The 57,671-nt window shown below is 71.6% G+C and carries 45 protein-coding genes (1 of these 45 running past the window's edge); 20 read left to right on the top strand and 25 right to left on the bottom strand.

The genetic code is table 11. From position 1 onward, the window contains the following. The 6 genes from ACFWGJ_RS05120 to ACFWGJ_RS05095 form a co-directional block, all read left to right on the top strand. Window positions 1–149, top strand: the end of a protein-coding gene (locus tag ACFWGJ_RS05120; RefSeq protein ID WP_387321130.1) for a DUF4184 family protein. Its footprint begins 721 nt before the window's first position; only the last 149 of its 870 coding nucleotides appear in the window; the start codon falls outside the window, past its left edge; it ends in the stop codon at window positions 147–149. Window positions 150–257: 108 nt separating this feature from the next. Further along, window positions 258–752 (top strand): lamin tail domain-containing protein, encoded by a 495-nt coding sequence (locus ACFWGJ_RS05115; RefSeq protein ID WP_387321128.1) that lies wholly within the window; start codon window positions 258–260, stop codon window positions 750–752. Window positions 753–872: 120 nt separating this feature from the next. Beyond that, window positions 873–1,838 carry a bile acid:sodium symporter family protein gene (locus ACFWGJ_RS05110; protein ID WP_387321126.1) on the top strand — a complete coding sequence of 322 codons (966 nt, stop codon included), beginning with the start codon at window positions 873–875 and terminating at the stop codon, window positions 1,836–1,838. Between the two features lie 118 nt (window positions 1,839–1,956). Further along, window positions 1,957–2,751, top strand: coding sequence for a DUF1963 domain-containing protein (locus ACFWGJ_RS05105; RefSeq protein ID WP_387321124.1), 795 nt, complete (start codon window positions 1,957–1,959; stop codon window positions 2,749–2,751). A gap of 154 nt (window positions 2,752–2,905) precedes the next feature. Next, window positions 2,906–3,247: a hypothetical protein gene (locus ACFWGJ_RS05100; RefSeq protein WP_387321123.1), complete on the top strand. Its 342-nt coding sequence runs from the start codon at window positions 2,906–2,908 to the stop codon at window positions 3,245–3,247. Window positions 3,248–3,741: 494 nt separating this feature from the next. Next, entirely contained in the window at window positions 3,742–3,870 is a 129-nt protein-coding gene (locus tag ACFWGJ_RS05095; RefSeq protein WP_387321121.1) for an LPFR motif small protein, read from the top strand. A gap of 134 nt (window positions 3,871–4,004) precedes the next feature. Here ACFWGJ_RS05095 and ACFWGJ_RS05090 read toward each other — a convergent pair whose 3' ends face one another. Then, window positions 4,005–5,240, bottom strand: a complete 1,236-nt coding sequence (locus ACFWGJ_RS05090) for a sensor histidine kinase (RefSeq protein WP_387321119.1) — start codon at window positions 5,238–5,240, stop codon at window positions 4,005–4,007. Window positions 5,241–5,450: 210 nt separating this feature from the next. Here ACFWGJ_RS05090 and ACFWGJ_RS05085 point away from each other — a divergent pair, with 210 nt between their 5' ends. Next, the gene (locus ACFWGJ_RS05085; protein ID WP_387321117.1) at window positions 5,451–6,440 is read left to right on the top strand and encodes a CPBP family intramembrane glutamic endopeptidase; all 990 of its coding nucleotides are present in this window, start codon (window positions 5,451–5,453) and stop codon (window positions 6,438–6,440) included. Here ACFWGJ_RS05085 and ACFWGJ_RS05080 read toward each other — a convergent pair. Beyond that, on the bottom strand, window positions 6,410–7,273 hold the full coding sequence (locus ACFWGJ_RS05080) for a helix-turn-helix domain-containing protein (RefSeq protein ID WP_387321115.1): 864 nt from the start codon (window positions 7,271–7,273) through the stop codon (window positions 6,410–6,412). The two genes, ACFWGJ_RS05085 and ACFWGJ_RS05080, sit on opposite strands and share 31 nt — an antisense overlap. 136 nt (window positions 7,274–7,409) lie before the next feature. Here ACFWGJ_RS05080 and ACFWGJ_RS05075 point away from each other — a divergent pair, with 136 nt between their 5' ends. Continuing rightward, a complete protein-coding gene (locus ACFWGJ_RS05075; protein WP_387321113.1) occupies window positions 7,410–7,619 on the top strand; it encodes a 4-oxalocrotonate tautomerase family protein in 210 nt (69 codons plus the stop codon). 110 nt (window positions 7,620–7,729) lie between these two features. On the opposite strand, the gene ACFWGJ_RS05070 is transcribed toward ACFWGJ_RS05075, so the two are convergent. Then, entirely contained in the window at window positions 7,730–8,005 is a 276-nt protein-coding gene (locus ACFWGJ_RS05070; RefSeq protein WP_387321112.1) for a hypothetical protein, read from the bottom strand. A 279-nt stretch (window positions 8,006–8,284) separates the two neighbouring features. On the opposite strand from ACFWGJ_RS05070, the gene ACFWGJ_RS05065 reads away from it, so the two are divergent. Together ACFWGJ_RS05065 and ACFWGJ_RS05060 are read left to right on the top strand one after the other, a co-directional pair. Further along, window positions 8,285–8,971, top strand: coding sequence for an SDR family NAD(P)-dependent oxidoreductase (locus ACFWGJ_RS05065; protein ID WP_387321111.1), 687 nt, complete (start codon window positions 8,285–8,287; stop codon window positions 8,969–8,971). Window positions 8,972–9,130: 159 nt separating this feature from the next. Next, complete coding sequence (locus ACFWGJ_RS05060) at window positions 9,131–9,580, top strand: spore-associated protein (RefSeq protein ID WP_387321110.1); 450 nt, start codon at window positions 9,131–9,133, stop codon at window positions 9,578–9,580. A gap of 119 nt (window positions 9,581–9,699) precedes the next feature. Here ACFWGJ_RS05060 and ACFWGJ_RS05055 read toward each other — a convergent pair whose 3' ends face one another. Both ACFWGJ_RS05055 and ACFWGJ_RS05050 read right to left on the bottom strand, forming a co-directional pair. Continuing rightward, window positions 9,700–9,870 carry a hypothetical protein gene (locus tag ACFWGJ_RS05055; protein ID WP_387321109.1) on the bottom strand — a complete coding sequence of 57 codons (171 nt, stop codon included), beginning with the start codon at window positions 9,868–9,870 and terminating at the stop codon, window positions 9,700–9,702. Window positions 9,871–9,897: 27 nt separating this feature from the next. Beyond that, window positions 9,898–10,254, bottom strand: a complete 357-nt coding sequence (locus tag ACFWGJ_RS05050) for a PRC-barrel domain-containing protein (RefSeq protein WP_387321138.1) — start codon at window positions 10,252–10,254, stop codon at window positions 9,898–9,900. Between the two features lie 127 nt (window positions 10,255–10,381). Between ACFWGJ_RS05050 and ACFWGJ_RS05045 the strand changes: the two genes are divergently transcribed. The 6 genes from ACFWGJ_RS05045 (at window position 10,382) to ACFWGJ_RS05020 (ending at window position 27,427) form a co-directional block, all read left to right on the top strand. Beyond that, a complete protein-coding gene (locus ACFWGJ_RS05045; RefSeq protein ID WP_387321108.1) occupies window positions 10,382–10,891 on the top strand; it encodes an NUDIX domain-containing protein in 510 nt (169 codons plus the stop codon). Window positions 10,892–11,149: 258 nt separating this feature from the next. Continuing rightward, window positions 11,150–12,121, top strand: a complete 972-nt coding sequence (locus ACFWGJ_RS05040; protein ID WP_387321107.1) for a polysaccharide lyase family 1 protein — start codon at window positions 11,150–11,152, stop codon at window positions 12,119–12,121. Between the two features lie 168 nt (window positions 12,122–12,289). Further along, complete coding sequence (locus ACFWGJ_RS05035; RefSeq protein WP_387321106.1) at window positions 12,290–15,862, top strand: substrate-binding domain-containing protein; 3,573 nt, start codon at window positions 12,290–12,292, stop codon at window positions 15,860–15,862. A gap of 724 nt (window positions 15,863–16,586) precedes the next feature. Next, window positions 16,587–16,949: a hypothetical protein gene (locus ACFWGJ_RS05030; protein ID WP_387321105.1), complete on the top strand. Its 363-nt coding sequence runs from the start codon at window positions 16,587–16,589 to the stop codon at window positions 16,947–16,949. Further along, window positions 16,949–26,467 (top strand): amino acid adenylation domain-containing protein, encoded by a 9,519-nt coding sequence (locus ACFWGJ_RS05025; protein WP_387321103.1) that lies wholly within the window; start codon window positions 16,949–16,951, stop codon window positions 26,465–26,467. Before ACFWGJ_RS05030 ends, ACFWGJ_RS05025 begins: the two co-directional genes overlap by 1 nt. Window positions 26,468–26,548: 81 nt before the next feature. After that, window positions 26,549–27,427 carry a TauD/TfdA dioxygenase family protein gene (locus ACFWGJ_RS05020; RefSeq protein ID WP_387321102.1) on the top strand — a complete coding sequence of 293 codons (879 nt, stop codon included), beginning with the start codon at window positions 26,549–26,551 and terminating at the stop codon, window positions 27,425–27,427. A gap of 108 nt (window positions 27,428–27,535) precedes the next feature. On the opposite strand, the gene ACFWGJ_RS05015 is transcribed toward ACFWGJ_RS05020, so the two are convergent. From ACFWGJ_RS05015 to ACFWGJ_RS04950, 14 genes are all read right to left on the bottom strand, one after another. Then, window positions 27,536–29,125 (bottom strand): alpha-1,2-mannosidase, encoded by a 1,590-nt coding sequence (locus ACFWGJ_RS05015; RefSeq protein ID WP_387321101.1) that lies wholly within the window; start codon window positions 29,123–29,125, stop codon window positions 27,536–27,538. A gap of 158 nt (window positions 29,126–29,283) precedes the next feature. After that, entirely contained in the window at window positions 29,284–29,997 is a 714-nt protein-coding gene (locus tag ACFWGJ_RS05010) for a hypothetical protein (RefSeq protein ID WP_387321099.1), read from the bottom strand. 167 nt (window positions 29,998–30,164) lie between these two features. Continuing rightward, window positions 30,165–31,658: a gamma-glutamyltransferase gene (locus ACFWGJ_RS05005; RefSeq protein WP_387321098.1), complete on the bottom strand. Its 1,494-nt coding sequence runs from the start codon at window positions 31,656–31,658 to the stop codon at window positions 30,165–30,167. Window positions 31,659–31,660: 2 nt separating this feature from the next. After that, entirely contained in the window at window positions 31,661–32,293 is a 633-nt protein-coding gene (locus ACFWGJ_RS05000; protein ID WP_387321096.1) for a cyclase family protein, read from the bottom strand. Further along, on the bottom strand, window positions 32,290–33,174 hold the full coding sequence (locus tag ACFWGJ_RS04995) for a creatininase family protein (protein ID WP_387321094.1): 885 nt from the start codon (window positions 33,172–33,174) through the stop codon (window positions 32,290–32,292). Before ACFWGJ_RS04995 ends, ACFWGJ_RS05000 begins: the two co-directional genes overlap by 4 nt. Before the next feature lie 73 nt (window positions 33,175–33,247). Then, a complete protein-coding gene (locus ACFWGJ_RS04990; RefSeq protein WP_387321093.1) occupies window positions 33,248–33,727 on the bottom strand; it encodes a cytidine deaminase in 480 nt (159 codons plus the stop codon). Continuing rightward, the gene (locus ACFWGJ_RS04985; RefSeq protein WP_387321092.1) at window positions 33,724–34,488 is read right to left on the bottom strand and encodes an amidohydrolase family protein; all 765 of its coding nucleotides are present in this window, start codon (window positions 34,486–34,488) and stop codon (window positions 33,724–33,726) included. Before ACFWGJ_RS04985 ends, ACFWGJ_RS04990 begins: the two co-directional genes overlap by 4 nt. A gap of 6 nt (window positions 34,489–34,494) precedes the next feature. Beyond that, on the bottom strand, window positions 34,495–35,562 hold the full coding sequence (locus ACFWGJ_RS04980) for an ABC transporter ATP-binding protein (RefSeq protein WP_387321091.1): 1,068 nt from the start codon (window positions 35,560–35,562) through the stop codon (window positions 34,495–34,497). Next, window positions 35,559–36,749: an ABC transporter ATP-binding protein gene (locus tag ACFWGJ_RS04975; RefSeq protein ID WP_387321090.1), complete on the bottom strand. Its 1,191-nt coding sequence runs from the start codon at window positions 36,747–36,749 to the stop codon at window positions 35,559–35,561. The genes ACFWGJ_RS04980 and ACFWGJ_RS04975 overlap by 4 nt, the downstream gene beginning before the upstream one ends. Further along, window positions 36,746–37,435 (bottom strand): alpha/beta hydrolase, encoded by a 690-nt coding sequence (locus ACFWGJ_RS04970; protein WP_387321089.1) that lies wholly within the window; start codon window positions 37,433–37,435, stop codon window positions 36,746–36,748. The genes ACFWGJ_RS04975 and ACFWGJ_RS04970 overlap by 4 nt, the downstream gene beginning before the upstream one ends. A gap of 5 nt (window positions 37,436–37,440) precedes the next feature. After that, the gene (locus ACFWGJ_RS04965; RefSeq protein ID WP_387321088.1) at window positions 37,441–38,526 is read right to left on the bottom strand and encodes an ABC transporter permease; all 1,086 of its coding nucleotides are present in this window, start codon (window positions 38,524–38,526) and stop codon (window positions 37,441–37,443) included. After that, window positions 38,523–39,440, bottom strand: a complete 918-nt coding sequence (locus ACFWGJ_RS04960) for an ABC transporter permease (protein WP_387321087.1) — start codon at window positions 39,438–39,440, stop codon at window positions 38,523–38,525. The genes ACFWGJ_RS04965 and ACFWGJ_RS04960 overlap by 4 nt, the downstream gene beginning before the upstream one ends. Next, window positions 39,433–41,100 (bottom strand): ABC transporter substrate-binding protein, encoded by a 1,668-nt coding sequence (locus ACFWGJ_RS04955; protein ID WP_387321085.1) that lies wholly within the window; start codon window positions 41,098–41,100, stop codon window positions 39,433–39,435. Before ACFWGJ_RS04955 ends, ACFWGJ_RS04960 begins: the two co-directional genes overlap by 8 nt. Before the next feature lie 234 nt (window positions 41,101–41,334). Continuing rightward, window positions 41,335–43,314, bottom strand: a complete 1,980-nt coding sequence (locus ACFWGJ_RS04950) for a primary-amine oxidase (RefSeq protein WP_387321083.1) — start codon at window positions 43,312–43,314, stop codon at window positions 41,335–41,337. Window positions 43,315–43,448: 134 nt separating this feature from the next. Here ACFWGJ_RS04950 and ACFWGJ_RS04945 point away from each other — a divergent pair, with 134 nt between their 5' ends. Beyond that, window positions 43,449–44,213 (top strand): GntR family transcriptional regulator, encoded by a 765-nt coding sequence (locus ACFWGJ_RS04945; protein ID WP_387321081.1) that lies wholly within the window; start codon window positions 43,449–43,451, stop codon window positions 44,211–44,213. 92 nt (window positions 44,214–44,305) lie between these two features. Here ACFWGJ_RS04945 and solA read toward each other — a convergent pair whose 3' ends face one another. The 6 genes from solA to ACFWGJ_RS04915 form a co-directional block, all read right to left on the bottom strand. Further along, entirely contained in the window at window positions 44,306–47,155 is a 2,850-nt protein-coding gene (gene solA / locus ACFWGJ_RS04940) for an N-methyl-L-tryptophan oxidase (RefSeq protein ID WP_387321079.1), read from the bottom strand. Further along, a complete protein-coding gene (locus tag ACFWGJ_RS04935; RefSeq protein WP_387321077.1) occupies window positions 47,152–48,621 on the bottom strand; it encodes an aldehyde dehydrogenase family protein in 1,470 nt (489 codons plus the stop codon). The genes solA and ACFWGJ_RS04935 overlap by 4 nt, the downstream gene beginning before the upstream one ends. An 85-nt stretch (window positions 48,622–48,706) precedes the next feature. Then, window positions 48,707–50,266, bottom strand: a complete 1,560-nt coding sequence (locus ACFWGJ_RS04930; RefSeq protein ID WP_387321075.1) for a glutamine synthetase family protein — start codon at window positions 50,264–50,266, stop codon at window positions 48,707–48,709. Beyond that, the gene (locus tag ACFWGJ_RS04925) at window positions 50,253–51,590 is read right to left on the bottom strand and encodes a Rieske 2Fe-2S domain-containing protein (RefSeq protein ID WP_387321073.1); all 1,338 of its coding nucleotides are present in this window, start codon (window positions 51,588–51,590) and stop codon (window positions 50,253–50,255) included. Before ACFWGJ_RS04925 ends, ACFWGJ_RS04930 begins: the two co-directional genes overlap by 14 nt. 212 nt (window positions 51,591–51,802) lie before the next feature. Then, the gene (locus tag ACFWGJ_RS04920) at window positions 51,803–52,186 is read right to left on the bottom strand and encodes a hypothetical protein (RefSeq protein WP_387321071.1); all 384 of its coding nucleotides are present in this window, start codon (window positions 52,184–52,186) and stop codon (window positions 51,803–51,805) included. A gap of 572 nt (window positions 52,187–52,758) precedes the next feature. Beyond that, window positions 52,759–53,676, bottom strand: coding sequence for an AraC family transcriptional regulator N-terminal domain-containing protein (locus ACFWGJ_RS04915; RefSeq protein WP_387321069.1), 918 nt, complete (start codon window positions 53,674–53,676; stop codon window positions 52,759–52,761). A gap of 181 nt (window positions 53,677–53,857) precedes the next feature. On the opposite strand from ACFWGJ_RS04915, the gene ACFWGJ_RS04910 reads away from it, so the two are divergent. The 3 genes from ACFWGJ_RS04910 to ACFWGJ_RS04900 form a co-directional block, all read left to right on the top strand. Next, complete coding sequence (locus ACFWGJ_RS04910; protein WP_387321067.1) at window positions 53,858–54,175, top strand: putative quinol monooxygenase; 318 nt, start codon at window positions 53,858–53,860, stop codon at window positions 54,173–54,175. A gap of 55 nt (window positions 54,176–54,230) precedes the next feature. Continuing rightward, window positions 54,231–55,268, top strand: coding sequence for an alpha/beta hydrolase fold domain-containing protein (locus ACFWGJ_RS04905; RefSeq protein WP_387321065.1), 1,038 nt, complete (start codon window positions 54,231–54,233; stop codon window positions 55,266–55,268). A 348-nt stretch (window positions 55,269–55,616) separates the two neighbouring features. Next, the coding region (locus ACFWGJ_RS04900; protein ID WP_387321063.1) for a M4 family metallopeptidase at window positions 55,617–57,671 on the top strand (2,055 nt) is incomplete at its 3' end.

Here is a 57,671-nt window from a genome sequence, read left to right as displayed (position 1 = left end):
GGGTGCTGTCCGACGCGGCGAAGGACGCGGGCGTCGCCCTCATCGGCCTCGGAATCCTCTACGTGACCGGATGGTGGATCTGGCACTCCGTCACACCGGTCACAGGAGCAGTGGCCGCCACCCGCCCCACAGGCAACGTCCAGCGGTGAAGGGCGAGTCGGGGCATCCGTCTCCACATTTCGCACACAATGAACGCTTTAACTTCACATTAGGTATGCTCCAACAGCTTCATCCGCACCACTGAGGGGGGTCTTCTCATGCGCATACGCTCTGCGCTGACCGCAGTTGTCACCATCGGCACCTTTGCCGCGCTGTCCACCGGCACCGCCCAGGCGGCCGAGTACTCGTCCGCGCTGAAGGTCAAGGGCGTCCAGTACGACGCACCCGGTACCGACTCCAACCGCTGTTCCGGGGGGAACACGAAGAACGAGTACCTGACCATCAAGAACTACTCCCGCACCGCGACGGTCAACCTCAAGGGGTACGTCGTCAAGGACGCCACCGGGAACAAGTTCACTTTCACCGCCGGCCACAAGCTGGAGCCCGGTGACTACGTGAAGCTGCGCGGCGGACGCGGCACCGACTCCGACGCCGGCAATGTCGTCTACCGCCAGAACTGCAACTTCATCTGGAACAACGACAAGGACACCATCTACCTGTACAAGCCCAGCGGCGCCAGGGCGGACGTCCACTCCTACACCAAGCGCGCGGACGACCGCGACGGCAACGGCTACATCACGTACCACGGCTGACGCACCGCTCGACCGCTCGGGCGCCCTCCTGCCGGACTTCCCGCGGGCGGGCGCCCGACCCCGTGATCACATCGCGAGACGGGCTTGCATCGCGGCCCTGACCAGGCGTTGTCTCTCACGGTGAGTACCGAACGACCCGAACAGCACACGACCGACATCGACACCGCAGGCGACCGCTCCGCGCGCCGCGCCGTCACCCTCTTCCCCGTCCTCGTCCTCGCCGCGGGCGCCACGGGGCTGCTGCTCCCGGGCAGCTTCGCCGGCTGGGGCGAGTCGGTGCCGTACCTGCTGGGCGTGGTGATGTTCTGCATGGGCGTCACGATGACCCCGCAGGACTTCCGCGGTGTCGCCAGACGGCCCTGGGCGGTGGCCCTCGGGCTGGGCGCGCACTACGTCATCATGCCGGGGCTCGGCTGGCTCATCGCCCATCTGCTGCAGCTCCCGCCGCAGCTCGCGGCGGGCGTCATCCTCGTGGGCTGCGCACCCAGCGGCACCGCCTCCAATGTCGTGACGTATCTCGCGCGCGGTGACGTGGCGCTGTCCGTCTCCGTGGCCACCGTCTCCACCCTCGTGGCCCCGCTGGTCACTCCGCCGCTGACGCTGCTGCTGGCCGGCGAGTACCTGCCCGTCGACGCCGGATCCATGGTCGTCGACATCCTCAAGACCGTGCTGCTGCCGGTCCTCGCGGGGCTCGCCGTGCGGCTGCTGGCGAGCCGCTGTGTGCAGCGGGCCCTGCCGGTGCTGCCCTGGCTGTCCGCCGTGACCATCGGGGTGATCGTGACCGTCGTGGTGGCGGGCAGCGCCGACGCCATCAAGTCGGCGGCGCTGCTGGTGTTCGTCGCCGTCGTGCTCCACAACGGTCTCGGACTGGCACTCGGCTACGGCGCGGGACGGCTCACCAGGATGGGCGAGCCGGCGAGCCGCGCCATGGCCTTCGAGGTCGGCATGCAGAACTCCGGTCTTGCGGCTTCACTGGCCACCGCCCACTTCAGCCCGCTGGCCGCACTGCCCGCGGCCGTCTTCTCCGTCTGGCACAACATCTCCGGCGCCCTGGCCGCCGCCTGGCTCTCACGCCGACGCCACTGACCGCCCCACCGGCCGGCGACCGGGACGGTGGACCAGGAGTTCCTGATCGGCTCCGCGGCCTGAGGCCGAGGGGCCGGTGGGGCGCGGCTTGTCAGTGGCTGGTGGCACGATCACGGGCATGACATCGATCGACGAGCAGTTCGTTCGTGAGACAGCCGCCGAGTACGGCGTTCCCGGCCCCGTAGCGCAGGAGTTGACGGCCCGGTCCCGGCCCTGCCTCTACCTGGTGCCGTACGGGGAACTTCCCAAGTCCCAGCAGGAGAACGCCCGCCCGGCCGCGCGAACGGGCGGGCTCCCCTCGTTGCCGGAGGGGGTGGACTGGCCCGACGGGAGGGAGCCGCTGGTGCTCAGCGTCGACTGCGGGGCTCTGCCCCACGAGGTCCTGGACATCGAACTGCCCGCTGACGGCCGGCTGTTGTTCTTCACCCATATCGAGTACCCGCCGGACTCGTCCGTGGTGCTGCACGTGCCCGCCGGAATCCCCACCACCGAGCGCGCCGCGACGTACGAGTTCGACGGTGAGCCCATGCAGGTCAAGGTCTATGAACCACAGACCCTGTACCCCCTGGCCGGGCTCACTCTCGACGAGGACTGGCGGGACTCCCCTGCCACTTCCGCCTTCCTGGAGGACGGTGGAAGGGCGGACGGTGGAAAGGAGGACGCGCTGGACGGTTTCGAGGAGGCCGTCCTCGACGCGGCCTCCGGCGGGACCCGCCCGGGCGTCTGCGTGCAGATAGGCGGTTTCTCCAACTCGTGGGACATGGCACCGGACGAGGGCGACCTCGTGCTCCTCGCGCAGATGGCCGGGCAGGCGATCGACTACAACGTCTACACGATGAACCTGATCGTGGGCACCCGCGAGGACATCGCCGCACGGCGGTACGCGAACCTCCGGTACGAGCAGCAGTGCTGACCTCGAACGGATGGCGCACGCTCTGACCTGCCCGGGAGGGGCGGCGACGCTCTCAAGGCCCTGTCCGACGGCCTGCCGACGGCTTTCGGGCACCGTGCCGAGGTGTCGGCGTATCCGAAGGCATGATCTGCGTCCTTGGGGGCACGCGGGTCCCGTGCCCCATGTACCCACGGAGCTCGTCGCGCAGGTGAGGTTCGCCCTGGTTCAGGCCGGCTTCCAGGTACTGGGCGACGCGGAGCTCGGCGTCCCCGGACTGCGGGTGACCGAGGTGTCGGCCGGCGCCCTGGTCAGCTGGACGGCCTCGGACGAATTCGCCTCGCTGGCCCGTGAGCGGGGCGGCTGCGCTTCGAGCGACGACAGCATAAGGGTGATCGTGAAGGTCGCCGTGTCGGGGCTGCTGCTGCGGCTCGGTCACAGCGTCGCCGAAACAGCGGCCGACGGCGACCTGCTCGTGCTGGCCGACACGATCTCCGCGGCGGACGACGGCGACCGATAGCGGCGGTCCACGGGGAGATATTTTCGCGGGAAAGCCGTGGTGAGCGCCCGGCGGGCGAATGCGCCGGTCCGGTGTGCGGACATCCCGCGCGCAGGGTGGCACGCTGGTGGTGACCGGCCGCTGACGCGGAGGCGCGGCAACGGCCGGAAGCGCGAGGGACCGAGGATTTCCCCCCGGCTCGGGCCTCGCGCGAGGTGCCCTCCCGGCGGTACGAGATGGCGGGAGTTGCCTCTCTGGGCGCGCCTGGAGGACGAAGGCCGGAGCCGCGTAGTCGGCGATGCGGCTCCGGCCGGCCTCGAAGGTCGGCCATTGCCCGGGGCCCGGGAGCCCGCGGCGCCGACCACAGCCCCACGACCGGTCCGGCGCCGATGCGCGGCTGTGTGTCCGCAGGGGGGCCGGTTTCCTCGGCCGATCACCGGGCACCCGTGCGCTGACCGGCCGCACAGCGGCAATCCAGACCCGGCGCACCGCGCCCACGAGAACGGAGGACCACCGTGTTGAAGGCCGTCGCAGATGTTCTTCGATCCATCGGCGGAGCCGTCGCCACCGTCGTCACCCTGCCTTTCCGAGCCGTGGCACGCCTGTTCGGCGGCGCATCGAGCTCAGCCCACGGACACCACTGACAGACGGGCCGCGCGGCGACGCACTCACCCACCCCCTCACACCCGTGCCCGGCTGGACCCCCGTCCAGCCGGGCATGCGTATGCCCTGATCACCGGGTGTCGACACGGACGAATCCGCGTCCTTCGGGAAGCCGCTACGCGGGGGCGGCGGCTTCCATCCCATGGGTCGCCGACCGGGGCAGTGGCAGTCTGGCTGTCACCCGGAAGCCGCCTTTCGGGTGTGGTTCCGCGGTGAACTGGCCCTGCAGCAGGGCTACTCGCTCGCGCATGCCGATGAGGCCGTAACCGGGGCGGGCTCCCCCGCTGCCCGGCCCGCGGCCGGTATCGGTGATCTCCAGGGTCAGCTCCGCGTCCCGGTGGTCGACCCGCACCAGGCACGAGCGGGCGCCTGCGTGTCGGACGACGTTGGTGACCGACTCCTGGACGATGCGGTACGCCGACAGGTCGATCTCCGGCGGCAGAGGCCGCCGCCGACCGTGCCACCGCACGTCGACCCGTACCCCCGCCGCCGTGGTGGCCGCGGCCAGTGCGTCGACGTCCGACAAGCTCGGTGCCGTAGGCGCCGGAGCGCCCGCGGTGTCGGCCTGACGCAGCGCGCCGAGCATCCTGCGCAGTCCGGACAGCGTCTGCCGGCTCGCGTTCTCCACCTCGCCGAGGGCCTCCCTGGCTTTGGCCGGTTGCGTGTCGATGACTCGGCGGGCGGCACCCGCCTGGAGGGCGACGATGCCGATGGTGTGCGCGACGGCGTCGTGCAACTCGCGCGCTATGCGGAGGCGTTCGGCGGTGGTGGCCTGGACGGCCGCCTGGGCCCTGGACTGCTCGGCATGGAGCCGGGACTGGCGGGCGGAGTTGCCGAGGAGCCAGGCGACGAGCACCGTGAGGGCCACGGCCAGTTGCGCCGCGGTGTCGATGGCGCCGCCCCCGGACAGCCGTACTGCCAACGGGATCGTCAAGACGATGAGTGCCATCCCGGCCGCGCGGCCCGACGTGCGTCGCCTCGTGTTGGCCGCGACGAAGTACAGGGCGACGTCCGGCGCCAGGAACTGCACCAGCGGGAACTCGCCGGCCTGGCCCAGCACCGCCGCCCCGGAAACCGAGCCGAGCAGCAGGAGGGCGTAGGCCGCGAGCGGGCGAGCGCGCAGGAGCCGACAGGCGGTCAGCACGAGGACGGCGGCCCCCAGCAGGATCGGGCCGCTCACATGGGTCAGGTCGAAACCGGGAACGACCTCGTCGTCGCGGACGTGGTCGCCCGGCAGGACGAAGAACTCGTCGACGCAGGCGAAGCCCATGGCCCCGCCCCAGACGACCGCCGTCCAGTGCCCGGGCGACAGCCGTTTGAGCAGCGGCGGTTGACCTGGATGCGCTGACATGGCGCGAGCATAGGCGCGCCCGTGCCGCGCGGTCATCGGCCTGCGGATGTACGTCCACGGATGACAGTCCGCTGCCGGCCCGCGAACGTACTGTCCCGCCGGACCCGGGCCCCTCCTACGCCGTACGCGGGCCGTCTCCATCCCGGGACAGAGTCCCCGCTCCTGCCTCAGGCCGACGCCCGGGCAACGGGCCGACGGAAGACTTGTGCCATGAGCTTCTCGACAGCCCCTTGCGTCCCCACCGGATCTCTCGGCACCGGAGCGCCGTTGCCCTACCACCGCATGGCCCATGTGACCGGCAGACACCGCTGGTGGCGCCCGCTGATCGGGACCGTGACGGTGGTCGGCCTATGGCTTCTGCTGTTCATGGTGGTGGACGTCGTGGCCTATGGGGTGGGCAGCGCCCGTGGATATCCCGAGGATTCCGACGAGGCGATCGACTTCGGCTCCACACTGAACACCGCTCTGGACCTCACCTACCTGGCTCTGGCCATTCCGGTGGTGCTGCTGGTGGTGCGATGGGTGGGGCGCCGCCCTGCGGGGACGGTCTCCTCCGTCGAGGGGCGGCTGCGGGGGCGCCGGCTGGGACAGTACGTGCTGGTCGCGCTGCCGCTCGTGGCCGCGGGGATGGGCGCCATGCTGCTCGTACCGGCCGGTGAAGAGACGGCGGGTACGAGCGGCGAGGTGTGGGTCGGCCTGGACCGGTACCTGCCCGCGCTCGCCATGCTCGTCGTGCTGGTGCCGCTGCAGGCAGCCGCCGAGGAGTACGCGTTCCGGGGCTGGCTGCTGCAGGCGGTGGGCGGTCTCTTCCGTTCGCCGTGGATCGCGGTGCTGCCGCAGGCGGTGCTCTTCGCGGCCGCTCATGGCTGGGGCACGCCGGCAGGGTTCGCCGACCTCGTCGTCTTCGGTGTTCTGGCCGGCTGGCTGACGGTGCGGACGGGCGGACTCGAAGCGGCCGTCGCGCTGCACGCGGTGAACAACCTGATGTCGTTCGCGCTGGCCGCGGCCTTCGTCGGCGGACTCGACTCCGACGAGACCGCGGCCGACCTGCCCTGGCAACTGGCGGCCCTCGACATCACGGTGATCGTCGTCTTCACCGGGGTGGTGCTGTGGCTCGAACGTCGCCGTGCCCGTTCCGTCGACGCCCCGCACCCGTACTTCGTAGACGCTCAGCGTGTCATGGGTCCGACGACTTCCTGAGTGCCGATGACCGCGAGCAGGTCGAGCAGGTCGGCGCTGTCGGTACCGACCGCGGGGGTGAACCAGAGCAGTCGCTGCCGGCCGTCCTCGCTGAACAGGTTCAGGCAGTTGACCTCGACGAGGCCCAGTGTGCGGTGGTTGAGCCGTTTGCGGTCGTCCCGCCGGAACGCCACGTCGTGCACGGCCCACAGCGCGGCGAACTCGGCGGAGGTGTCGAGGAGATGACTGATCAGCGCGCCGGCTTCGCGATCCTTCTTCTCCCGCCGGGCGGCGGCTGCCCGCAGATCGGCGACGAAGACGCGTGACTGGGCCTCGTGGTCGGCCTCGGGGTACAGCCGCCGGGTGTCGGGCTCGGTGAACCACCGGTGGACGAGGCTGGCCCGGGCGCCGCGGAAACCCGAGTGGTCACCGAGCAGGGCCACGGCGAGCGGATTCTGTACGAGGGTGACGTGCAGGTCGGTGATGACCTGCGCCGGGGTCGACGTCAGCCGGCCCAGCAGGTCGAGCATGCCGGGATGCACGTGCGAGGCTGGTCCGCCGGACACGGGCACCGGCCGGTCCGCCAGCCGGTAGAGGTAGTCGCGCTCGTCGGCGGTCAGGCGCAGGGCTCTGGCCAGGGCGGCGAGCATCTGCTCGGACGGCTGGGATCCCGCTCCCCGTTCGAGCTCGTTGTAGTAGTCCACGGATGCTCCCGCGAGCTGGGCGACCTCGTCGCGGCGAAGCCCCGGCACCCGGCGCCGGGGTCCGGCGGGGAATCCGACGTCGGACGGGCGGATGCGGTCGCGCCGCGACCGCAGAAAGACCCCCAGCTCGGTGTACTTCGCAGAACCCATGTCCTCCATTCTGTGCCCGGCCGGGCCGCGGACCCAGGGGATGACATCCCCTGGCTGCGCCGGCCGGCGTCGCTCAGGGTTGAGGACGTGGCCACGAACGGCCCACCCCTACATCGAACCTCCGAGGAGACACACCATGCCTTTCGCCAACTTCAAGCTCCCTGCGGGCACCGTCAGCGCCGAGGACAAGAAGAAGATCGTCGAGCGCACCACCGACCTGTACGTGGAGATCTACGGCGAGCGGGCCCGCGCCACCACGGTCGTACTCATCGACGAGGTCGCCGACGGCGGCTGGGGCGTCGGCGGCAACGTCCTGACCGCCGCGATGGTCAACGGCGACGCCTGACCCCGGCCGCCCGCGTGAGTCCCCGCTCGTACGAGCGGTACCGGTCCTGCCGGTCCGGTCCGGTGGGGCGGATGGAGACAGTCGGGCCGGTGGGGCAGCGCATGCGGGAATCAGGGGCTGTCGCCCGACCAGTCGAAGTGGTTCGGGTCGGTAGGGCGGGGGTCGTACAGGGCTCGGCCGCCGGGGCCGAAGTGACCGAGCTCGGTGGACAGGGCCGCGCCCTCGGCGATCTGGTCCGGCGTCCAGTCGGTGACGTCCAGGAGCAGGCCGTCCAAGGGGCCACCGACCAGGACGGCGTAGGAACGGCCCGGGCGTGGGCCCGGATCGGGGTCGTCGTGGTCGTGGCCGTATATCCGGCCGCGCAGCAGCTGCTCGTCGCCATTCACGGTATGCAGCTTTCCACCCGCCACTGACAACGGCCCCCGGCGGCGTTTTCTGCAGTGACCGCTGCAGAAGTGCTACGGTCTGACTTCTGCAGCAATCGTTGCGGAAGTCGGCACCCCTTACGAGCGGGGCTTCAGGTCGGGGGTTCTGTGCGGCTGGGTGGGGGGGGCCGGTCGCGCAGTTCCCCGCGCCCCTCACAGGGACGCCTCGCCTGAGCCTGGCTCTCATGGGGTCTCGTTCGAACGCCCCCACCGGGGACTTATCAATCCTGAGGATGCGCAATGACCGTCACACTGATCACCGGGGCCAACAAGGGCATCGGGTTCGAGACAGCCAGGCAGCTTCTGGCTATGGGGCACGTCGTCTACCTAGGCGCGCGTGACGTCGAGCGGGGCGAGAAGGCCGCGGCTGGGATCGGCGCGCGATTCGTGCAGCTCGACGTGACCGACGACGCGTCGGTGAGCCGCGCGCTGGCAGCGATCGACGCGGCCGGGGGCGGACTCGACGTCCTGGTGAACAACGCGGGCGTCCTCGGGGACGGGGTCATGGACGGCCCCACGGCCCTGCGGGCCTTCGACACCAACGCCGTCGGAATCGTGCGCGTCACGGAGGCCGCACTGCCCCTTCTGCGCAATTCTCCGAATCCGACCGTGGTCAACGTTTCGAGCAGCGCGGGATCGTTCTGGGCGGTGACCAATCCGGACCGGCCGGAATTCGGCCTGCCCCTGGCGCTCTACTCCGCCTCGAAGTCCGCGGCCACGATGCTCACGGTCCAGTACGCCAAGTCCCAGCCCGGCATCAAGTTCAACGCGGTCGAACCCGGCACCACCGCGACCGACATGACGGCGGCGTTCGGAATAGGAAGGACGCCTCAGGAGAGCGCCCGCGTCGTCGTACGCCTGGCGACTCTCGACGCGGACGGCCCGACAGGAACCCTCCAGGACGAGAACGGGGAACTGCCCTGGTAGCCGCGTAGGCATCACCGAGCGACACGCTCCACCCGCCACCGGCCGGCGGCCACCGGCGCTCACGCCTCACCTCTCTTGCAAGTGGCGCACAAACCTTCCCATACCTCGCGTGTCACATCAGGCAGGAGCAACAGACCGCAAAGATCACAAGGGGGAAATATGGGATTTCACCGTTCTGCCCTGTCTGTCGTCGCATTCGCCGCCCTGTCCGTGGGGACCACGGCCGCCCTGGCCGCGCCCGCCTCGGCCGCACCGAACACCACGCCGCAGAAAGTCTGCGGGAGCGCCTACAAGACCGTGAACTCGGCCGCCGTCGGCTCGCTGGGCACGGTGTATCTGACGTACAACGCCTCGAACGGTGAGAACTGCGTCGCGACCATCCGGAAGAACCCGGGCACGGCCCTGGACATGTCCACCTGGGTCTACGTCCCCGACACCGACGAGGGCGACGAGGACTACGGCACCTACACGTCGTACGCGGGACCGGCGTACGTGTACGGCAAGGGTCACTGTGTGGACTGGGGCGGTCACATCAACAACGTGTACGTCCAGGTGACCGGCTCCAACTGCGCCGCTCTCAAGGAGCACCGGGTCACCTCGACCCGCTGACCCGCCGCTCTTCCCGGCCACCGCATGACCACGCGGCAGGCCGCGCCGTTCCGGCCCGCCCCGGCAGACTCACGGAGTCCTGCCGGGGCGGGGGCGCGTCCTGACGGGACCGCCGGCCGTCAGCGGATGGGGCGGTGGCTGGAGCGCCTGGACCAGCGCACAGCCGTGAGGGCCAGGGCCGCCACGAGGACCGCGATGCCGATGGCCAGCAGGTAGCCCAGTCCTTCCGCGGTCACCCCGATGATTCCGAGCACGAGGGCGACCAGGACGAGAAACAGGAAGAGAGCCATGGCGGAACCTTCACACTGAGTAGGGAATCAACGACGCGCGAGTTGCCTCTCGCCCTTCGCACCTGTCTGGTAGGGCATCTCGTAATGCCGGAAGATCGCCTCTTCCTCTTCTGCGGGCAGGATGTCGTCCATGCCCACGGAGGGTGCTTTCTTCACCAGGGCCTTGGCGTAGGCGACCCGCACGTAGTCGGGTCCGAGGACCGCGTCGTCGAGCGGGACGAAAGCCAGCCGCTGGCGCGTGGGCAGCCCGATACGGACCGTCGCCATGGCCGACTCGTCGGTAGCGGTGTTCACATAGATCGATTCGAGCACGCCGATCTTGTGCCCCTTGTGGTCGACGACATCGCGAGTGCGCCATTCACGTACATCGGCCGCGTGGATCACGCTCATGTTCACCTCCTGAGCCACTCATCTGCGACGAGTTCCCCCGCTGCCGTCGCTGACACCACAGCGACGCCTGCCGCACGACCACTGTCGGTGACTGTCGGTGGGCCGCCGTACTCTCCCTCGGATGAGCGGACGATCTGTCGACGCGCGCGTTCTCGCGGCTGTCGTGTGTGATGTGCGGTCGGCCCACGAGGGGCGCGACGGTGTGCTGGAGTGGCTGGGGCGGGCCGGGGCGGCCCTGGGTGGGCCGCTCGCGGCCGAGGTGTGGGTGTTCGACCGCGGTCTGACCCATGTGCTGCTGGTACGGCACCGTTGGCGCGGATGGGTGCCGCCGGGCGGCAAGGTGGACACCGGCGAGACACCACGGGAGGCCGCTCGCCGGGAACTGTTCGAGGAGACCGGAGTACAGGCGGACCTGCATGCCGTGCCCGCGGCGGCCACCGTGCGGTCGTACCACCCCGACTGGCCGGTCACCGCGGGCATCTCCTACGTGGCGGTCGTCGACCGGGAGACGCAGCTCGCGCCCGAGAGCGGTCAACCGGCGCTCTGGCACCGGCTGGACGAGCCGTGGCAGGGATGGTTCGCCGAGGATCGCCCGCGCATGCGGCAGTGCGCCCTCCGGCTGCGACCGTGACCCCGGCAGCGGATTCCCTGACAGCGCGACAGCGACACAGCCACGCAGCGACAAGCGGTACGGAGGGGCGGGGGCGAAGCGCGGGAGGCGCGCCCCGAATCGCGACGCCGCACACGTGAGCAGCACGCAATAGTCCACACACGGCACGTCATTGTCCACATCCGTCGCTCTAGTCTCACAGCGAGCCGACCGCGCGGCCCCGGCACAGCACCCGCACTGGCACGTCACTTCTCCAAAACCCCACGGACGGAGATCCACATGCGCAGGACGAGCGCACGGTTCACCCTGACCGGAGCCGCGGCCGCGAGTGCCGTCGCACTGGCTGTCATCGGAGCCAATACGGCCAGCAGTTCCACCGCATCCCAGCTGGAGCCGGCGGTCGCCGCTGCCGCCGCGCCCATCGGCTTCGGGGCCGGTACCACCGGCGGTGCCGGCGGAGCCACGGTGACCGTCACCAACGCCTCCGCCTTCAAGACCGCTGTGCAGAGCAGCGCGACCCAGATCGTCCGCGTCAACGGCACCATCGCGCTGACGGAGATGACGAAGGTCGCGTCGAACAAGACCATCGTCGGTGTCGGCACCGCGGGGAAGATCACCGGCAGCGGGCTGAACGTCGCGAGCGTGAGCAACGTGATCATCCAGAACCTCACGTTCACCGGGTCCAACGACGACGCCATCAACGTCCAGTACTCGACGAAGGTCCACATCGACCACAACGACATCTCCGGCGCGTACGACGGGGCCGTCGACATCAAGCGCTCCTCGACGAACATCACGGTGTCCTGGAACCGCACCCACAACCAGGACAAGAACATGCTGCTCGGCCACTCGGACGACAACTCCAGCGAGGACACCGGCAAGCTGAAGGTGACGTACGACCACAACTGGTTCGACGGCACCAACCAGCGCAACCCGCGCGTACGGTTCGGCAACCCGGTCCACGTGCTGAACAACTACTTCAGCAACGTCGGCTCCTACGGAGTCGCGTCCACCGAGAACGCGGGCGTCCTCGTCGAAGGCAACTACTTCGAGAACACCGACGACCCGTACCACCTCGGTGAGGGTTCCTCCGACGCGGGCTCGCTCGTGGCCAGGAACAACTACTTCGTGAACTCGGGCTCCGGGCAGACCGGCGGCTCCGTGGCCTCGATCCCGTACAGCTACACCGCACAGTCCGCCTCCACCGTCAAGGCGACCGTGACCGCCGGTGCGGGTGTCGGCAAGATCTGATCCGGACCGCCGCACCGCACCAGGACCTCCGCACAGCACCGCACAGCACGGGGCAGGACCGGTGACCGACGTGTCACCGGTCTTGCCCCGCGTTGCCGCCTCCCCTACGGTGCCCAGGACCCAGCGGGCCTACAGGGCTTCCGACGGAGGCCTGACGAGGGGGCGCCGATGGACCCCGGTCCGCACACAGGGCCGTACACCGGTCCGTACGCCGGTCCGTACGCCGTGGACGGTACGTCGCCCGGGGCGAACCGGCCCCTGACCGTCGGGCTGCTCACCGCCAACATCCATCTGGGGGTGGGGGCGACGCTCTGGTCCGGGGCCCGCGCCGCCGCCGAACGCAACGACGTCAATCTGGTCTGCTTCCCCGGCGGGAACCTCCGGCACGGTGACGTGGCCCGCAGCGAGTTGTACGAACTGGCAGGCCCGGCGCGGCTCGACGGCGTCGTCTGCTGGAGTTCGACCCTGGGGCTGCCCTCGGCCGGACCCAGGGCCCGCCGGCTGCTGCGCCGCCTCGCCCATCTGCCGATGATCAGCCTCAATCAGCCGCTCAGCGACCAGACCGACGTCCTGTCGATCGACTCGCACGCGGGGATGCGCAAACTGGTCGGGCATCTCGTCCAGCACGGCCGCAGACGGCCGGCCTGCATCCACGGACCGCTCGCCAACCCGGTCTCCGAGGAGCGTTACCGCGCGTGTGTCGACGCGCTGCGCCACCACGGGATCCGCAACGAACACGTGGGCGCGGCCGTCGACTTCGCCGCGGCGGCCGGCGCCTCGGCGATGCAGGTCCTGCTGGAGGCCCGCGGGCTGACACCGGGCGTCGACTTCGACGTGGTGCTCGCCTGCAGCGACGTCCTCGCCGCCGGGGCCCTGCGCCATCTCACCGAACGCGGCATCCGGGTGCCGGAGGACGTGGCCGTGGTCGGCTTCAACGACTCCCCCGAAGCACGCCTCGGCGACCCGCCCCTGACCTCCGTCGCGCTGCCCTTCGAGGAGTTGGGCGCGCTGGCCGTGGACACCCTCGTGGCCCGGCTGCGCGGCACCCGTCCGCCCGATCGCACCACCATCCCGGCCACGCTGGTGCCGCGCCGCTCCTGCGGCTGCCCCTACCCGACGTCGTACCAGCCCCCGCTCGTCGCCCCGGCACCGGCCGCCGCGCGGCGCCCCGCGGGCTGGGACGCGGTGGACGGCGTACTGCCCTCCGGCGGTTCCCGTCTGGCGGCGGCCTTCCGCGCCGAACTCGCGCGCGCCGACAGCGATCCGCACACCCTTGTGAGCACCGGCAGCGGGAGCCCTGGCACGGTGAACGGCGGTGCCAGGCCCGGGAGTTTCCTGCCTCTCGTCGAGCGGCTGCTGCACAGCAACGCGGGCACGCAGGCCGAGGTCGACCGCTGGCACCAGGCGTTGGAGAGCGCCCGGCGCGATGTCGTCGACACGCTGCCGGAACCACTGCGCAGGGCCGGTGAGGTGCTGTTCGGGCAGGCCCGGCTCGTCGTGGCGGAGCGGTCACGGGCCCTCCTTGAGTACGAGCGCTGGTCGGGGACCCAACGCGCGCGCAGACTGCGGGAGTTCGGGACCGCGCTGACCACGGTCGTGGACCTGGAGGGGCTCTCGGACGTACTGGAGCGCCATCTGGGCCAGTCGGGCGTCCCGCACTGCCGGATCGTCCTGTACGAGCGTGACGCCGACGCCTCCGGTCCTGCGGCGCTGGGCATGGCGCGGCCCCTGCTCGCCCGTGCGGAGGCGGCCCGGGCGACAGGCCGGGAATCCGGTGCCGCCGGCCCGCTCGGCAGTCCCGCGTTCTCCCCCACCCTGCTGCTTCCCGACTCCCTGCTGCCCGGCGAGGACCGCTTCACGCTGGTCCTCGAACCGCTGCACATCGGCGAGGAGCACCTGGGCGTGGCGGTGTTCGAGGCCACCTCCGCCCGGACGGCGTACCACGACGGGGCCGACGGAGCCCTGTACCGGGAACTGGGCGATCAGATCAGTGCCGCGCTGAAGGGCATCGGGCTCTTCGACGAGGTGCGGCGCGCACGGGACGCCGCGGAGCAGGCGAGCAGGTTCCAGACGCGGCTGCTGACCCATGTCGGCGACGAGCTGCGCACTCCGGTGGAGGCGATGCTGCACCGGTCCGGTGACCCGGCGGCGGCTCTCACGCAGGTGCGGCGGGATGCGGCGCGCGTGCTGCACCTGATGGAGAACCTGCTGGATCTGGCCCGGTCGGAGGCCGGTGATCTCCTGCTCACCAGGCGGCTCATGGATCCGCTGCCCGTGCTCGCGCGGGCGTGCGCGGCGGCGGCCTCCGCGCTGCCCGCGGGCCCCGCGTGGCGGCTCGACCTGCCCGAGCGGCTGCCCTCGGTCTGGGTGGACGAGACGCGGTTCCAGCAGATCCTGCACAACGTGCTGATCTCGGCGGCGGCCCGTGCGAAGGACGCACCGCCCCGGGTGGCGGCCGCCCTCGGTCCGGCAGGCGTGCGGATCACGGTCGACGTGCCGGACGCCCGGACGCCGATCGCGCAGCCCGGCCAACTCCTCGATGTGGGGGTGACCACGGCGCGGCGGCTGGCGATGATGCACGGCGGGGCGCTGACCGTCTCCGACGCGACGGAACAGGCCCAGTACGTACTGGAGCTGGCCCTGCCCTCTCCCGACGGACAGGCGCACCTGGCCGCCGCCGGGGACGCCCCGCTGCTCGTCGTCACCCCCGGCGAACTCGGCGCGGACATCAGCGCGCACGCCGCCCGCCACGGTCTGGAGGTGTGCAGGCCCGACTCGGCGCACGACCCCATGCCGTCGGTGGCGCGGCGCACGCCCGGAGCGGTCGTGTGGGACGCGCTGCCGGACCGGCCCCAGGAGTGGCGGGCGGTGCAGCGGCTGCACGACCATCCGGCGCTGCGGCACACGCCGTTCGTGCTGTTCGGCGCCGACGGCACCGATCTGCCGCAGGCCCTGCGCTCCCTGCGGCCCAACGGGTTCGCCGAGCCGGTGATCGTCGCGGGGGGCTCGCAGGAGTCCCGGGAGGCGTTGCGGCGGCTGGCGGAGTCGGCGCTGCCGGACCATCCGGCGCGGGTCTCCACCGACGCGACGACGCTGCTGGCGCTGGTCGCCGAGGAGACGCCTCGGCTGGTGGTGCTGGAGCGGGCGCTGCCGGATCTGCAGGCGCTGGACGTGGTGGACCGGCTGCACGACGGCTCGGGCCGGGCCCTGTGTCCTGTCGTGATCGCCGACCACGAGGGCATGACGGCGGCGGACGCCCGGCGCGGCCGTCAGCACCCGGCGCTGCTCATGCTGGACATGGACGTGTTCGGCCCGCAGGAGGCCGCCGCGCTCGTACGCGAACTGGCCGCGCACGGCTCCCGGTTGCCGCCGCGCACCAGGGACGTCCTCGACGAGGCCCTGGTCTTCCTCTACGAGCACTGGCGGCGGCCGATCTCGCGCTGGCAGGTCGCGCAGGCCGCCGGGGTCAGCCCCGACCACCTCGGCAAGCTCTTCCAGCAGCGGTACGGCCTGACGGTGTGGGAGTACCTGACCCGGCTGCGGATCCGGCGGGCGGCGGAGCGTCTTCGGTCGAGCAACGACAGCGTGCAGAGCGTCGCCCGGGCGGTGGGTTTCAGCGACCGCGCGTACTTCAGCCGGGTGTTCCGCCGGGTCACGGGCGCGGCCCCGCACCACTACCGCGAAAAGACCGCCTCCGGAGAGGGAGTACGGGACGTGTCCACCGGCCCGGCCCACCACTGAACCGGCGCGCCGGCAGCGCTCGACAGGTGCTCGAACGGCGTTGAAACACCGTCGAATCCTCAGCGGATATTGCGGAAGCAAGCGCTCACAGTCCGTCAAGTCTCATTAAAGAATGAGCCTTGCCTGTTTATGCCGCGGCGGACGTTTCTTGTCCTTCGGACCGCTTGCCGTCTTCTCGTCCGGCTCATGGCGCGCGCCCTGAACACCCGCCGAAACGGGGCGATCTTTGCATGTCAGAACGCCCTCACTTCCCGAAAAACCGGTCGCATAGGTATGTTTCCGGGCGTTCGGTTCCACCCGCTCTGAGACCGTTGACAGGCTCTGGTCCGCTGATCAATTATCGCCGTACGTCCAGGTGTTCCCCATCGGTACACCAGTCGGACGACGTCTCCGCACCCGTGGGGCGCCGTGAGCAAGAAAGCTGGTGGGCAGAATGCCGCACGACGAAGGCATGGACTCGTCGTCGTTATCGGCTGGCAACGTTGTCGCATTGAATTGCCGAATCGCCGGACCTCGCGGACTCCCTCCATTGTTCTCGCTCTCCGCGCACCCCGCCGCCGTATCACCCCCCACTTCCGTGAGACACCGATCCGCCGCCCGCCCCGACTCCGCAGCTCCGCCCGGCAACCGGACGTAGAGCAGCCCCGGCGGCCCGCCGCACGGGCGGCCGAACTCCCAGCGTGACTCTCGGAACCAGTAACCCTGACGACGGGAAGCCCCAGCCTTGTCCGTGCATGACACCCCCCAGGCTCCGTACATCCCCCAGGTTCCGTCTCTCAGGCAGCACCCCGCCGACTTCCCACGGCGTGAGTCCTCGGCCCCCACCTCCCTCGACACGCGGCTCGTCGAACCCTTCGACGACGGTCCGCTCGTCCTCACCGGTCTGTCCTACGGCGGACGGCGTCGCGCGAAGAACGGCTTCCGGGTCGAGCCACTGGACTGCGACCACTGGGAGGTGCTGGAGAGCGGTACCTCGCCGCTGGGGGCGGCGGTCCTCGGCGCCGAACTCGCCGCGCTCTCCGACGCGCCCGCCGCCGCGTCCGCCGCCGCGCCCGTCGCCGCGCCCGTCGTCACCGAGGAGGCGTGATGTCCGGCTCCTCCGTGCCCGGGTCCTCACCGTCGGGTTTCTCCGCGGCCGGTTCCTCCGCGGCCGGTCCGCTGCTGGCCGATGCCGTGCTCGAACAGGCCCGCCTCACCCCCGACTCCCTCGCTGTGGTCGACGGCGATCACCGACTCGACTACGCGGGCCTCGACCACGCCTCCCTGCGTGTGGCGAGCGGCCTGCGAGCCAGGGGTGTCCGTGCGGGGCAGGCCGTCGCGGTCCGCCTGCCGCGGTCCTGGCAGTTGGTGTGCGTGATGCTCGGCATCCGCCGCGCCGGGGCCACCGTGGTCCCGCTCGACGCGCAGAGCCCCGCCGAACGCCGCCGGCACATCCTCGACGACTCGGCCGCCGTGGCCCTGGTCCAGGACGGCACGGGCGGGGCGACGGGCGGCGACTTCCGCGAGGGCCCCGGCATCCTGCTGGATGTCGACGACCTTCTCGGCGACCTCCTCGGCGGCCTCCCCCGAGAGGACGCGGGCCCCTTCGACGAGGTCACCCCGGCGACGGACGCGGCCACCTCGTTCCTCTTCTACACCTCGGGCACCACGGGCCGCCCCAAGGGGGTCGAGGTCAAGGACGCCGGGATCATGCGTCTGGCCGACCCCGGCTTCCTCTCCCCCACCGCGGGCGCACGGTACGCGAGCATCTCCAACCCGGCTTTCGACGCCCTGAGTTACGAGGTCTGGGTACCGCTCCTGACCGGCGGAACGTGTGTCGTCCTGAGCGACGAACAGGTCCAGAACCCGCAGCTGCTCGCCGAGACCCTGCGGCACGAGCGGATCGACGCCCTCTTCGTCACCGCGGCCCTCTTCAACGCCGTCACCGACAGCGTGCCCCACTGCTTCGACTCCGTCGGCCACGTCCTGATCGGCGGCGAACAGCTCAACGCCACCCGTGTCACACGCTGGTACCGGGACAACCCCGGCACCACGACATGCCTGGTCAACGCCTACGGACCCACCGAGTCCTCGACCTTCGCCCTGCACCACCGCGTGCCCCGCGACTTCGACGGCGACACCGTGCCGGTGGGCCGTCCCGTGCCCGCCACGGACGCGCTGCTGGTCGTCGACGGCTCACGGGCCGCGGAGACCGACGAGATCGGTGAACTGTACTTGTCCGGTGCCGGATTGGCGACGGGCTACCGCAACCTGCCCGAGGAGACGGCCCACCGTTTCGCCCCGCTGCCGTGGCACGACGCGGGACGCGCCGTCTGGTACCGCACCGGCGACCTCGCGCGCCGTGACGCCACGGGGCTGTTCACCTTCGTCGGGCGGGCGGACCGCCAGGTGAAAGTACGCGGCTTCCGCATCGAGCCCGGGGAGGTCGAGCAGCAGCTCGGCGCGCACCCCGCCGTCCGGCAGGCCCGGGTCTGCACCCGGCACGACGTGGACGGCGCGCATGAACTGCTGGCCTATCTCGTCCTGGGCGCCGAGCTGACGTACGAGGAGTACGAACGCCATCTGACGGCCACCCTGCCCTCGTACATGCGCCCCCATCGCACCCATCTGATGGACGCCCTGCCGCGCAACGCCAACGGCAAGGTCGACGACGACGCCCTGCTGGGCTCCACGACGCCCGCGTGGCGGCGTACCTCCCGTGCGGCCGTCGAGGTGACGGACGCGCAGCGCGAGGTGCTGGACATGGCCGAGAGCGAGCTCGGGGTGTCGGGGCTGCGGACCGACGACCGCTGGATTCCCCAGGGCGGGGACTCGCTCAAGGCGCTGCGTCTGCGCTTCCGCATCCGGCGCCGCTGGAACGTCGAGGTGCCGCAGTCGGTCGTCCTGCGGGAGGACTTCGCCGCGCTGACCGAGGCCATCACCTCCGGGACCTTTGGCTCCCCCGGCGCGGACCAGCGGCCGCCGCACCCGTCGGTGCCGGAGCCGGGCGGACGCCGTTCCGCGCCGGCCACCTCCGAGCAGCAGCGCCTGTGGCTCCTCGACCGGAGCGATCCGCACAGCCGCGCCTACGACGTTCCGCTCGCCTTCCACCTGCAAGGCACCGTCGACGAGGACGCCCTGCGCGCCGCACTCACCCGGCTCGTCGCCGCACACCCCGCCCTGCGTACATCTTTCCGGTCCACCTCGAAGGGGTTGCTCCAGGAGATCGGCGACCCCTTCGACCCCTGGGAGCGGGCCGACGCCCTCGACGGTGAGGACTGGGAGCCTGCGGCACGGCGGTTCTTCGCCACGCCCTTCGACCTCGCCGAGCCGCGGATGCTCCGGGCGAGCCTGCTGCGGACGTCCCACGGGTCGGTCCTCCTCCTCCATCTGCACCACATCGCCGTGGACGGCTGGTCCCTCAACGTCCTCTTCCGCGACCTCACCGCCTTCACCGCACAAGCGGCGGGCGGCGAATATTCCGGACTCGAAGGAGCGGAAGAGGGGTCCCCGTCCCGTCACACACCGCTCGATTTCGCGCTGTGGCAGCGGCGTTGGCACCTGGAGCCCTCCTACGACGAGCAGCGGTCGGCGCTGCGCCGGCGCTATGCGGACCTGGAGCCCTCCCCGCTCCCGGCCGCCGTCGCGAACACCGACGACACCGTCGACACCGCCGACACCGGTGCCCGGCTGCTGACCGCGTCCCTCGACCTCGTCCAGCGCTCCCGGCTGGACCGGCTCGGGGCGGAACTCGGGCTCACCCGTTTCCAGCTCCTGCTCGCCGCCTTCTCCTGGAGCCTGTACGGCGTGACGGGCCGGACCCGGCCGCTGGTGGCGAGCCCCGTCTCGGGCCGGCCGGTCGGTGAATTCGCCTCCACCGTCGGCATGTTCGCCAACACCGTGCTGCTGCCGTTGCGGCTCCAGCCGGGTGACGGGCTGCGTCAACAGCTCGGCACGCAGGCCGCCGGGGTCCAGCAGATCCTGGACCGGCAGGACGTGACGCTCGCCGATGTGCTGACCGACCACGACTTCGGCGGCGGCCCGCTCTTCGACTTCATGTTCGTCCTGGAGAACACCGACTTCGGCGCGCTGTCGTTGCCGGACTGCCGGGTACGCCCCGCCTGGCCGCAGCCCCTCGACACCAAGTGCGCGCTCACCCTGTCCGTCGTCGAGCAGGACTTCGGATTCGACTGCCTGTGGGAGTACGCGGCCGGGCGCTTCGACGCCGAGCTGGTGGCGTCCGCCCATCGACTCTTCGTACGGGCGATCGATCTGCTCACCGCCGCGGAAGAGGACGAGGACTGGAGCCCGGGCCAGGACGAGCCCACATTGACAGCCCTGGTCGCGCCCTACCGGCGTACGCTCCCCGATCCTGGACGAGGGGCGCGGAGCACACCCGCGTTCACGACGGTGGCGGAAGGCTTCGCCGCGCAGGTACGGCGGACTCCGCACGCACCGGCCCTGACCACGGGCGACCGTACGCTCACGTACGCCGAACTGGACGCGCACGCACGGGTGTTGGCAGCCGAGTTGGCGAACCGGCTTGCGCTGCCGTCCGATCCCGGGGCGCCCGCCCGGGTCGCGCTGCATCTCACGCCGTCGGCCGAGCACATCGTGGCCCTCCTCGCCGCCGCGCAGCTCAACCTGACCGTCGTACCGCTCGATCCCGCCTACCCGCCCGCGCTGCTGCGCCGGGTCCTGCGGGACGCGGACCCCTTGTGCGTCCTGACCGCGGTCGGCGCGCAGGAGGACGTGGCCGGGATCGCGCCGCCGGAGCTGCCACGGCACCCGATCGAGCTGGCCGCCGCCGTGCCCTCCGCGCCGCGACCGGCTCCGCACGCGGGCCTGAGACCGCTCTACACGCTCTTCACCTCCGGCTCGACCGGCACGCCCAAGGGTGTCGACGTACCGGATCTGACCTTGTGCAATCTGCTGCACTGGCAGAGCGAAGCGGGCGGTCTCGGCGAGGCCGCGGTCACCCAGCAGTTCTCGATGCTGTCGTTCGACGTCTCTTTCCAGGAGATCTTCTCCACGCTGTGCTCGGGCGGACGCCTGCATCTCGTGCGCCCCGAGTGGCGGCAGGATCTGCCCGCCCTGCTCGACCAGCTGGAACAGGCCGGTGTCGAGCGGCTGTTCCTGCCCTGTGTGGCGCTGCAGCTGCTGGCCGAGCACGCCGTCCACCTGGGTCGTTTCCCGTCGCGGCTGCGTGAGGTGGTCACCGCGGGCGAGCAGCTGATGTGCACCGACGCCATCCGCGACTGGTTCGCCGGTCTGACGGACGCCCGGCTGTTCAACCATTACGGGCCCACGGAGACCCATGTCGTCAGCGGGCTGTGCCTCGACGGCGACCCGAGGCTCTGGCCGGCCCGCCCGGCCATCGGGCGCCCGGTGGCCAACGCGGTCCTGCGCGTGACCGACGACAGCGGCGAACCCCTCCCGCCCGGCGCTGTCGGCCGGCTGCTGATCGGGGGCCCGATGGCCTCGCCCTGCTATCTCGGCGACGCGGAGCTCAACCGCTCCCGGTTCACCGAACTGCCCGGCCACGGCACGTTCTACCGCAGCGGCGACCTGGCCCATTTCGACGCCGACGGGCTGCTGCACTTCGACGGCAGGGACGACGACCAAATCAAGATCAGCGGTCACCGGCTGGAGCTGGGACAGCTGGAGGCCGCGCTGCTGCGGCACCCGTCGGTCATCGGTGCCCTGGTGGCCCTCGACGGCGATTCCCTCGTGGCGCTGCTGCAGTGCCGCGGCGACGATCCGGATCTGCAGCAGCTCAACGCTCACCTCGCCGGGCAGTTGCCGCCCTTCGCCCGCATCCGTACGTTCCGCAGGGTGGAGGCGCTGCCGCGCACGCCGAGCGGCAAGCTCGACCGGCGCGCGGCCACCACCCAGGGGCGCGAGCTGGGGAGTGGGCTGCCGCCCGAGCCGCCTGAGCCGCCTGCACTGACTGCATCGTCCGAGCCTCTGGGCCCGGGGGCCCTGGAGTCCGCCGTGTCCGCGCTGGAGACCCGGCTGTGCGAGCTGTTCGCCACGGTGACAGGCAAGCGGGTGCTGCCGGACCAGCGGTTCTTCGACGCGGGCGCGGGCAGCCTCGACCTCATGCGTTTCCAGCTGCGCTGCGGTGTCGAGCTGGGCCTGTCCTTCACGGTCGCGGACCTCTTCGAGCACGTCACCGTACGCAGCCTGAGCCGGTTCCTCGCCGCGTCGGACCCGACTCCGGCCGGTGCTACGACCACGACCACGGCTACAGCCTCAACTACTGTCCCGGTCGAGCGGAACGGCGGCCCGGACGAGCCCATCGCCGTCATCGGGATGGCCGTACGGCTGCCGGGCGCCCCCGACCTGGCGTCGTTCTGGCGGATGGTCGAGTCGGGCGAGCGGGGCATCGAGCACTTCCCCGCCGCCGAGGGGCGTGTGGGCGCGCGTAGCCAGATGGACGGGCTGCTGGCGTTCGACCCTCAGCACTTCGGCATCAGCCCGCAGGAAGCGCGGCTGATGGACCCGCAGCAGCGGCACCTGCTGATGAGCTGCGTCGAAGCACTCGCCCACGCGGGCATCGCCGACCCCGCCGAGAGCCGCGTCGGCCTGATAGCGGGCTGCGGCGAGAACACGTACTTCCAGTCCATGCTGCGTGAGGCCGACCCCGCCGCCCTCCCGGACGGGTTCCGGCTGGCCCTCCACCATGACAAGGACTTCCTCGCGACCAAGGCCGCGTACCACCTGAATCTGACCGGACCCGCCTTCACGGTCCAGGCGGCCTGCGCCAGCTCCCTCGTGGGCGTGCACATCGCGGCAGGGCTCCTGCGGCAGGGCGAGGCCGACGTCATGCTGGCCGGCGGAGTGCTGGTCGACACGCTGCTGACGGACGGGTACACCTACCGGCCGCAGCACATCTTCTCGCCCGACGGCCACTGCCGGCCCTTCAGCGACGACGCCGCGGGCACCGTCGGCGCGAGTGGCGTCGGTGTGGTGGTCCTCAAGCCGCTGAGCCTCGCCGAGCGCGACGGCGACACCGTGTACGCGGTCGTCACCGGGTCCGCCCTCAACAACGACGGCGCCTCGAAGCTCGGCTACAGCGCGCCGTCCGTCTCCGGACAGCGGGAGGTGATCCGGACCGCGCTGCGCCGCAGCGGCCGTCCGGCCACCGACCTCGGGTACGTCGAGGCGCACGGCACCGGGACCCGGCTGGGCGACCCCGTGGAGGTCGGCGCGCTGCGGCAGGCGCTCGACCTGCCCGACTCCGCCTCGTGCGCCCTGTCGTCCGTGAAGAGCCAGATCGGTCACCTGGGTGCCGCCGCGGGTGTCGTCGGCCTGGTGCGCGCGGCACTCGCCGTCCACCACGGGGTGATCCCGCCGAACGTCGACTTCCGGCGCCTCAACCCGGAGATCGGCGCCGACCCGGGCCCCTTCGACATCCCGACGACCGCGCGGCCCTGGCCGGCGGGGCGTCCGCGCGTGGCCGCCGTCAGCAGTTTCGGCATCGGCGGCACCAACGCCCATCTGATCCTGGAGCAGCACTCGCCCTCCGCGTCGGCGCGGACACCGGAGGACACCGGTCACAACGCCCCCACCGGCCGCCTGGTGCTGTCCGGCAGCAGCGAGCAGTCCCTGCGTACGGACGCCCGGCGCATCGCCGACCATCTGGCCGCCGCTCCGCAGACGTACGACCAGGTCCTGCGCCATCTGCGGGACGGTCGCCCGACGCGGACGCACCGGGTCGCGGCCGACTGCCCGGACGCCCAGGCAGCCGTGGCGTGGCTGCGGAGGGTCGCGGACGGATCGGTGCGTACGGCGGCCGGCGCGGACGCCGTTACGGAACCGGGGCAGGGCCGGGCCGATGCGAGCGCCGGTCTGCGGCCGGGGACTCACTCCGCTCCCCCGCCCTGGGACTTCCCGCCCCCCGCCTTCGCCCTGACCGACCACGACTTCCCACGCGCCGCCCGGCAGCCCGAGCAGCCCGATCAGCCCGTCATGGCGGCCGAGGCCGCCGCCGATACGCCACCGGTGCGGATGCCGGAGGACGAGTGGTTGTACCAGACCGAGTGGGCGCGGCTGCGACGGGCCGTCCCGTACACCGGGTCCCTGTCGGGGCGCCCGGTCGTGGTCGTCACCGACGGCACCTCGACGCCGGTCGACTGGAAGGCACTGCACTCCGCGCACAGCCGCGTCGTCCACGTCACGACCGGGACCGCGTACGCCCGGTCCGGCACCGACCGGTACGAGGTCGACCCCGCCGATCCCGCCTCGCTGGCCCGGCTGCTCCGGGACGTCGGACAGGACGCGCCCCAGGGGTTCGAGTGGCTGCACGCGCTGCCTCTCGGCGTCGGAGGGCCGGTGGGCGAAGCGTCGTTGGAGGACGCGCGGCGCGTCTGCCTCGACCACACGGCCGCCCTGTGCCAGGCCGTGGCGAGCCTGCCGCCCGACGCGCGCCCGCGCCTGTGGTGGCTGTCCCACGGCGCGCAGCCGGTGACGGGCGAGGTGTCGCGCCCCGAACTGGGCCTGCTGGCCGCGGCGGTGGAGGTTCCGCGCCAGGAACTCGGCCTGGACGCCGGTTGGATCGACCTGCCGGGTGCCGACCCGGCCGACTGGGCCCATCTGCTTCCGGTCGTCCTCACGGACACGTCCACGAGGGCCGCCACGAAGGCCGTCCCGGGGACCTTCTCGGGGGCCTTCCCCGAACGCCGGATCGCCCTGCGGCAGGGCTACTGGTGGCGGCCGGTCGCCCGGTCCGTACCGCGGCCGGCCCCCCAGTCCGCCGGGCTCCTGGGAGGTGCCGGGCTTCTGGAGGGCGACGGCACGCACCTCGTCCTCGGCGGCACCGGTGGCATCGGTACCGGAATCGCCGCCTGGCTGCTCGAACACAGCGACGGGCGAGTGGCGTTGCTCGCGCGCCGCCCCCGACTGCCCGCCGCCCTCGCCCGCTGGTCCGACCGTGTCACCCTCGTCGCGGCCGATCTCGCCGAGGAGCCGCTGGACGATCTCCTGGAACGGCTCGCACCCCACACCGGCCGCCTCCACGGCATCGTGCACGCCGCGGGCAGCGCGTCCGGCGCCCTCCTGATCCGCCGCGACAGCGAGGCCATGCGTGACGCCGACCGGGCGAAACTGAAAGCCGTCCTGCTCACCGAGCGGCTGATCGCCCGCCACCGGCCGCGGTACGCCGTCTACTGCTCGTCGCTGTCGGCCCTGTTCGGTGGAGTCGGCCAGTTCGACTACGCGGCCGCCAATGGAGTGCTCGACGCCTTCGCCCACCACAACGGCGAGGACTCCTCGGGGACCGTGCGCCTCGGCATCGGCTGGGACGTGTGGCGGGACGCCGGCATGGCCCTCGACACACTCGGCACGGACGCCCGCCACCAGGCACATCTGCGGACGGGACTGTCGACCGCCGAGGGACTGCGCGTCCTCGCCGACGCCCTGCACCTCCAGCTGCCGCACCTGCTCGTGTCCAGTACGCCGCTGGAGGCCTCCCGGTACTTCTACGAGCCCGAGGCGCAGACCGCCGCCGAGGTCACCCGAGAACCGGCCGGGGCTGCGACGCCACCCGACGCCACCGAACTCGTCGAGGCGGCACGGGAGTTGCTCGGCACGGAGACGCTGGACCCGGCGGCGTCCCTGTACGACCTGGGCGCGGACTCCCTCACCCTGCTCGACCTGCTCTCCGAGGTGAAGCGGCTGTACGGGGTCGACATCGAGCTCTCGCATCTCAGCCATCAGGTGAGCGTCAACGATCTCCTCACCCTCCTCGGCCGCCCCGCGCAGGCGGAGGAGCAGACCGACGACCCGGTGACCGTCGAGACCTGGCAGACCGGCGACGACCAGGACGTCCTGTGTGTGATCCACCCGGTCGGCGGAGACATCCAGGCCTATCGGCCGCTGGTCTCCGCCCTGGACGCGCGCACCACGGTCTGCCTCGTGCCCGATCCCGCTCTGCACGATCCCGGCCTGCCCCCCTGGTCGGTCGCCGAACGGGCGGACCGCTACCTCGCCGCGCTGCGCGCCCGCTTTCCCGACCCGCAGATCCGACTGCGGCTCGCGGGCTGGTCGTTCGGCGCGCTGGTCGCGCACGCCATGGCCGCGAGCGCCGAAGCAGCGGGCCGGCCTGTCGACCGGCTGTACCTCCTGGATCCGCCCGCGCCGCGACCAGGAACTCAGGACAGCACGGACAGCCCTGACAGCCCCGATGAAGACGCCCTGCGTGCCGTCTTCGAGCACGAACTGCGGGGCAACAAAGCCCAGTCGGCGTCCCCGCCCACAGAAACGACAGGGACGGCGGGGACGGCGGGGACGGCAGGGACAATGGCGACAACGGGGACAACGGGAACGCCAGGGGCAACGGGAACGACGTATGCCGAACGGCTCGCCCACTGCTGCCGGGCCAACATCTCCGCGATGACCGGCCACACCGCACCCCGTCTGACCCGCACGCCCAGCGCCCTGTGGCTGGCCACCGAGATCACGCCCGATCTGCCCCTCGCCCCGCCCGCGCCGACGGCCGCCGAGGAGTGGACGGCGCTGCTTGCCCGCCCCGTCCAGGTGCACCACGTACGGGCCACGCACTACGAGATCGTCGCCGGGCGGCACGTACAGGACATAGCCCGCGCGATCGACGCCGACCGGTGAGCCACGGCCGACGGCCGCCACCCACTGTCCCCTGCCTCTCCCCCGCCCCTCACATCGGAACATCGAACCCTCGGAGACACCATGGATCAGTTCACCCTCGACGCCATCGCGCGTATCACGACGGCGCCCCGTGAGACCTACGAAAGCTTCACCGTCGACCCGCTGACACCGCTTCTCGGTGCGGAGATCTCCGGCCTCGACCTCTCCGAGGAACTGACTCCGGTCCAGCAGAAGGACATCCGGACGGCCTTCCTGACCCACCACGTCCTGGTCTTCCGCGACCAGCACCTCACCCCTGAGGACCACAAGCGGTTCGCCGCCCTGTTCGGGCCGCTGCACCTGGACTCCCTGCCCGAGGAGGGGGGCGACCCGTACATCCTGAAGGTCAGCGCGAACAAGGATTCCAAGGTCGTCGTCGGCAACGGCTGGCACGCCGACGGGACCGCCGACGACGAGCCCTCACTGGGCTCGATGCTCTATGTGACCGAGGTTCCGGAGATCGGCAGCGGAGGTGACACCCTCTTCGCCAACATGCACCTCGCCTACGACATGCTGTCCCCGGCGATGAAGACGTTCCTGGACGGGCTGACCGCCGTGCACGACGGTGCCCGCCCCTGGCTCACGCTGGGGCAGCTGCCCCCGGCGGAGTACGACGTGCCGCGCAACGAGCACCCGGTCGTGGTGCGCCACCCCGACACCGGCCGCAAGATCCTGTTCGTGAACGGGCCCTACACCTCGCACATCCCACAGCTGGCCGCGGGCGAGAGCAAGGCCGTCCTGGAAATGCTGTACGACCACGTCGCCCGTACGAACCTGCTGCACTGCCGGGTGCGCTGGGAGGCCAACACCCTGGTGTTCTGGGACAACCGCTGTGTCCAGCACCATGCCACCTGGGACTACTTCCCGTACTCCCGCTACGGGCAGCGCGTCGCGATCGACGGGACCCGGCCCCGGGCATGAGCCGGCCCCGGGCCTGATCACCGTCATGACCGCGGGCGCGACGGCCGGACCCGGCCCCGGACCGCCGGGGCGGGCCCGTCCGTCCGCGGCCCTGTCCCTGTCGGGGTGTCAGGGGCGCAGGTAGCGGGTCAGCTGCTCCAGCAGGCGCGCGGCGTCCTGGAGGTTGCGGGCGGTGTCGGAGAAATCCACGGCGAGCAGTTCCCCGGCCCCGTCGTCTTCCTGCCCGTCGGCCCCGGCGACGGGAGCGGGGATCCTCGTCCCGCGGTAGCCCACCGGCTCCCCGTCCGCGCTCTGGCGGTACCCGACGAAGTCGCTGACGCCGTCGGCCGCGGCCTCGGCGCCCCCGTCGAAGAAGCGCACCTCAAGCAGCTGGGTCTCGTCCGCGCCGTGATTGTCGGTGATCCGCAGGCGGTAGTGCCGATGCGCCTCGGGACGGGCGAGCGTGAACTCCCTGCACTGGTAGCGCCCTTGGAAGACCTCACCCGCTCGGGAGTCCAGCCGCGTCCAGGACCGGCCGTCGGAGGAACCCTCCAGCACCCAGTCCGCCGGGTCGCGTTCGGGGACGTCGTTGGCGGAGGTCAGGCTGTAGGCACTCACCGCGACCGGCAGGTCGAAGGTGAAGCTCAGCTCGGGGTCCTGCTCGTGAGCGAGCCACTTGCCGCCCGACTTCACCAGGTTCCGGGCGACCTCGCCGAAGTCCGTGAACTCGTCGCTGGCCCACACCTGCGTGACCAGTTCGGTGACATCGCGCCGCTCGCCCGGTGCCGTGGGCCGTCCCGCGACGACCGGGACGAGCAGAGAGAGCGAGCTGGCCGCGCCGGCGCGGTCGCTCCACGTCACGCGGTCCACGGGGGCGGAGCCGTCGTCGAGCAGCAGCCGCAGCCGGCCGGCCGGGCTCCACACCCCGTCGTGCTCCTCCTCGGTGGTGAAGTGCTGTGGGACGACACCGGCGCCGCGCCCTCCCTGGGGCAGCGGGCCGGTGAGGGTGCCGCGCAGTTCACCGAGGGAGCCGTCGGCGTCCCTGAAGTGGCCGTGGAAGCCTGACAGATCCGTGCGGAACGCCACGGAGGACTCCGCTCCCGTGGTTCCGCGCCACGCGAGCCGGGTGACGGGTTCCCGCTCGCCCGCCGGGTCGTGGGTCTCGCTCCGGTCGAGCTGGAGGCGCAGATCCGCGCCCGGCTGCCAGGCGGAGGCTCCCAGGCGGCGCCGCTCGGTGGCGAAGACCCATCCGGATCGTTCACCGGCCGCGTGCCCGGACGTGCGCAGTGCCCGGCCGTCGTGTCCGACGGAGTCCAACGTGAGGGCCCGCAGCCGTATCACGCCGTCGCCCTCCTTCCCGTCCCCGTCGGCGGCGTTGCGTACCTCCAGGACGTTGGCGCCCGGCCGAAGCGCCGTGCCGGGCACGGTCAGCACGAACTCCCTTACGGTGTCGGGCCCTTCGGCGCCGGGCAGCAGGAAGTTCTTGGCCACCGGCTCCCCGTTCACCTCAGCATCGAGGGGCGCGGCGACGCCGAGCACCGACAGCCGCAGCTCGGTCTCGGCGGTCTCCTCCCCGCCCGGCACCATGAAGTCCACGCTGAGGCGACCGCCGGACGCCACCACCACATAGGCAGGGGCGACCGCACAGCGGTGCTGGCGCACGACGGCGTTCGACAGCCTGGCGGGTCGGGTGGCGAAATCGGCGAAGACAGGATCCATTGCGTTTCCTCACGAGCGTCCACTGCACCGCACACGGTCGGGCGACCGGGCAGTGCTCCATGTCGCCTCGGACACTAACTGCCGCCACTGACAACGCGCCCTGCCCACAGGGCAGTTGGGGGCCGCCAGACCGTTCACGGACGCCATCGGCGAGCGAGCTAGGAGGCCGCCTTGAGGGCCGCTTCGACCTTGGTGACCTGTCGGGAGATCAGTTCGTCCGCCAGCACCGGCATGAACTCCTCCTTCTTGTCCTTGGGCAGTGTGGCGCCGAACCCGCCTCCGGCGCTGAAGAAGCACAGGACATCGGCTGTGCGCACGATCTCGTACACCGTGTGGTGCTCGATCCCGTCCCGTGTGTGGACCATGGTCGCTCTCAGCGCCTCGTCGCCCGAAGCCGTGCCGTCTTCCACGGTGAGTTTCGCCTTCACGGGCCCGCCTCCGGTCTCGGCCCGGAAGGTCACGGACGGGCACTTCCGGAGGGATGCCTCGACCGAGGCGAACACGCGCTCGGCCTGGCCGGCCGGATAGGTGGTCAGCTTGACGCCGCGGGTCACCGCGCCGCCGTCGCGGTCACCCAGATTCAGCACGGTGTACCCGACTGCGCCCTCGCCCCACCCGCGGCGGAGCAGGGTGATCGCGGGCACGCAGGACTCCGGAGTGGCATCGGTCCCGCTGCCCGTCATGTCCTTCGGTGTCTCCTCCCCCAATCCGTGCAGGTACTCGGTGGCTTCGGACTTGCTCAGCCTCGCCGCTTCCAGCTGGTGCTGGGAGAGCGGGCGCGCCTCGGCCGGGGCGGAGGTCTTCGGCTCTTCGGCCCCCTGCGCCGAACAACCGCTCGCCGCCAGGACGCCGAGGAGCATGGCGACGGCCACGGCGTCACGTCTTCGCCGAACGCCGTCACGTCTTCGCCGATCGGAGCCGCCCCGCAGCCGATGTGTACGCGTTCGAGGAAACATCCCCAGCCCTCCGCAGATGAAGCAGTCGGCTTGAGATCTTAGGTGAACCGACTCCGGCGTCCGCGCAGCGTCAACTGGCTTGTCTACAGGGCGAGTACGGCTGTCGTGCCGTCCGCTCTGGGGTCCGTTGCCGCGTCGAGGTCTTCGTCGCGCAGGCGGGCCGTCTGGACGTGGCCCGCCTCGTCGTGCGGGCCCGCTGTCACGGACACATCCAGGCCGAGGCGGTGTGCGGTGGCGGTCAGCTGGTCGGTGTCCGGGGTGCCGGGTTCCAGGACGAGGGTGGGGTGCGGGCGGTTCAGGTCGCGGGAGCCGATGACCCAGCGGGGGCGGGCCAGTACGGCGTCCGGGGCCGGGGCGTCGAGCAGGTCCTCGGCGACCTGGGACAGGATCCATGCCTGGGCCCGGCCGCCCTGGCAGCCGAGGGCCACCACGCGTCCCGGGGCGGTGGCGAGTGCCGGGCACAGGGTGTGCGGAGGCCGGGCCCCGGGCCGCAGGGCCCCGGGGTGCGCCGGGTCGAGGCTGAACGCCGAGCCGCGGTTGTGGAGCACGATGCCGGTGGCCGGGTCGGCGATGCCGGATCCGAAGCTCTGGAACACGCTCTGGATCAGGGACACGGCGTTGCCCTCGTCGTCGACGGCGGTGACGGCGACCGTGTCTCCGGCCGGTCTGGGGCCGGCGGGCAGCGCCGTGACGTCCCGCTCCGCGCGCAGCAGCAGACCGTCGAGGTCCACCGTTCCCGAGCGGGGGTCGCCGAGCAGCGCGTCCCGGCTCAGTTCCGCCCGCCGGGCCGCCGTCAACGGGTCCGTCCCGTGTCCCAGTACGGCGAGGAGGGAAGCTCCCTGGCTCGGCGGCGGAGCCACCCACCACGTGACGCCGTTCGCGGTCGCGCTCAGCGGGGCGGTGTTCTCGGCCCGGTGGCCGGCGAAGTCCGTCGCGTCGAGGAGGCTGCCGCGTTCGCGCAGGCCGGCCACGAGGCGCCGGGCGGTCGGCCCGGTGTAGAAGTGCCGCCAGTCGTCGGAGAGTTCGCGCAGGGTCGCGGCGAGCGCCGGCTGGAGCAGGGTGGCTCCGACGGGCAGCGGGTCACCCGTCTTGTCCAGCAGCAGCGCCGAAAGGCCCGCGTCGGCCCGTACGACATCGAGGCGGTTGCGGATCGCCCGGGCCAGGCCCTCGCTGACCGGGACGCCGTCGTCGGCCAGGGCGACGGCCGGTGCGAGGCTCCGGGCGAGGGGCAGCCGTGCGCCGAGACGGGCGAGTTCCGCCCAGCCGGCGACCACTCCGGGGACCGTCACCGTGAGCGGGCCGCCGGGCGGCATCCGGTCCCCCGCCGCCCGCAGCCGTGCCGGGTCGGTGGCCGCCGCCGCGGCTCCGGCCGAGAGCACCGAGCGGACCGTGCCGCGTACGCCGTCGCGCACCAGGGCGACGAGGTCGCCGCCGATGGAGCACTGGTGCGGGTACGCCACCGTGAGTGCCGCCGCGGCGGCGAGCGCGGCATCGATCAGCCCGCCGCCCTCGGCGGTCACCTGGCGGGCCGCCTCGACGGCGGCGGGATGGGGCGCGGCGATCGCGATCGTGGCCACGGTCAGTCCCGGGTGGTGAGGATGGCGCGGGCGAAGGAACCGTCGGCGCCGACCAGCTTCGTGGGCAGGCAGGTCAGGTCGTAGGTGCCGCCGGGCACCTGGTCGAGGTCCGCGTTCTCCAGGATGAGGACACCGGCGCCCAGCAGGGAGTGGTGGACGTCCCAGGTGTCGGTGCGGTGGTGGCTCTCGATGGTCAGGTAGTCGATGCCGATGAGTTCGACGTCGTGCCCGATCAGCCAGTCGGCCGCCTTCGGGGACAGGCCCACCCACTGCGGGGCCCGCTCGGTCTCCTTGAGGGGGCCCGCGGAGTTGGAGGTCTTGAGGAGGATCCGGGTGTGCCCGGCCGCCCCGCCCTCCTCCAGGTGGTGCGGTTCGACGTCACCCTCGACATGGGTGAGGTCGATGACGAGAGCGGGTCCGACCAGCGAGTACAGGGACACCTCGTCGATGGGGGTGGCGCCGTCGCGGAAGTGGGCGGGGGCGTCCACGTGGGTGCCGGTGTGGGCGCCGAGCCGCCAGCGCGTGACGTTGGAGGCGTCGCCGTGGGAGAGGGACTCGACGACCTCGACCTCGGGCTTGCGTCCCCAGTGCAGCATCTCGGGGTGGATGGGCAGGGTGATGTCGTAGATCTTCACGCGGTGGCTCCTGGGTGCGGGACGGGGGCGGGGCCGTGGGTCGGGCCGGGGCGGTGGGCCGGGTCGGGCCACGGTTCGCCCACAGCGGCCGACACGGCCCGCGCGGTGGTGAGCAGGCAGCGGTCGAACTCCTCGCCGCCGTGCTTCGCGTCGGCGTCGCCCACGTCACGGCCCCAGACGCCGGTCTCGCTGACCTGGTCCATCCGGTAGTCCCAGAAGGAGTCCACGTCGATGTGCGAGGTGGCCTTGTCCATGTGCACGAGTTCGGGGTGGAGGTGGAGCATGACGGAGGTCTCGAAGAAGTTGGCGTGCATCAGCGCCCGGCCGTACCGGACGTGCCCGTTCACCTCGGGTCCGGGGTACATCGTCACGTACCCCAGGGCTCGTACCCGGGCGTCGCGGTGGCGCACGCGCAGTTTCTCGGCGGACACGTCGAGCGCGCCGTTGTTCCAGATGTGTCCGTTGAGCAGGATGAACTGCCGTACTCCGGACGCGTACAGGGAGTCGATGACGTCCTCGACGACGGCGATCATCGTCTCGGGGCGGAGCGCGACCGTGCCGCCGAAGTCGCCGTGGGAGGCGGAGACGCCGAAGCTGAGCGGGGGCACGACCGGGACACCGGTGAGCGCCGAGACGCCGTCGGCGACGGCACGGCAGATGAGGGTGTCGACGGCCAACGGCAGGTGCGGGCCGTGCTGTTCGGTGGCGCCGACGGGGATGATCACGGCGTTCCGCGCGGCGGCGGTGGTCTCCGCCTGTTGCCAGGTCAGCTCCTCCCAGCGCACGGGGGCTCCGGAGCCGCCGAGTTCGGCGGCGAGCGCGGGTACGTCCAGGCCGGTGGGGACGGGCTGTGTGTCGGGTCCTGGGACGGCTGGTGTCATGGTGCTTCCCTCTTCTTCGCGCTTTTCGCGGCCTCGCGGCCGGATGTGTGCGGGTGTGCCGCACGGCCGGTGGTCACCAGGCGCGCCGGCTCTTGTCGGGCAGCAAATCGAGGGCCCGTACCGGGACGACCTCGTTCTCCTCGACCGTGGTGATCCAGACCGTCGCGTCCGGGCTGTAGTCGCTGATCAGTTCCCGGCACACACCGCACGGCGCGATCACCCGGAACCGTCCGGCGGGCTTGATCTGGACGGAGACGACGGAGGTGACCTCCAGCGGCCGGTCGCCGGGGTACGCCCCGCGGGCCGCCCCCAGCGCGACGCCCTCGGCGCACAGGGAGCTGCGCCGGCAGGAGCCTTCGAGATGGACCCCGGTGTGCACGGCTCCGTCGGCCGTGCGTACGGCGGACGCCACCTCGTGCCGACCGTCGCGCCAGACCCGGGCCAGCAACTCCTGTGCCTGCGTGAGGAGTTCGGCGTCGGCGTCGCTCATGGACGCGGGTACGGTGACGCGGGCGACGCCGGTGGACGCCGTACCGGCGGGCGCGGCACTCACGCGGTGATCCCGAGCAGCCGGGCCATGTTGCCGCCCTCGACGAGCGCGCGGTCCTTGTCGTCCGGTATCGCCTTCGCGATCTTCATACGCTCCAGGTCGAAGTCGGAGCCGGGCCACTCGCTGCCCAGGAGGATCTTTTCAGGACCCAGCCGGGCGTACGCGCGCTTCACATCGCTCATCAGCGTCGCCGAGGTCTCCAGGTACACGTGCGGCTGGCGCTCGGCGACGATGATCGCCTCGGGGACGTTCCACACGGCGCCCATGTGGGCGATGATCGTGGGCACGCCGGGGTGGTCGCGGGCGATCTCCTCGATGGCCAGCGGGGCGCAGAAGGAGTCGTCCAGGGCGTTGACGAGGACCATGAGTCCGCGCCGGGCGCAGGCATCGAACAGCGGGTCGAGCAGGCCGTGGTCGGCGACGTGGTAGCCGTGCAGGCTGGGGTGGAGCTTGAGGCCCACCAGACCGGCGTCGGCCATGCGGTCGATCTCCTCGATGGCGTCGTCGGCCTGCGGGAGGACCTGACCGAAGCCGAAGAAGCGGTCGGGGTGGGCGGCGACCAGCGAGCTGATGAAGTCGTTCTCGATGCGCTGGGCGAGCGAGCAGACCATCGCCATGTCGACGCCGGCGGCGTCCATCCGGTCCAGGATGCGCCGCGGCTCGAACGGGGTGTACGGCGGCGGCGCTTCCCCCTTGCGGACGCCGGTGAGGTAGTCCGAGCGTCCCCGGACGTCCTGGGTGGTGTTGTACGCGTCGATGATCACGCGGGATCAGCCTTTCTGAACTGTGCTGGTGCTGGTGCTGGAGCCGGTGCCGGACACCAGAGGCAGGTGGCAGCGCACGGTGCGGCCGGGTGCGACGGTCCGCAGTTCCGGCATGCGGGTACGGCACATGTCCTCGGCGAAGGGGCAGCGGGTCTGGAACAGGCAGCCCTGCGGCGGGTTCGCGGGATCGGGCAGTTCGCCCTCCAGGACCCGTCGTTCGCGGCGTCCGCCGGGGCGCAGGGACGGCACCGAGGACAGCAGCGCCTCGGAGTAGGGGTGGGCGGGGCCGGCGAAGAAGTCGTCCCGGGACGCGACCTCGATGATCTGGCCCAGGTACATGACGGCCACGCGGTCGGCGATGTGCCGTACGACGCCCAGGTCGTGGGAGATGAACAGCATGGTCAGGCCGCGCTCGCGGACCATGTCCGACAGCAGGTTCAGCACCTGTGCCTGGATGGAGACGTCCAGTGCGGACACGGCCTCGTCCGCGACGACGAACTTCGGCGAGGAGGCCAGCGCCCGGGCGATGCCGATGCGCTGGCGCTGGCCGCCGGAGAACTCGTGCGGCTTGCGCCGGCCGGCCTCGGCGCCGAGTCCCACCCGGTCCAGCAACTCCCCCACGACGGGGCCGGCTTCGGCCCGGCTCGCGCCGCGCGCCCGCCGCAGCGGTTCGGCGACGATGTCGGCGATCCTGCGCCGGGGGTTGAGCGAGCCGAACGGGTCCTGGAACACCATCTGCAGGTCGGCCCGGGTGCGCCGCAGTCGCGTACCCCTGAGCCGGGTGATGTTCAGGCCGAGGAAGTCGATGGTGCCGGACGCCGGCTCGATCACCCGCAGCAGGGCGCGGCCCAGGGTGGACTTGCCGCAGCCCGACTCACCGACCAGGCCGAGCGTCTCGCCCTCCAGGATCTCCAGGTCGACGTCACGCAGTGCGCGCACCTTGCCGCCCGACCGGCCGCGGTACTCGACCCGCAGCTTCTCGGCCCGGATGAGCGGGGTCCCGGGCGGTGCCGGGGGTACCGGGTCGGAGACCGCGTCGGCCGAGGTCGGCGGTGTGGCCGGTGGTGAGGTCATGAGCGCCTCTTCTCGTTGCGTACCAGGTCCGCCGGATGCGCCGCTCCCACGGGATTCAACCCGTTCACTGGGTCCACCGTGTCCACCGGGCGGGCCACGTTCCCTGCCGCCGCCGTCGCCGTCGGCTGCGGGTCCGGTCCGGCATCGCGCGCCGTGCGGCGTACGGGTCCGGTCAGGACGCAGGCGTCGAGGTGGCCGGGCCCGCCGTGCCGGTGGCGCAGTTCGGGCTGCTCCGCGCACGCTTCGTGGGCGTGGGCGCACCGCGCGGCGAACGCGCATCCCGCAGGGCGGTCCACGCCGGTGAGCGGGCTGCCGGGAATGGCGGGCAGCCGGCCGGCGACCGGACCGTCGATCGGCGGCACCGAGCCCAACAGGCCGATGGTGTAGGGGTGCTGCGGATTGAACAGGACCTCGTCGCGTGAGCCCTGCTCGACGATGCGGCCGGCGTACATCACGGCCACGCGGTCGGCGACCTCGGCGACGACGCCCAGGTCGTGCGTGATCAGGAGGACGGCCGTGCCGTGGTCGGCACTGGCCTTCTGGAGCACGGAGAGGACCTGGGCCTGGATGGTCACGTCCAGTGCCGTGGTGGGTTCGTCGGCGATCAGGACGGCGGGGTCGTTGGCCAGACCCATGGCGATCATCACGCGCTGGCGCATGCCGCCCGACAACTGGTGCGGCAGGGCACGGGAGTTGGCGCGCGGGTTGGCGATGCCGACCTCGCCCAGCAGGTCCACGGCCCGGTCCATGGCCGTCGCGTACGGCATCCGGCGGTGGGCGCGCATCATCTCGGTGACCTGGGCGCCGACCCGGTGCAGCGGGTTGAGCGCGGCCAGGGCGTCCTGGAAGACGACGGCGATGTCCTTGCCCCGGATCGAGCGCAGTTCGCGCTCGGACGCCTCGGCGAGGTTCCGGCCGTCGAAGGCGACGTCGCCGCTGATGTGGGTGCGCGGGCCCCGGTTGAGTCCGACCAGGCTCATGGACAGCGCGGACTTGCCCGAGCCGGACTCGCCCACCAGGGCGAGGATCTCGCCCCGGTGGAGGGTCAGGTCCACGCCTGCGACGGCCGGGAGCCGGCCCGAGGGGACGTCGAACCCGACCCGCAGCCCGCGGACCTCCAGGACCACGGGCCGTTCCGCGGCCGGACTCTCCTGCCCGCGGACTCCGGCGGGCGCGGGCCCGTTCACGTTGTGCCGCTCACGGCCGTGGCCGCGGTGTGGATCAGGTCGGCCACCCGTCGCGGGTGCACGAGCGTCGTGTAGTGGCTGCCCGGTACGTGGTCGGTGACGGCCTCCATGCGGGCGGCCATGTCGCGCTGCGCGTCCGGGCGCAGGGTGCGGTCGTCGTCGGCGACCAGGTACCAGCTAGGCAGGGTGCGCCAGGCGGGCTTGCCGGTCGGCTGGGTGAAGATGAGGTTCTCCGCCTTGCGTCCCTCGGCCTCGACGACGGCACGCTGCGCGGGAGACAGGTCGGGGCCGATCTCGGCCCAGAACTCCTCGCTCGCCTCCGACTTCCACTCCCCGTTCGGGCCGCGCCGCATGTAGGCCGAGATCTCCGCGGGCTCGTACCGTTCGACGATGCCGTTGACGGTCTCGCCCTCGTCCGGTCCGAAGGCCGCGATGTAGACCAGGCCCCGGGCGGCCGGGTGGTGGCCGACGTTGGTGATGACCGCGCCGCCGTAGGAGTGGCCGACCAGCAGGACCGGTCCCGGCAGCTCCGCCACGGCGGCGGTGGTGTGCGCCACGTCCGCGTCGAGGGAGGTCAGGGGGTTGGTGACGGTGACCGTCCGGTGTCCCAGGGCGGCGAGCAGGGGCTCGACCTCCGACCAGGTGGTGGGGCGTCCGCCCGCTCCGTGGACCAGCACGATGTCCATGCGGCTCAGCCTTTCCGTATACGTGGATCGAGGATCATGTAGAGCACGTCCACCGCGTAGTTGACGAGGACGAAGAGCAGGGCGATGGCGAGCGCGGCTCCCTGGACGACGGGGTAGTCGCGCTGGAGCACGCCCTGGACCAGCAGCCGGCCCACCCCGCCGTAGGAGAAGACGGTCTCGGTGATCACGGACCCGCCGAGCAGGGACCCGAACTGCAGGCCGAGGACCGTGACGATGGGCAGCCATGAGTTGCGCAGGACATGGCGGCGGATCACCGCGGACTCGGCGAGCCCCTTCATCCGGGCGGTCCGGACGAAATCGTCGCCGAGGACGTCCAGGACGGAGGCGCGCACGATGCGGGTGATGTAGCCGGCCATGGACAGCGCCAGGGTGGTTGCGGGCAGGATCAGGTGCTGGATCCAGGGGCCGATCAGCTCGAAGCGGTTCTGCAGGATCGCGTCGAGGACCACGAAGTTGGTCGTGGGCCGGTAGTCGAGCGAACTGGGCAGCCGTCCCAGCACGGGCAGCCAGCGCAGCCACACGCCGAAGACGACGATGGCGATCACGCCGAGCGCGAACCACGGCAGGGAGAAGCTGACGGTCGCCACGGTCCTGGTCGTGGTGTCGATCCAGGTGCCCTTGCGCAGCGCGGCGATCACGCCGGTGACCACGCCCAGGAGCACGGCCACGGTCATCGCGGCGAGGGTCAGTTCGATGGTGCCGGGCAGGGCGTCGCCGAGCAGGCTCAGAACGCTGTTGGAGCCGAAGAACGACTCGCCGAAGCGCAGGTGCACCAGGTTGTCGAGGTAGGTGCCGTACTGGGTGAGCAGCGGCTGGTCGAGGCCGAGCGCCTCGCTGGCCCTGGCCTCGTTCTGCGCGATCTCGGCGGCCGTGAGGTTGGTTCCGCCGCCCGCGAGGGAGGCGGTGGGCGAGCCGGGCAGCAGGCGCATCGCGATGAACACCAGGGTCGCCAGGGCGAACAGGACGACCGGGATGCCCAGGAGCCTGCGGGCCATGGCCCGAAGGGTGTCGGCGCGCTCGGACCGGGGCCGGGCGGGGCGCCGCAGGCGCGGCAGCGGGACGGTGCTCATGCGGAGCCCTTCGGGTCGAGCGCGTCCCGCAGGTCGTCGCCCACGAAGTTGCAGGCCACGACGAACAGCAGGGTCAGGGCCGCCGGCAGCACCACCAGGCGGGGCGCGGAGTACAGGAATTCCTGTCCGGCCTGGACCATGTAGCCCCAGTCGGGGGTGGGCGGCTGGATGCCGAGGCCGAGGTAGGACAGGCCGGCGGCGAAGCCCGCCGCGACCGACAGGGTCATGACGACCTGGGCCACCAGCGGCCCGGCGATGTTGGGCAGGATCTCCTGCGCCAGGATGCGCGGGGTGCGGGTGCCTCCCAGGCGGGCGGCGACGACGTAGTCCCGGGCCGTCTCCCTGGCCGCGAGGGCCCGGGCCAGCCGTGCAAGACCGGGCGCGAGGGACACGCCGACGCCGATGACGAGGCTGGTGGTGCCCGGTCCGGCCGCGGCGACCAGCAGGATGACCAGGAGGATCGACGGGAACGCCAGGGCCAGGTCGACGGCGCGCATCAGCACCTGTTCGACGACGCCGCCCGCGTATCCGGCGAGCAGGCCGATGCCGGTGCCGAGCACGGCGGCCAGCGCCGTGGACGCGAACGCCACGAACAGCAGCGGCCTCGCCCCGTGCACCAGCCGGGCCAGTTCGTCCCGGCCCAGGTCGTCCGTGCCGAGGAGATGGCCGGGCGAGCCGAAGGGCAGCATCGCCGAAGAGGTCTGCCGGACCGGGTCGGCGGAGATCAGCAGCGGCCCGACGAGCGCGACGAGGACGATGGCGACCAGGAACACCCAGGACACCAGCGCGGGCCAGGAGGTGCCGATCCCGCGCTGCCGCAGCCTCGCCAGCCGGCCCGGACCGGCGGGGGCCGCCGTGGTGCCGCCGCCCGGGCCCGTGACGGCCCCCGCGTGGGCCCCCGCGTGGTCAGACACTGGCTTTCTCCATGAAGCAGCGGTGGTTTCCGAGGGCCGCGGTGTTGATGCCCTTCACCTTGGCTCCGCTGACGACCAGGTTGGTGGAGCAGGCCAGCATGGCGATCACCATGTACTCCTCCGCCCAGCGCCGCTGGATCTTCGAGTAGGCGGCGGTGCGCTTCTTGCCGACGGGGAGGTTCTTGGCCGTCAGCAGGTCCTCGGCCAGCGTGTCGACGCCGTCCAGCGTGTCCAGGCCGGTGATGGTGCTGCCGTAGAGACCGGCGGGGTTGGCCATGGCGCCGACCATGTTGTTCGGGTCGGGGACGTAGGAGTTGCGTTCCCAGATCATCAGGTCGTGGTGGTCGTCCTTGCCGTCGCTGAGGCGGCTGAAGTACGAGGCGGGGTCGACGGAGGTGGTCCTCACCTTGAAGCCGGCGTCCTCCAGGTTCTGCTTGACGATCTGCGCGGCCTTGGGGTGCCAGGAGTCGCTGGCCGCCATCAGCCCCAGTTCGCGGCCGACCGCTCCGGCCTCCTTGAGGAGTTTCTTCGCCTGAGTGAGGTTCTTGGTGCTGAGGTCGGCGAGGCCGGCGTCGTAACCGTCCTGGGCGGGCGGGACCGCGTAGCCGTCGGGCTCGCTGGCGACGCCGAAGAAGGCCTGCTGGACGATCGCCTTGCGGTCGATGGCCAGGTTGATGGCCTTGCGCACCTTCAGCTCGGGGATCCGCCGGGCGTCGATCATCAGGATCGCGTCGAAGCCCTCCTTGGTGTCGTGGACGGTGACCGACGGGTCCGACTTCAGCTGCGCGACGGCCGAGTAGGGCGTGAACTGGGTCGCGGACACGTCCCCGCTGAGCAGGGAGCTGACGATCGCCGAGGGGTCCTGCACCTGGCGCAGCACCAGACGGTCGATCGGCGGCCGGCCGAGCCGGAAGTCGTCGAACGCCTCAAGGGTGATGGACTGACCGGAGGTGGCCGAGGCGAACTTGAAGGGCCCGGTGCCGACGAGATGCTTGCCTATGGCGTCCCCGTACTTGTCGAGGGCGGCCTTGGAGATGATGCGGCCGCCGATGTCGGAGAGCTGGGCGAGGACGGTCCGGTCGGGCGCCTTGAGCACCAGCTTGACCGTGAGGTCGTCCTCGGCGGTCAGTGAGGCCACGTTGTTGCCGAGGGAGGCGAGCGGTCTGGACGCACCCTTCGGCAGGGTCTTGTTCTCGGGGTCGAACTGCCGGTTCAGGGTGGCCAGGACATCGGCCGAGGACAGCGTCGTACCGTCGTGGAACTTCACGCCGTCCCGGAGGGTGAAGGTGTACGTGAGCCGGTCGTCGGAGATCTTCCAGCTCTTGGCCAGGTCCGGCGTGGGTTCGTTGGACTCGAAGGAGATGAAGGTGAGACCGCGGCAGACGCAGTCCACCGCCATCCAGTCGCCCAGCGTCGTGTAGAAGGCGGGGTCGTTGACCGCGCTGGTGGAGTCGATCGCGAGGGTGAGGGTGCCGCCCTTGCCGGATCCGCCGCCGGACTCCCCGGACCCGTCGTCGGCCACCCCGCAGGCGGCGAGCAGCGGGGTCAGCCCGAAGCCCACTCCGACCCCGAGGACACTGGCGCCGCGCAGCACGGTCCGGCGGGCGACCTGCGGTTCGGCCGGGCGGGGTGCGGGCGTTCCCTGCGACTGATCCGGCATGAGGGCCTCCTTGGGGCGCCGTTCCTCTGAGAAATCCGAAGACTGTTGAGACTCTGAAAACTCTGGGGGAATGGATCTAATCTCGTACCGATTGGATCCAAAATCATCGTGTCCGGCTCGCGAGTCCGCGCCGTGTCCCGTGTGTTACGAGCACATGAAACCGGGATCTTGGGTGTTATCTGCCTATATCTCTTGATAGGCAGGTTCCAAGACAGGGTGTTCCCTGACCTGCTGTCAGGTCCCGCAGCAGTGGTCTGCGCCGGCCGACGGGTCGGGGATGTCCATGGCCGGGTTGCGGTCGAAGAAACCGTCGGGTTCGAAGACCAGCCGCACCCGGTCGACCGGCATGACGGGCCACTGCTCGGGCCGGGGGAAGTGATGGCTGCCCACGACCGGCCACAGCACCAGCTCGGCCCCGTCCAGCGAACGGTCCTTGCGCTGCCACACCTGTACGCCGTCCTCGCCGGGCTCCGCCTGGTTCGGGTACTGCCCGCCGACGTAGCTCTCGGCCGGGTCGGAGACCGTCGCCCACAGATGCTGGTGCACGAAGGGCGCCCGGCGGGCCATCACCGACTCGGGCCGCGCGAAGGGCCGGGTGGTGTTCGGCAGCAGCAGCCGGTACGCGGTCGGGTCCCCGTAGCGGTTCTGCCTCTCCGCGCTCTCCACCCGCCAGTGCCGGGACGTCGCCGGGTTGGTCCGGCGGGCGGCCTGCGACTCCGACAGCAGCGGGGTGCGGACCATACGGACCGCGTTGCCGTACGGGTCGTGCCGCGGGTCGTCCTCCGCCTGGGCGTTCTCCTCCACCAGACGGTTGAGCGGGCCGTCCACCGCGGCGTCCAGACGCAGCCCGAAGTAATGCTGGTGCGTGGGCGTCTGGACGTTGGGCGAGACCACCCGGCCGTGCCGCACCTCCTCACCCTCCTCGATGCCGGAGGCCGACAGCATGCCGGTCAGCTTGATCTCCAGCTCGATCCGGCCGTCCTGGTAGAGCGACCAGTAGAAGCCGTAGTCGTAGTTGGCCACCGTCTGGAAACTGGAGATGATCAGCCGCCGGGAACGGCGCACCTCGCTCACCCCGCGGCGCAGGTCGTTGTGCTTCCAGAGGATGCCGTCGTCCTCCTCGTGCATGCAGATCGCCTGCTCGATCTCCTCGGCGGCTCCGTTGCCCCCGAGGTAGGCCGCGTCGAAGTAGTGGATGACACCCAGGCAGTCGCAGCCCAGCGCGAGCGAGTTGGTCAGCGGGCCGGCGCCGTACTCGCCCCAGTCGAAGAAGTTCTTGCGGAACTGCGTGCTGCTCGGGTCGAGGTAGGGCACGTACATCTCGTTGCAGGCGGCCCGCTTGAGGACCGAGCGGCCCAGGAAGCCGAGGTCGTACAGGACCAGGCCCTCGCGATGGGTGAAGCCGACGCGGAACTCCCAGCCCTGCCAGCTGACCCGGTGTCCCTCGACGGTGAAGCTGGGCCCCTCGGGCTGCACCACCTCCAGCGGCTTCAGCCCCGCGCGGTCCGGGCCGAATCCGCCGGACGCCAGCGGCCCCGGTTCCCCGGAGACCGGCACGACGCCGTGGTCCTCGACCTCCAGCACCTCCATGGTCGCCATGTCGATGATCGGGATGACGCCCTGCACGGGGCGCACATAGGCGTTGTCGTCCTCCTGGACGCGGTGCCAGACCGAACCCCAGGTGATCCGGCGGTCCTTGTACTTCTCCGGCACGAAGCCGCCGATGGACTCCGCGTCGATCACCGTCAGCGACACGTCGTGGATGCCCCGCTTGGCCAGCGCCTCGCGGAACAGCGGGTTCGCCCGGCAGGCCTGGGCCGCCGCGCGCGCCTCCGTCGAGGTGATGCCGGGCCGCCGGATGTCCACCGGCCGCCACTCCAGACAGCGCGGCTCCGCGCCGAGCTGCACGTCGATCTCCCAGGCGCCGGGCAGATCGTGGTCCATCGCCACCAGGCCCACCCGCACCTCGCTCGCGGGCTGCCGGCCGGTCAGCACCTCGCGGGCGAAGGTCTCGTCCAGGACCGCGCCCCAGAACCTGGTCCGCTCACCGAGCCTGCCGTCGGCGCGCGCCACAGCGACGGCCGCGTCGATCTCCGCGGGAGACAGAGGGTCGAGGGGATGGGTCCGCGCACGCCGGGCATGGACACGGGTACTGACGCTTCCGGGGCCGGCGGTGCTTCCGTGGCCGCCGGCATTTCCGGGTGGGTTGTGCATGGTGTGCTCCGCTCATCTGCACGGATCGCAGGACGTGGATCCTGCGACCTTTAGAATGGATACATAAAGCTGTGAGGGACGGTCACCGCCGGCCCGCGCCGTTGCCTTCGCCCTCCCGACCAGACGGAGACCCCATGGACACCGCCCCGCTCCCCGACGCGGACCCGCCCGCAGGCAAGGGCAAGGCGCTCGTCGACGACACCGCGGCCGCGATCCGCGCGCGGATCCTCTCCGGCGAGATCCCCATCGGGGCGCAGCTGCGCCAGGTCGAACTCGCCGAGCTGCTGGGCGTGAGCCGTACTCCCGTACGGGAGGCGCTGCGTCAGCTGCAGGCGGGCGGGCTCATCGAGGTGCTGCCCAACCGTGGTGCCGTGGTCCGTGTCCCCGCGCCCTGGGAGGTCCGCGAGGCCTATGAGATCCGCGCCGAACTCGAAGGGCTCGCCTGCGTCCGGGCGGTCCGCGCGGTCACCCCGGAGGTGCTGCGGGAACTGCGCGCGGCCAATGAGACGGTGCGTGCCGTGAGCGGCGGTCGGGCGGCGGGTGAGGGCTCCCCGCCCCCGCCCTCCACGGGCGCCACGCCCGCGCCGAACTCCTCGCCCTCCACCTCCGCGAACGACTGCTTCCACACACTGATCCACACCGTCGCCGGCAACAGGCGTCTCGCCCGGGCCATCAAGGACGTCAACGAGGCGTTCCCCCGTAACGTCTCCGCCCTCGTCCTCCAGGACAACCCCCGTCATCGCGAGGACAACCTCCGCGAACACGAGCGGATCGTGGAGGCGCTCGCCGCCGAGGACGCGGAGCGGGCGCGCAGTGAGATGAAGGCCCATGTGATCAGCGCGGGCGAGCAGTTGGCGCGCTGGTACGAGCAGCGGTCGGCCACGGTCTTCCGCGGCTGAGCGCTCAGCGACCGCTGCTCGGTCGGCCGTTGCTCGGTCAGTCCTTGCTCGGTCAGCCGTTGCTGATCGGTGGGCCGCGCGGGTGCCGGGGGTCATGGCGCGGCTCCCGGTCCGGGGCGGTCGGTGATGCCCATCGCGGCCGGGGACAGGAAATCCAGGTCAGGCCGCTCCTTGCCCTCCGCCAGATCCGCGAGCGCGGCGCCCAGCGCGGGCCCGAACTTGAAGCCGTGTCCGGAGCAGGCCGCCGCCACGAACACCCGCTCCTCGCCCGGCAGTCGGCCGACGGCGAAGCGGTTGTTCGGTGCCATGGTGTAACGGCAGGTGATCGTCTCCTCCACCGGTCCGTCCGCCGCCGGCAGGAACCGCGAGGCCAGTCCGAGGAGCCGGTCCCGCTCGGCCTCGGTGACCGGTCCGGCGGGCACCGAGGGGTCCTCCGGCGGGCCGTGGTCCAGGCCGATCTTGACACCGGCTCCGCCGAAGGCCGGGATGCCGTACAGCAGCCCGACATCTGGTACGTCGACGGAGAACGCGCCCAGCAGCGGCGGCTCCAGCAGGTGGCGTCGTGAGGAGCCGAGGTGCAGGTTCACGATCCGCACCACGCTCAGCGGCTGGGCGAAAGCGGGGAGCAGTTCGCCGGTCCAGGGGCCCGCGCAGACGACCAGCCGGTCCGCGTGCAGGACGCCCTGCTCGGTGTCGACGCGTACGCCCTCGCCGTCCCGGTGCCAGCCGAGGACGGTGCGGCCGTCACGCCGGTCCACGCCGTGCGCGCGGCCGAGTGCCGCAAGTGCGGTGAGCGAGGCCTGGGCGTCGATGACACCGGCGGCCGGGTCGTGCACCGCGGCGAAGCCCTCGCACAGCCGCAGGCCGGGGAAGAGTTCGGCGGCGCGGGTGTGGTCGACGTTCTCGCAGCCGGGGCCGCGCAGGGTGCCGGGGGCGTCGACAGCCCTGGCGTACAGGCCGCCCGTGGTGGTCACCAGCCGCTGCCCGGCGGCGAGTTCGAGTTCGTCCCAGGCCCGGTAGGCGGTGTCGACCAGGCCGTCCCAGACCTCGGCTGGGTACGCCCGCCGGATCATCCGCGTCCGGCCGTGCGAGGAGCCCTCGGTGTGTCCCGCGGGGAACCGGTCGAGGTGGATCACGCTCGCTCCGCGTGCAGCCAACTGCCAGGCGGCGGACGAGCCGTGGATGCCGGCCCCGATGACGATGACGTCGGCTCGGTCGCGGACGGTGGCCGCCGGCCGGGCGGGGCCGGGCCGGTCGACGCCCGCCGGACCGGCCGCGGGCTCGGCTGCCGCCGATGCGGGCGCGAGCTCGACGGCTGCGGTCGATGCGGGCGCAGACTCGACGCCAGCCGCCGAGCCACCCGCAGACTCGACGTCAGCCGCCGAACCGCCCACAGGCTCGGCTGCCGCCGATGCGGGCGCAGACTCGACAGCTGCGGCCGATGCGTGCGCGGACTCGACAGCTGCGGCCGATGCGTGCGCGGGCTCGACGGCTGCCGCCGATGCGGGCGCAGGCCCGACGGCCGTCGTCGGCGCGTCGGTGACATCGGTGGCTTCCGTGGCACCGGCGCGTGCCGTGGCTTCCGTGGCACCGGCGCGTGCCGTGGCTTCCGTGGCTCCGGCGCGTGCCGTGGCCCCCGCGGCTCCGGCGCGTGCCGAGCCACAGGCAGCCGTCCCGGCGCCCCCGCGTCGCCGTTCCCGTGCGGTCAGCGCAGCCACCAGCGCGTCCACGTCGTCCTCGCTGTTGTAGACGTGCAGGGAGGCTCGTGCGACCCGTTCCAGACCGCGCCTGCCCAGGTCCCACTGGCCGTGGGAGGCGGGCACGGTCGTCAGTCTGAAACCGGTGGCCCGCAGGTCCCGTACGGTCCGGCGGGGATCCTCGTCCTCACGCAGGAACGTCACGATGCCCGAGGCCGCCGCCGACGGGTCGGTCCGCCGGATGCCCGGTACGTCCGACAGCCCGGCCCGCAACCGTTCCGCCAGCACCGTCACATGGTCACGGATGCGGGCGACGCCGAGGCCGAGCGCCTCGTCCAGGGCCGTGCCCAGGCCCAGTCGCAGGGCGTGGGAGGACTCCCAGGTCTCGTACCGCCGCGCCCCCGGCACCACCTCGTACCCGTAGGCCGACGACCACTGGGCCCCCCGTACGTCCGGAGCGGCGGGCCGTGCTCGCTCCCGTAGCTCCCGGTCCACGTACAGCAGACCCGTGCCGCGCGGTCCGCGCAGGAACTTGCGGCCGGTGGCCACGACGATGCCGCAGCGCATCTCCTGGACGTCGACCGGGAGTTGGCCGAGTGACTGCGTCGCGTCCAGCAGCAGCGGCACCCCCGCGCGGGCGGCCAGCGCGCCGACGGCGGCGACCGGCTCCACCAGCCCGGAGGACGTGGGGACATGGGCGACGGTCACGAGCGCGGCCGGCTGACGCAGGGCCGTCTCCAGCGCGCCTAGGTCGACCTGCCCGCTCGCGTCGGCGGGCAGGACCTCCAGCACGATGCCGTGCGAGTCCCGCATCTCCAGCAGGTGCAGTGCGGAGCTGACATAGGTGGACGGCGAGGCCAGGACCCGGTCGCCCGGTCCCAGCCGGAGGGCCGCCAGCGCCCGCTGCCAGGCGGTGGACGCGCTGTCCACCAGGGCAATGTCCTCGGGGGCCGCACCGATCAGCCGGGCCGCCGAGTCGTACACCGCCTCCGTGCGGTCGGCCAGCGCCTCGGCCGCCTCGTAACCGCCGAGCAGCGACTCCAGGCGCAGATGGTCGGTGACGGCGGCCAGGGTCGCGGCGCTGGGCAGCGCCGAGCCGGCCGCGTTCATGTGGTGGGCGTGGCGCATACCGGGGGTGGCGGCGCGCAGTGCCGCGACGTCGAGTGCGGTCCCGCCGGACGCCGGAGGGGGGACGGTGACCGCTGTCGTGCGGGTACCGGTGCCGGGAGTCGTGTCGGTGCTCATAGTGCGACGACCACCGCCTTGCGCTCGCAGTAGGAGTACAGGGCGTCGTCGCCCAGGTCCCGGCCCAGGCCCGAATCGCCGACTCCCCCGAAGGGCAGCGCCGGGTCGAAGATGTTGTAGGTGTTGATCCAGACCGTTCCGGCACGCAGGCGCGAGGCCATGCGGTGGGCGCGGGACAGGTCCCTGGTCCACACACCGGCGGCGAGCCCGTAGGAGGTGTCGTTGCCGATGGCGACGGCCTCGTCGTCGTCCTCGAAGGGGATCACTCCCACCACGGGACCGAAGATCTCCTCGCGGGCGATCCGCATGCTGTTGGTGACGTTCGTGAACAGCGCCGGTTCGACGAAGTAGCCGGGCCGGTCCGGTACTTGACCGCCCGTCACCAGTTTCGCGCCGTCGGCGACACCGGCCTCGACGTAGGACAGGACCTGGGTGCGCTGTTCCTCCGAGACGAGCGGGCCGACGGTGATCCCGCCGTCGAGGCCGTTGCCGACGGGGACCTTGCGCACCGCGTCGGCCAGGCGCTCCTCCATCTCCGCCAGGACGGAACGCTGGACGAGCAGCCTGCTGCCGGCCGTGCACATCTGGCCGGAGTGTCCGAAGGCGGCCCGCATCGCGGTGACGACGGCGGCGTCCAGGTCGGCGTCGGCGAAGACGATGTGGGGGCTCTTGCCGCCCAGTTCGAGGGTGAGGCGCTTGACGGTGGGTGCGGCGGCGCCCATCACGAGTTTCCCGACCTCGGTGGAGCCGGTGAAGGACACCTTGGCGACCCCCGGGTGTGCGGTGAGCGCGGCACCCACCTCGCCGTCGCCGGTGAGGACGTTGAGCACGCCCGCCGGCAGGCCCGCCTCCTCGCACAGGGCGGCCACGCGGAGCATGGTCAGCGGGGTCTGCTCGGCGGGCTTGACCACGACGGTGCAGCCCGCGGCGAGGGCCGGGGCCAGCTTGAAACAGCCGGTCATGATGGGGAAGTTCCACGGCAGGATCAGCGCGGCCACCCCGACGGGTTCGGGCACCGTGTAGACGTGGTGGCCCTGGTCGAGGGGCACGACCGTGCCCGCCAGCCGGGCCGGGGCGCCCGCGAAGTGCCGGAACGTCCTGGCGCTCATCGCGGTGTCGGCGCGCGAGCGTTCGATCGGTTTGCCGTTGTCGAGGGTCTCCAGCACCGCCAGTTCCTCGGCGTGCTCCTCGATCAGTTCGGCGATCCGGTGCAGTATGCGGCTCCGCTCGGCGACGGGCAGGGCGCGCCAGCGGCCGTCCTCGTGCGCCCGGGAGGCCGCGGCCACGGCGTCGTCGACGTCCTGCGGGGTGGCCTGGGCGACCCGGCTCAGCACGGTCTCCGAGGCGGGGTCGACGACGGGGAACGTCCGGCGGTCGCCGGGAGCGGTCCACCGTCCGTCGACGAGGAAGGGTTCCAGCGGCGCGGGCCGGGCGGTGAAGGCAGGTCGGGCCTTGATCGTGGTCATGGCGTCTTCCGTGAAGGTCGGTCGGCCACGGAGGGCCGGAGTGCGGTGCGGAGGCGGCGGGCGGCGGGCGGCGGGCGCATGCGGCTCAGACGAGGTCGAGGTATTCGCGCTGCTCCCAGTCCGAGACGTGCGCCAGATAGCGCGCGAACTCCGCGCGTTTGATCGTGGTGAGCCAGGAGACGACGTCCTCACCGAGCGCCTCGGCGAACACCGGGTCCGCGTCGAGCGCGTCCAGCGCCTGGGCGAGCGAGGCGGGCAGACCGCGGGCCGCGGGATCGTAGGGATCGGCGGTCGGCGGGCCCGGGTCGAGCCGCCGGGCCATCCCGTCCATCCCGCTGACGACCTGCGAGACGATGTAGAGATACGGGTTCGCGGCCGGCTCGCCTGATCTGTTCTCCAGCCGGGCGCCTCCCCCGCCCTGGGCGCCGACGACCCGCACCATGGCGCCCTTGTTGTCGATGCCCCACACCACCCGGTCGGGGGCCAGGGACATCGGCAGGTACCGCTTGTAGCCGTTGACGGTCGGCGTGGTGAAGACGGTGGCGGCGGGCGCGTGCGCCAGCAGTCCGGCGAGGTAGTGGCGGCCCACCGGGGACAGCGCCTCCCCGGTCCATGGCTCCGCCGGCCGCGGGCCGGGCGCCGGATCGAAGGCGGCCTCACCGGTCGCCCTGGACCGCAGCGACTGGTGCAGATGCCAGCCGCTGGAAGCGGTCCCCGCCACGGCGGGCCGCGCCATGAACGTCGCGTGGAAGCCGTTCCTGCGGCAGATCTGCCGCACCGCCGCACGGGCCAGCAGCGCGTCGTCCGCCGCGAGCGCCGCGCCCCGCGCGTCGAGAGTCAGTTCCAGCTGGCTGGGCCCGAACTCCAACTCCAGTGAACGCAACGGCAGATCGAGTCCCGTGAGCCCCTGGTACAGCAGGTCCACGAGATCGTCGAGCCGGTCCAGTCCCTCCTCGTGCAGCAGTTGCGAGCCGCCGCTCAGCGGCTCGACCTCCGGCGCCGGGCCGGGCTCGCCGGGCCGTCCCACCCCCACCGCCGCGGCCCCGCCGCCTGAGGGGCGGGACACGGGCCGGTACACATGGAACTCCAGCTCCACACCGACCGTGAGGTCGTACCCCGTGTCCGCCAGCGCGGCCAGTCTGTCGCGCAGCAGTCCGCGCGAGCAGAACGCCGCCGGGGTCCCGTCGGGGTGGTAGAGGTCGCACAGGATCCACCCGGTGCGCTCGGCCCACGGCAGTACCCGGAACGTCGTCATGTCCGGCACCAGCACGATGTCGCCGGCCCCGGTGAAGCGCCCGCCCGCCAAGCCCTCGCCACCTGAGAAGACGGGGAAGACCGTCCGGCCGGAGGTGTCCTTCAGCAGCAGGGAGGACGGCGCGGTGACGCCCGAACGCAGTGCGCCCGGCACCGCTTCCCGGGTCAGTGTCTTGCCCCGCAGCACGCCGTGCTGGTCGGCGAAGGAGAACCGCACCTTGTCCAGGCCGAGTTCGTCGATCACCCGGCGTACGTGTCCGGCGGCCACGTACTGCCGCTCGTCCCACAGGCCGTGCCGCTCGACGAATCCGCCCGCTCCGGCGGAGATCAGCGGGCGGGCGCCGGGTCCGTCGCCGCCCTGCGCCCTCGGCCGCTCGTCAGCGCTGCGCACGCGGCACCTCCCGCCCCGCCCACGGGGATCTCGCGCGCCGCTCCGACTCCCGCAGCCGCCACGCCTCTTCCCAGCCGTCCGCGGGCGTGACGGTGTCGATGGCCAGAGGTCCGGTCAGCTCCTCGGCCTCTCGCGCGTCGAGCGGCAGACCGGGCACCGGATGGCCGCTCTCGAACGAGGTGATCGCCTTGAGCAGGAGTCTGCGGTTGGCGGTCACGGCCCGGTCGGACACACCGAGCCGCTCGACGGTCCGGTCCTGGACGGGACCCATGCTCTCCACGGCCCACTGGTCATGGACGTTGATGTCGAGACCCATGCCGGTGTACGTGAGTTCCCGCTGCTCCGCGGGGTCGAAGCCCCAGTCGTTCGTACGGTTGCGCAGTGGCCGGTAGTCGGGGAGTGAGACCTCCGCGAGGCGCTGGGCCAGCAGTGTGTCCTTGTCGGTGACCTCTTCGAAGTCGTAGAGGATCATGAACCAGTAGTGGTTCTCGTCGTCGATCGGGACGTGCCACTGGCAGAAGGCCTTGCCGTTGCCGAAGGGCACCACGAAGGCGTTGGGGAACACCAGGTTGGTGATCCGTACGTGCCGGACGTCCTCGGTGAGGTCGCGCAGCGCGAAGACGCGCAGGCCGTGCTCGGCGCTCTCCACCTCGATGTCGGGCCGGAAGCTGGCTCCGACGAGTTCGGAGAGCTTCTGCCCGGTGCCCTCCACCTCCTCGCTGAACTGCTGCCCGTACACCTCGCGCGGGTCCTCGCCCACGAAGCGGTGCAGGAAGGACACATGGCTCGGGTCGATCCCGCCTTCCACCCCCTGCAGCCAGTTGCACTCCCACCAGCCCTTGAAGGCGAAGGTGTACTCCTCGGGGGCGCGGAAGCAGTCGTACGCCGGGAAGGGCGGCGGGTCGCCGGTGCCGAGGTAGGCGAAGACGATGCCGTTGCGCTCCACGCAGGGGTAGCTCGGGATGCGCACCTTGGCGGCGAAGTTGCTGTGCTCCGGCTCCGCCGGCTGCTCAAGGCAGCGGCCGTCCGGCCCGTACAGCCAGCCGTGGTAGAGGCACCGCAGGCCGCGGCCCTCCCGGCGTCCGAAGGAGAGGTCGACGCCCCGGTGGGCGCAGTACCGTCCGACGAGCCCCCACCCGCCGGTCCCGGCCGCCTCCTCCGCGCCTGCCGCGTCGTCGTCCCGGCGGAAGAGGACCAGGTCCTCGCTCATGATGCGGATCGCCTTGACCGGCCGCTCGCCGGACATCTCCGAGACGAGGGCGACCGGCTGCCAGTAGGCGCGCATGAGCTGCCCGAGGGGCGTGCCCGGACCAGTGCGCGTCACGCGCTCGTTGTCCTCGCGTCTCAGCATCGCTCACCTCGTGCATCCGATTGCTTATTGATTGGATCCAATGCTTACACATCGAGATCCAAAGCGACAGGGTCAGATTTTCGAGAGCCACGCAGCGGTCTCCTTCGACCGGGCGCCCGGACCCTCAACTCCGTTCGTACACAGCCGACTTGAGCCCGTACGTCACCATCGCGGCGGCGCCGGCGTCAGGGCAGGCCCAGCATGACGGCCATCGTGGTGACCATGAGCGCACCGCCCGCCTCACCCAGCAGCAGCGCACGCCTGCCCGGCCGCAGCGCGGTGGTCCGGGGCGGCCAGGCCTGCCGGACGAGCACCACGCCCGCCCGCGCAACGCTCCAGCACGCGACGGAGAACAGTACGGGCGCCGCAGCGAGTTCGGCCGGGGTGAAGTCCGCCGACGCGAGGCCGGCGGCGCCTCCCTCACCGTGGTGACTTTGTCCTACAACCGCGGCGCCTGCCGTCAGCAGCGCCATCGCGGCCAGATTCACCGACTCGGCGGCCCTGCGGAACGCACACCCCGCCCGCATCGCCCACAGGGCGGCACCCACGAGCGCGCCGGCACCCGCCATCCACGGTCCCCGGCCTCCGGCCCCGGGAGTCATCGCCGCCATACAGACCAACGCGACCGCGTGCGGCAGCCATTGCCGCGCGGGTGACGGCAGATGTCCGGCGAGGCACAACACCCCTCCCACCAGCCCTGTCGCCCACAGCACCTCATGCATGGGGTGCACACCGGGCGGACCGGTCCACCCCCGCGAGGGCCTCGGCGGACTCCGGTCCATGGAGAGGAGCGCGGGCCCCGGCCCGGGCGCCCCTCCCACGGGGAGGTTCGCTGCGGCACCGGAGAAGGAACGAAGGGGATGGCGTACTCACGGTCCTCCTGATGTCACTCGCGAGGGACGACGCCCTCGCAGACACGGACAAACCTGAGCGATACATGTTTCGTACCCGACCGGCTCCTGTTTCTCGGCGGTAACAGCTGTCGGCCGCGCCGGGCCGTTGCGGAGGCACCGAGTTGCCGTGCGGGGCCGGCGGCGAGGCGTCACCCGGCCCGCCGGTCGGTCACCTCGCCCGGGCGAGCCGGACGGCGTGCGGGCCCGCGGGGAAGCGCGGCTGCCCGGTCGTGTCGTGCACGACCCGCTCAGGGAAGGGCGCCCACAGGAGCGCCGGCCGGAGTGCGTACGGCGTCGCGCAGGCGGGCCGCGTCCTGGCTCGGGGGCGCGCCGAACTGACGGCGGTACTCGCGGCTGAACTGTGACGGACTGTCGTAGCCGACGCGCCGGCCGACTCCGGTGACCTCGCCCGGGTGGGTGGCGAGCAGCAGCCGGGCCTCCTGCAGCCGGATCTGCTTCTGGAACTGGATGGGACTCATCGCCGTCACCGCCTGGAAGTTGCGGTAGAAGGCGGAGACGCTCATGCCCGACATCCGTGCCACGTCCTCGACCCGGAAGGGTTCCGCGTAGTGCTCGCGGATCCAGCCGACGGCCCGGGAGACATGGCTCAACCGGCTGTCCGCCAGACCGAGTTGGCGGACCGTCGCGCCCTGCTCGCCGGTGATCACGCGCCACAGGATCTCGCGTTTGACGAGCGGGGCCAGTACGGCGCGGTCGCGGGGCTCGCCGAGCAGGCGCACCATCCGGACCACGGCGTCGAGCAGTGCGGGCGAGGCGTCGCTGACGGCCATCGCCGACGGCGTCCCCGCGTCCGGGCGGGGGTTGCCACCGGGGCCGGCCCGCAACAGCAGTTCGGCGACGGCGGACGGTTCCAGGACGAGCCCGAAGCCGAGGGCCGGCTGCCCGGGTTCGACCCGGAGGAACTGTCCGGTGACGGGCAGGTCGACGGACGCGACCAGATACTGCCCGGCGCCGTACTCGTAGACCCGGTCGCCCAGCGCGAGGCGCTTGGCGCCCTGGGCGATGACGGCGAGCACCGTGCCCGACATGGAGGGCGCCGGCGGGTCCGGCCGGTCGACCTTCGAGATCAGGACGCCGTCGACAGCGGTGGTCCAGTCGGGCCGGGCGTGCCGCGCCAGCAGGGTCCGCAGCTCTTCGAAGCACATGGGTCCATTGCAGCACCATTCGACCTCCTCGCTCCGGTCACCGCGAGGATCGTGCACGTGGCGACGAGCATCGTTCTAACGTTTCCGCAGGTCAACTCGGTTCAATGGATTCACCGCAGCACATCGCGCTCCAGTGACCGAGAAGAACGAGAAGCCCGACAGGACCGAGAGGAAACGTTCAATGATCGTCACTTACGGGTTCAACGCCGTGCTCACCGCCAAGCCCGGCATGGGAGACCGGCTGGTCGACCTGTTGCTGACCGGCCTCGACGAGGGCAGTCCCGGCGCGAGCGAGCACTGCCTCGTCTACCTCGTCTGCCGTTCCGCGTCCGACCCCGATGTCGTCCAGGTCACCGAGGGATGGAGCAGCGAGGAGGACCATCACCGGATCTTCGCCGGTGCGGCCGCACAGGCCATCGTGGCGCGGATCGACGGGCTGCTGGCCCAGGAGTCCGCGTACACCGACTACGTCCCGGTCCGCGGGAAGGCCGCCTTCTGACCCCGTCCCGCCCGTCACCGCCCATCAGCCGATCCCCCACCGAAAGGCAACAACCATGACCACCACGGCCCGTCCCGACCTGGACCCCGAACTGCGCGCCCTGCTGGCCGACATGCCGCTGATCCCGCAACTCACCCCGGATGTTCTCGCCCAGCTCCGCCAACTCCCCTCTGAGCCGGTCGACTTGCTCCTCGGCGATCGGGAGGTCGACCGACGCGAGATCACCGCGCCCGCCAAGGACGGCACCGCGATCCCCCTGTCGGTCTTCAGCCCCTCGACCAACGATCCAGGCACCGCCTCGCCCTGCGTCTACTGGATGCATGGCGGCGGCATGGTCATGGGCGACCGCTTCTCGCAGCTCGACATCCCGCTGGAGTGGCTGGACGCGTTCGGGGCGGTCGTGGTCTCCGTGGACTACCGGCTCGCCCCGGAGGCCACCGGTACGACCCTGGTCGAGGACTGCTACCAGGGTCTGCTCTGGATCACCGAGCACGCCGGGGAACTCGGCATCGACCCCGAGCGGATCATCGTCGCCGGCGCCAGCGCGGGCGGCGGCCTCGCGGCCGGGGTCGCGCTGCTGGCCCGCGACCTCGCCGGCCCGGCGATCACCGCGCAGATACTGATCTGCCCCATGCTCGACCATCGCAACACCAGCGTCTCCAGCCACCAGTTCGCGGACGGGCCCGGCGTCTGGACCCGCGAGATGAACGAGTTCGGCTGGTGTGCCGTCCTCGGCCACCTCGACGCCCCTTGGAGTGTCCGGGATCGCCGGGATCCCGACGGCGAGGAGCCCGACGGCGAAGAGGCGGTGTCGCCGTACGTCTCCCCCGCCCTGGCCGACGACCTCTCGGGCCTGCCGACCGCCTACGTCGACACCGGTTCGGCCGAGGTCTTCCGCGACGAGGACACCGACTACGCCACCCGCATCTGGGCCGCCGGCGGCCAGGCCGAACTCCATGTCTGGGCGGGCGGATTCCACGGATTCGACGCTCTCTGCCCACAGGCACCCATCTCGGTCACGGCCCGCCGGACCCGTACCGAATGGCTCGCCCGGCAGCTGGGCGGGAACTCGCAACACAGCCGCCCGGCATAGCCGTCGACGACCCCCGATCGACCACGGCCGAAAACATGTGCCGCGGGTGAGGAACTCCCAGCAAGCAATGGTCAATTCAAGCCGTTGTCTTGTCACATCCATGACAACCTGTGCATCGGATGTCACTCTGCTGTCGAACGTTCACCCTTCGTTCACAGCATCACACCCCCCACTCATACATCCCCCGTACCCCCACGTCTCACGCGCCGCCGAGTTCTCCGGCGCCTTCGTGTGCACCTCGTGCTGCGCTTCTTCCCGCTCCACCCCCCTTTCGGACCGGCCGTACCCCGCCGGACCGCATCACCGCCGGCGTCCACCAGACGCCGGCCGTCGCAGGAGGAGAAGACATTGTCCGGGCCCCATCGCTTTGCCCACCGGCGCAGACGCGCCGCAGCCCTCGCCCTCACCACCGCGAGCTCGCTGCTCGTCCTCGGCGTCCAGGGCGCACCCGTGTCGGCCGCACCCGCCGACCCCGGCTCCGGCCCCTCGAAGATCGTCGCCACACCGCGCGCCGGGGCCGCCCAGCCCGCCCTGTCACCCGCCGCGCGTACCGCGCTGCTCAAGAGCGCGACCGCCGAGTCCGGTGACACGGCGAAGCAACTCGGCCTCGGCTCCCGCGAGAAGCTCGTCGTCAAGGATGTCGTCAAGGACGCCGACGGCACGACCCACACCCGGTACGAGCGCACGTACGCGGGGCTTCCGGTCCTCGGCGGCGACCTGGTGCTGCATGTGAAGAAGGGCCGCACCACCACGTCCAAGGCGACCCGCGCCACCATCACGGTGCCGACGACCACGCCGAAGATCTCCGCGACCGGCGCCGCCGACAAGGCACTGGCCGTCGGCAAGGCGGCCGACGTGGAGAAGTCCGCGATCGAGGGCAAGCCCCGGCTCGTGGTGTGGGCCGCCGGGTCCGCCAAGCCGGTCCTGGCCTGGGAATCCGTCGTCGAAGGGGTCCAGGACGACGGCACGCCCAGCGAACTGCACGTCGTCACCGACGCGCGCACCGGGAAGGTCGCCGCCGAGTACGAGGGCGTGCACACCGGAGCGGGCCACGGCCAGTACAACGGCGACGTGACCGTCGGCAGCACGCTCTCCGGTTCCACGTACCAGCTCGTCGACGGCGACCGCGCCGGGCAGCGTACGTACGACCTGAACCAGGGGACGTCCGGCACGGGCACCCTCTTCTCGGATGACAACGATGTCTGGGGTGACGGCACTCCGGGCAACCGGCAGACCGCCGGCGTGGACGTCGCCTTCGGCGCGGCGGCGACCTGGGACTACTACAAGGACGTCCACAACCGCAACGGCATCCGCAACGACGGTGTGGCCGCCTACAGCCGCGCCCACTACGGCAGCAACTATGTCAACGCCTTCTGGCAGGACTCCTGCTTCTGCATGACGTACGGGGACGGCGCGGGCAACGCGGCGCCGCTGACGTCGCTCGACGTGGCGGCCCACGAGATGAGCCACGGCGTCACCGCGGCGACCGCGGGCCTGGTGTACTCGGGTGAGTCGGGCGGCCTCAACGAGGCGACCTCGGACATCTTCGCCGCGGCCGTCGAGTTCAACGCCGGTCTGGAGGCTGACGTCCCCGACTACCTGGTCGGCGAGAAGATCGACATCAACGGCAACGGCACGCCGCTGCGCTACATGGACAAGCCCTCCAAGGACAGCCGCTCCCGCGACTACTGGGACGCCTCGCTGGGCAGCATCGACGTCCACTACTCCTCCGGTCCCGCGAACCACTTCTTCTACCTGCTGTCCGAGGGCAGCGGCGCGAAGACCGTCAACGGCGTCGACTACGACAGCCCGACCGTCGACGGCGTGCCGGTGGCGGGCATCGGCATCGAGAACGCGGCCGACATCTGGTACCGCGCGCTGTCGACGTACATGACCTCGACGACCAACTACGCGGCCGCCAGGACCGCGACGCTGCAGGCCGCGACCGATCTCTTCGGGGCCTACAGCGACACCTACCTCGCCGTCGCCGCCGCCTGGGCGGGCATCAACGTCGGCGACCGTATCGCGCTCGGGACCAATCTCTCCCCGATCGGCGACCAGCTCTCCGGCGTCGGCCAGGACGTGTCCCTGCAGATCGAGGCCTACACCACCAACTCGGACTCGCCGCTGACCTATGAGGTCACCGGCCTGCCCGACGGGCTGACCGCGAGCGACGGCGGACTGATCACCGGCGTGCCGACCACTACCGGCACCAGCGAGGTGACCGTGACGGTCACCGACGGCACGGGCTCGACCGCCTCCGACACCTTCGAGTGGCGCGTGGCGAACATCTACGGCAGCTCCACCCGGGTCGACATCCCCGACAACGGTGCCGCCGTCGAGTCGCCCATCACCATCACCGGCCGCTCGGGCAACGCCTCGGCGACCACCGAGGTGTACGTC

The sequence above is a fragment of the Streptomyces sp. NPDC060205 genome, from assembly GCF_042728395.1.
In the GTDB taxonomy this organism is placed as follows: Bacteria; Actinomycetota; Actinomycetes; order Streptomycetales; family Streptomycetaceae; genus Streptomyces.
Note: the sequence above shows the minus strand (reverse complement) of the source record. Positions and strands in the feature narration are given on the sequence as shown.

Coding starts and splice junctions, on each gene's coding strand:
- ACFWGJ_RS05115 (WP_387321128.1), top strand. CDS start 258: ATGCGCATACGCTCTGCGCTGACCGCAGTTGTCACCATCGGCACCTTT.
- ACFWGJ_RS05105 (WP_387321124.1), top strand. CDS start 1,957: ATGACATCGATCGACGAGCAGTTCGTTCGTGAGACAGCCGCCGAGTAC.
- ACFWGJ_RS05090 (WP_387321119.1), bottom strand. CDS start 5,240: ATGTCAGCGCATCCAGGTCAACCGCCGCTGCTCAAACGGCTGTCGCCC.
- ACFWGJ_RS05085 (WP_387321117.1), top strand. CDS start 5,451: ATGAGCTTCTCGACAGCCCCTTGCGTCCCCACCGGATCTCTCGGCACC.
- ACFWGJ_RS05080 (WP_387321115.1), bottom strand. CDS start 7,273: ATGGGTTCTGCGAAGTACACCGAGCTGGGGGTCTTTCTGCGGTCGCGG.
- ACFWGJ_RS05075 (WP_387321113.1), top strand. CDS start 7,410: ATGCCTTTCGCCAACTTCAAGCTCCCTGCGGGCACCGTCAGCGCCGAG.
- ACFWGJ_RS05065 (WP_387321111.1), top strand. CDS start 8,285: ATGACCGTCACACTGATCACCGGGGCCAACAAGGGCATCGGGTTCGAG.
- ACFWGJ_RS05060 (WP_387321110.1), top strand. CDS start 9,131: ATGGGATTTCACCGTTCTGCCCTGTCTGTCGTCGCATTCGCCGCCCTG.
- ACFWGJ_RS05055 (WP_387321109.1), bottom strand. CDS start 9,870: ATGGCTCTCTTCCTGTTTCTCGTCCTGGTCGCCCTCGTGCTCGGAATC.
- ACFWGJ_RS05045 (WP_387321108.1), top strand. CDS start 10,382: ATGAGCGGACGATCTGTCGACGCGCGCGTTCTCGCGGCTGTCGTGTGT.
- ACFWGJ_RS05040 (WP_387321107.1), top strand. CDS start 11,150: ATGCGCAGGACGAGCGCACGGTTCACCCTGACCGGAGCCGCGGCCGCG.
- ACFWGJ_RS05035 (WP_387321106.1), top strand. CDS start 12,290: ATGGACCCCGGTCCGCACACAGGGCCGTACACCGGTCCGTACGCCGGT.
- ACFWGJ_RS05025 (WP_387321103.1), top strand. CDS start 16,949: ATGTCCGGCTCCTCCGTGCCCGGGTCCTCACCGTCGGGTTTCTCCGCG.
- ACFWGJ_RS05020 (WP_387321102.1), top strand. CDS start 26,549: ATGGATCAGTTCACCCTCGACGCCATCGCGCGTATCACGACGGCGCCC.
- ACFWGJ_RS05015 (WP_387321101.1), bottom strand. CDS start 29,125: ATGGATCCTGTCTTCGCCGATTTCGCCACCCGACCCGCCAGGCTGTCG.
- ACFWGJ_RS04995 (WP_387321094.1), bottom strand. CDS start 33,174: ATGACACCAGCCGTCCCAGGACCCGACACACAGCCCGTCCCCACCGGC.
- ACFWGJ_RS04980 (WP_387321091.1), bottom strand. CDS start 35,562: ATGACCTCACCACCGGCCACACCGCCGACCTCGGCCGACGCGGTCTCC.
- ACFWGJ_RS04970 (WP_387321089.1), bottom strand. CDS start 37,435: ATGGACATCGTGCTGGTCCACGGAGCGGGCGGACGCCCCACCACCTGG.
- ACFWGJ_RS04965 (WP_387321088.1), bottom strand. CDS start 38,526: ATGAGCACCGTCCCGCTGCCGCGCCTGCGGCGCCCCGCCCGGCCCCGG.
- ACFWGJ_RS04955 (WP_387321085.1), bottom strand. CDS start 41,100: ATGCCGGATCAGTCGCAGGGAACGCCCGCACCCCGCCCGGCCGAACCG.
- ACFWGJ_RS04950 (WP_387321083.1), bottom strand. CDS start 43,314: ATGCACAACCCACCCGGAAATGCCGGCGGCCACGGAAGCACCGCCGGC.
- ACFWGJ_RS04945 (WP_387321081.1), top strand. CDS start 43,449: ATGGACACCGCCCCGCTCCCCGACGCGGACCCGCCCGCAGGCAAGGGC.
- solA (WP_387321079.1), bottom strand. CDS start 47,155: ATGAGCACCGACACGACTCCCGGCACCGGTACCCGCACGACAGCGGTC.
- ACFWGJ_RS04935 (WP_387321077.1), bottom strand. CDS start 48,621: ATGACCACGATCAAGGCCCGACCTGCCTTCACCGCCCGGCCCGCGCCG.
- ACFWGJ_RS04920 (WP_387321071.1), bottom strand. CDS start 52,186: ATGGCGGGTGCCGGCGCGCTCGTGGGTGCCGCCCTGTGGGCGATGCGG.
- ACFWGJ_RS04915 (WP_387321069.1), bottom strand. CDS start 53,676: ATGTGCTTCGAAGAGCTGCGGACCCTGCTGGCGCGGCACGCCCGGCCC.
- ACFWGJ_RS04910 (WP_387321067.1), top strand. CDS start 53,858: ATGATCGTCACTTACGGGTTCAACGCCGTGCTCACCGCCAAGCCCGGC.
- ACFWGJ_RS04905 (WP_387321065.1), top strand. CDS start 54,231: ATGACCACCACGGCCCGTCCCGACCTGGACCCCGAACTGCGCGCCCTG.